Here is a 57,671-nt window from a genome sequence, read left to right as displayed (position 1 = left end):
GCACACCGCGCGCCCCCTCGGGCGGCTCACGCCGGTACGTGCACCGCCTCCACCCGGCTCGCCACCAGATGGTCCCGCTCGCGGTGCGCCGCGCGCGCCCGCAGCCGCAGGATCTGCGCCACCCCGAGCGCCTCCAGGAAGAACACCGAGGAGAACGCGATCCGGTAGTTGTCCCCCGTCGCGTCCAGCAGCACGCCGACGGCGAGCAGCGTCGTCATCGACGCGACGAAGCCGCCCATGTTGGTGATGCCGGAGGCGGTGCCCTGGCGCTCGGGCGGATTGGCCGGGCGGGAGAAGTCGAACCCGATCATCGACGCCGGGCCGCAGGCGCCCAGCACCACGCAGAGCGTGATCAGCAGCCACATCGGGGTGTGCGGCGCCGGATAGGCGATGGCGGCGGCCCACAGCAGGGCGGTCGCCCCGACCGTGCCGAGCGCCAGCGGCAGCCGGGCCGCGTGGTGGCGCGCGATGACCTGCCCGTACACCAGCCCCACCACCATGTTGGAGAGCACGACCAGCGTCAGCAGCTCGCCCGCCACCCCGCGCGAGTGGCCCTGCGCCTCGACCAGGAACGGCATGCCCCACAGCAGCAGGAAGACCATCGCCGGGAACTGGGTGGTGAAGTGCACCCACATGCCGAGCCGGGTGCCCGGCTCGCGCCAGGACTCGGCGATCTGGCGGCGTACGTAGGCGGCTCCGGCGTGCCGCACCGGCGCGGGCTCGTGGCCCTCGGGGTGGTCGCGCAGGAACAGCAGGAGCAGCACCAGCACCACCGCTCCGGCCAGCGAACTGCCCACGAACGTGGTGGTCCAGCCGAGGTCGTGCAGGGCGCGGGCGATGAAGATGGTGGAGACCAGGTTGCCCGCCATCCCGAAGAGGGCCGCGACCTGGCCGATCAGCGGGCCGCGCCGGGCCGGGAACCACCGCGAGCCGAGCCGCAGCACGCTGATGAACGTCATGGCGTCGCCGCAGCCGAGCAGCGCGCGGGAGGCCAGGGCCGTGCCGTACGAGGGGGAGAGCGCGAAGCCGAGCTGTCCGGCGGTGAACAGCACGACCCCGAGGGTGAGTACCTTCTTGGTGCCCAGCCGGTCGACCATCAGGCCGACGGGTATCTGCATGCCCGCGTAGACCAGCAGCTGGAGTATGGAGAAGGTGGACAGCGCCGAGGCGTTGACGTCGAAGCGGTCGGCGGCGTCGAGTCCGGCCACGCCCAGGCTGGTGCGGAAGATGACGGCGACGAAGTAGACGCCCACGCCGATGCCCCACACCAGCGCGGCCCGGCGCCCGCCGGGGGGATCGCCCGGCAGCGCGGCGGCGGGGGCCACGGGGGCGGGGGCGGTGCCGGGGGTGGGGGCGGTGCCGGGGGTGGGGGCGGTGCGGTCGGGTAGCGGTTCCGGGCCCGGCTCGGACCTGGATCCCGGGCCCGGCTCGGACATCCGTCCCGGTTCGGGTATCGGTTCCGGGCCCGGTTCGGGAGTGGCTCCGGATGCGGCGGAACTCATCGTTCCTCCCCCCTGACCAGGACCTTGACCCAGCTCAGATGCTGGCGCACACAGTGCGCGGCCAGCTCGCCGTCCCCGGCGCGGATCGCGTTCAGCATCTCCTCGTGCTCGACGATGTTCTTGGCGATCCGGTCGGGCTGGGCGTGCATCACGGCCACGCCCATCCGCAGTTGCCGGTCGCGCATCTGGTCGTAGAGCCGGGAGAGGATGTCGTTCCCGGCGTTGCGGACGATCTCGGCGTGGAAGCAGCGGTCGGTGACCGCGACGGCCGCGAGGTCGCCCGCCGCCGCGTTGGCCTTCTGCTCCTCCAGGAGCGCTTCGAGCCGCTCGATCAGCCGGGACGGGGCGGGCACGGCCCGGCGCACCGCGAACTCCTCGACCAGCAGCCGGGTCTCCACCACGTCGGCGGTCTCCTGCGCGGAGACGGCCAGCACCAGCGCGCCCTTCTTGGGGTAGAGCCGGATCAGCCCCTCCACTTCGAGCTTGAGCAGGGCCTCGCGCACGGGGGTGCGCGACACCCCGACGGCCTCGGCGAGCTCGCCCTCGGTGAGCAGTGTCCCGCCCTCGTAACGCCGGTCGAGCACGGCTTGTTTGACGTGCATGTACACGCGGTCGGCGGCGGGCGGCTGCTTGGGGGCGGAGGCGGCGCGGGGCTCGGCGGAGGCGGGAGCGGGTGGCATGCGCACAGGATAGATACAACAGATGCGCAGGAGAAAGGGGCGTCCGGATGCCGGAACGCCCCTCCGCGCGCGCCGGTGGCGCCGGCGCGCAACGCTCGTGCCCCCGGGCGCCGAGGCGTCCGGGGGCACGTACGACCGGGGCGGCTACGCCCAGGTGATCAGCCGCTTGGGCTGCTCCAGGATCGCCGCCACATCGGCCAGCACCTTGGAGCCGAGCTCGCCGTCGACCAGCCGGTGGTCGAACGACAGCGCCAGCGTGGTGACCTGACGGGGCTTCACCTTGCCCTTGTGGACCCACGGCTGGAGCTTGATCGCACCGACCGCCAGGATCGCGGACTCGCCCGGGTTGAGGATCGGCGTACCCGTGTCGACGCCGAAGACGCCGACGTTGGTGATGGTGACGGTGCCGCCCTGCATGGCCGCCGGGGACGTCTTGCCCTCGCGGGCCGTCGCCACCAGTTCGCCGAGCTCCGCCGCGAGCTGCGGCAGCGTCTTGTCGTGCGCGTCCTTGATGTTCGGCACGATCAGCCCGCGCGGAGTGGCCGCCGCGATGCCCAGGTTCACATAGTGCTTGAGGACGATCTCCTGCGCCGCCTCGTCCCACGCCGCGTTGACGTCGGGGTTGCGCTTGATCGCGACGAGCAGGGCCTTGGCGATGAGCAGCAGCGGATTGACCCGCAGCCCCGCCATGTCCTTGTCCGCCTTCAGCTCCTCGACCAGCTTCATCGTGCGCGTGACGTCCACCGTCACGAACTCGGTGACGTGCGGCGCGGTGAACGCCGAGCCGATCATCGCCTGCGCGGTCGCCTTCCGTACGCCCTTGATGGGGATACGGGTCTCGCGCGCACCGGCGGGGACAACGGCCGCGACGGGCGCGGGAGTTGTTTCACGTGAAACACCGGCGGGCTCGGCCACCGGCGCGGCCACCGGAGCCGCCGCCGCGTGGATGTCCTCGCGGGTGATGATCCCGTCCGGGCCGGTCGGAACGACGGTCGCCAGATCGATGCCGAGGTCCTTGGCGAGCTTGCGGACCGGCGGCTTGGCCAGCGGCTTGGCGGCCGGGGCGGCGCCGTGGCCGTTCAGCTCGGCCTGCACCGCGGCGGCGGCCTGCGAGGGGACCTGGGCCCCCTTGCGCGGGCGGCGCTTGGTGGAGGACTCGGCGACGCCGTAGCCGACGAGGACGGGCTGGCGGCCCTTGGGCTCCTCCGGCTCGGCGGGCGCCTCGGCGACGGGGGCCTGGGCGGGGGCGGCGGCCTCGGCGGCCGGCTCACCGGAGCCCGGGGCCACGTCCACCGAGATGATCACCTCGCCGACGTCCACCGTGGTGCCCTCGGGAAAGCGCAGCTCGTGCACCACGCCGTCGAACGGGATGGGCAGCTCGACGGCCGCCTTCGCCGTCTCGACCTCGCACACGACCTGGCCGTCGGTGACGGTGTCACCGGGCTGGACGTACCACTTGAGGATCTCCGCCTCGGTGAGCCCCTCGCCGACGTCCGGCATCTTGAACTCGCGGAAGCGGGCGGAAGTTTCAGTCATGGTCACGGGACTCCTCAGTACGCCAGCGAGCGGTCGACGGCGTCGAGCACCCGGTCCAGACCCGGCAGGTACTCCTCCTCCAGGCGGGCCGGCGGGTACGGGGCGTGGTAGCCGCCGACCCTGAGCACCGGTGCCTCCAGGTGGTAGAAGCTGCGCTCGGAGATCCGCGCGGCGATCTCCGCGCCGGCGCCGTAGAACACCGGCGCCTCGTGGACCACGACCAGGCGGCCGGTCTTCTCCACCGACGCCTGGACCGCGTCGAAGTCGATCGGGGACATCGACCGCAGGTCCACGACCTCGATCGACTTGCCCTCCTCGGCGGCGGCAGCGGCGGCCTCCGCGCAGACCTTCACCATCGGACCGTACGCCACCAGCGTCAGGTCCGAACCCTCCACGACCGTACGGGCCTTGTGCAGCGGACCCGGGATGGCCTCGGTGTCGACCTCGCCCTTGTCCCAGTAGCGCCGCTTGGGCTCGAAGTAGATGACCGGGTCGTCGGACTGGATGGCCTGCTGCATCATCCAGTACGCGTCGGAGGCGTTGGAGGGCGAGACCACCTTGAGGCCGGGGACGTGCGCGAAGAGCGCCTCGGGGGACTCGCTGTGGTGCTCGACCGCGCCGATGCCGCCGCCGTAGGGGATGCGGACGACGACCGGAAGCTTGATCTTGCCGAGCGCGCGGGCGTGCATCTTCGCGAGCTGGGTGACGATCTGGTCGTACGCCGGGAAGACGAAGCCGTCGAACTGGATCTCCACGACCGGGCGGTAGCCGCGCAGGGCCAGCCCGATCGCGGTGCCGACGATGCCGGACTCGGCGAGCGGCGTGTCGATGACCCGGCCCTCGCCGAAGTCCTTCTGCAGCCCGTCGGTGACCCGGAAGACACCGCCGAGCTTGCCGACGTCCTCGCCCATGACGAGGACCTTGGGGTCGGTCTCCATCGCCTTGCGCAGCGACTCGTTGATCGCCTTGGCGATGGGCAGTTTCTGTACGGTCATGGCTACTTGCCCTCCCCGTCGGCGAAGGACGCCTGGTAGGCCGCGAACTGGGCCCGCTCCTCGTCGACGAGCGCGTGCCCGTCGGCGTAGATGTTCTCGAAGATCGCCATCCGGTCGGGGTCGGGCATCGCCCGCACCGCCTCGCGGACCCGCTTGCCGAGCGTCTCCGACTCCTCCTCCAGGGAGGCGAAGAACGCCTCGTCGGCGTGCCCCTCGTTGGCGAGGTAGGTCTTCAGGCGCAGGATCGGGTCCTTCGCCTCCCACGCCTCGCGCTCCTCGTCGGCCCGGTACTTCGTCGGGTCGTCGGAGGTGGTGTGCGCGCCCATCCGGTACGTGAACGCCTCGACCAGGGTCGGGCCCTCGCCGCGCCGCGCCCGCTCCAGGGCGGACCGGGTCACCGCCAGACACGCCAGCACGTCGTTGCCGTCGACCCGGACGCCGGGGAAGCCGTAGCCCTGGGCGCGCTGGTAGAGCGGCACCCGGGTCTGCTTCTCGGTCGGCTCGGAGATCGCCCACTGGTTGTTCTGGCAGAAGAAGACGACCGGGGCGTTGTAGACGGCGGAGAAGGTGAACGACTCCGCGACGTCGCCCTGGCTGGAGGCGCCGTCACCGAAGTACGCGATCACGGCCGAGTCCGCGCCGTCCTTGGCCACACCCATGGCGTAACCGGTGGCGTGCAGCGTCTGCGAGCCGATGACGATCGTGTACAGATGGAAATTGTTGCTGTTGGGATCCCAGCCGCCGTGGTTGACGCCACGGAACATGCCCAGCAGGTTCGTGGGGTCGACCCCGCGGCACCAGGCCACGCCGTGCTCGCGGTAGGTGGGGAACACGTAGTCGTCGTCGCGCAGGGCGCGGCCGGAGCCGATCTGGGCGGCCTCCTGGCCGAGCAGCGAGGCCCACAGGCCCAGCTCGCCCTGGCGCTGCAGGGCGGTGGCCTCGGCGTCGAAGCGCCGGGTCAGCACCATGTCGCGGTAGAGCCCGCGCAGCTCTTCGGGGGTCAGGTCAACGTCGTAGTCAGGGTGCTCGACCCGCTGGCCCTCGGGCGTCAGCAGCTGTACGAGCTGGGGGTCGGCGACAGCCTTCCCGGCGCTGCTACCGGTGCGCTTGCTGCTGCGTCGCGGTTTGCGCGCGGCAGTGCTCTCCACGGTCACGTGCGTGCTCCTCCGTCTGTCCGGCCCCCGGGTTCGCCGGTGTGGCCAGTTGCGGCTCCTCGCCTGCTTCCGGTCGCGGTGCACGGGGGTGGGTGCGCCTCACCGGGAATCAGGCGTGACAGGTGCCCCGGCGAGCGCCCTGTCATAGGCACGTTACCCAGTGCTGCGCATTACTGCGAAACCCCATTTGACCTGCGATTTTGCTTGGATTTCCAAGTAAATCGAGAAAGCGGGGAACAACCACTGGTCACAGCACTGATGACAGCCTTGCAGGCCGCCGGAACAACGGCACGTTATCCCGGTCACCTGCGGCACGGGAAGAGCGAATGTGTGAGACTGATTCCGTGCGCGAAACAGGCAAAATCACCGTATTCCTGCTCGACGACCACGAAGTGGTCCGCCGCGGCGTCCACGAAATGCTCTCCGTCGAGGACGACATCGAAGTGGTCGGCGAGGCCGGCACCGTGGCGGATGCCCTGGTCAGGATCCCGGCGACCCGCCCGGACGTGGCCGTGCTCGACGTCCGGCTGCCGGACGGGAGCGGTGTGGAGGTCTGCCGCGAGATCCGCTCGCAGAACGAGGACATCAAATGTCTGATGTTGACCTCCTTCGCCGATGACGAGGCCCTCTTCGATGCGATCATGGCGGGTGCGTCCGGATATGTCCTGAAGGCGATCCGCGGCAACGAACTGCTTTCGGCCGTGCGCGACGTGGCGGCGGGCAAGTCCCTGCTCGACCCGGTCGCCACCGCCCGCGTCCTGGAGCGCCTGCGCGACGGCGGCTCGGCCAAGGGCGACGACCGCCTGGCCAACCTCACCGAGCAGGAACGCAAGATCCTCGACCTGATCGGCGAGGGCCTGACGAACCGAGTGATCGGCGAACGCCTGCACCTGGCGGAAAAGACGATCAAGAATTACGTATCGTCCCTGCTCTCCAAGCTGGGCATGGAACGCCGCAGCCAGGCGGCGGCATACGTGGCAAGAATCCAGGCGGAGAAGCACTAGACGGGACGTGGGGTGCCGCCCCGGCCCCACGGTGGGGCCGGGCGGGCCCCTTTTTGCCGGGCGGGGCGGCTCGGCCCCGGAGCGGGGCCCCAGGGGCGAAGCCCCAGAGCGGGGCGCAGGGGCCGCAGGCCCTGCCGGGAGTCCGGGGCGAAGCCCCGGGAAACCCCTTCGCCCCCAACCCCCACCCCAGGACTCAGGGCACCCCACCCGGGGTTTCAGGGGCGCAGCCCCCGCAGCGGGGCGTAGGGGCCGCAGCCCCCGCCAGGGGTTCGGGGGCGCAGCCCCCGCCAGGGGTTCGGGGGCGCAGCCCCCGGGAGATGCGCCTTCCACCTCCAGCCACCCACCCGAGGGCGCCAGCCCGGGGTGCAGGGGCCGCAGGCCCCGCCAGGGGTTCAAGGCCGCAGCCCCCGGGAGAGGCCCTTCAACCTCCAGCCACCCACCCAAGGGACGCCAGCCCCAAAGCGGGGCGCAGGGGCCACAGCCCCCGCCAGGGGGCCGGGGGCGCAGCCCCGGGAAACCCCCTTCCCCCTCACCCCCCACCCCCGGAGGGTTAAGGGAACGGGCGGGGTGGGGGCGAATCAGGACCTATGGCCCCCGCCCAGCGGGCCCGCCGGCACTGTCCCCCCACCCCCCGCCCACCCCACAGTGGACACATGCCCGAGGCCCCCCACGCCATAGAGCTGCTGCGCCGCGTCCCGTACGGCCGCATCGCCACCAGCATGCGCGCCCTCCCCTTCCTGGCCCCCGCCCGCCACATCGTGGCCGACGGCCGCGTCCTGCTGCGCCTGCACCGCGGCCTCGGCTACCACGAGGCGTGCCTGGGCAGCGTCGTCGCGTACGGCGCGGACAACCTCGGCGACGGCGCCGCGACGGACCTGTGGTCGGTCCAGTTCACCGGCACCGCCCACCCCGTCACCCCCACCCCGGCGGAGCTGGCCCTCTTCGGCCCGGCGCCCCACCATGTGGACGGCGCCCCCTTCGACCCGGTCTATCTGGAAATAGAACCCCAGTTCGTGACCGTCCATGCGTTGGAGTATTCCGCAGAGCCACACCTGCGCCACGCCGCGTGATCTAACATCTGGCGCGTGCCGCGCTCATATGCAACCCCGCCCGTGAGGGACCTGCTGCGCCGATACGCCTCACTGGGCGAACCTCTCACCTGCGAACCCGTCGCCCAGGGCCTCCTCAACCGCGGCTACCGCCTCTCCACCACCCGCGGTGAGTTCTTCCTCAAGCACCACCTCGACGGCGACCACGAGGCCATCGCCCGCCAGCACGACGCCACCCGCCGCCTGCAGGCGCTCGGCGTCCCGGTCGCACCCCCCGTACCGGACTGCGACGGCGACACCGTCACCGTCCTCGGCGGACGCTGCTACGCCCTGCACCCCTGGGTCCACGGCCGCCACCGCGACGGCGCCCAGCTCGGCCCGGCCGGCTCCGGCCGCCTCGGCGCGCTCCTCGGCCTGGTCCACACCTGCCTGGAGGAGGTGATGCGGGGCCACGGCCCGGCCGCCGACCACATCAGCGCCGACCCCGCCGACACCTTCGTCCTCATCGACGACCTCCTCGACCGCGCCCGCCGCTGCCGCCCCCGCGACTCCTTCGACGAACTCGCCGAGCACCGACTGCGCGAACGCCGCCACCTGCTGGAACAGCACACCCACCGCCGTCCCCCCGCCCAGCGCGCGGGCGGCTGGGTGCACGGCGACTTCCACCCCCTCAACCTGCTCTACCGCGGCAAGGAGCCCGCCGCGATCGTCGACTGGGACCGCCTGGGCGTCCAGCCCCGCGCGGAGGAGGCGGTCCGCGCCGCCGTGATCTTCTTCGTACGCCCGGCCGGCGAACTGGACCTGGCCAAGGTCCGCGCGTACGCGCGCGCGTACCGGGGCGCCACCGGCGCGGACCAGGCGGAGCTCGCCGCCGCCGTCCACCGCGTGTGGTGGGAGCGGCTCAACGACTTCTGGATACTGCGCTGGCGCTACCAGCTCAACGACCGAAGGGCCGACCCGCAGTTCCCTGCGGCGTCGGCCCTGGCGGTCTGGTGGACCCAGGAGTACGAGGCGGTGTGCGAGGCGTTCGCGGGCTGAGCGGCGAACGCCCGCCGCGTCAGGGCGTCTTGGGCGTGCTGCCGCCGGCGCTCTGACCCGCGTTCGCACCCGCGCTGGTGCCCTGGTTCGCGCCCGCGCTCGTCCCGGCCGTCGTGCCCGTGCTGGTGCCCTGGGTCGTCCCGGTGCTGGTGCCCGTCGTCGTGCCCTGGTCGGACCCGGACGTGGTGCCCTGGTCCGTCCCCGAGGTCGTCCCGGACGTCGTGCCCTGGTCGGTGCCCGACGTGGTGCCCTGGTCCGTCCCCGACGTCGTGCCCTGGTCGGTGCCCGACGTCGTCCCGCCGGTGGTCGCCCCGGTCGTGGTGCCCTGGTTGGTGCCGGGCGACGGCGACGTCGACTTGTGCGGCTTGCGGGACGGCCTGCGCGACGGCTCCTGGTTGCCGCCCGTCGTCGAGGGCTGCTCCTGACCGCGCGTGCTCTGGTCGTCCGGCGACGGAGAGAGCTCCGACGGCGACTGCGACGGACTGGTGGAGACCTCCGGCTTCTTCGGCGTCCCGCCACTGTCCTTCTTGTTGGCCGCGTTGATCGCGAAGGCCACGCCCGCGGCGATCGCGACGATCGCGAGGACCACGAACAGCACGACCTTGCCCCGGCCGCCGCCGGCCCGGCGACCGTTGCCGTTGTAGCCGCCGGTGTTGTAGCCGCCCGAGCCGTAACCCCCGTCGTACCCGCCGTCGTCCGGGTTCATCGGCGGCAGGATCGGGCCGCGGAACTGCGAGGTCTCCCCGTGCGCGGGGTGGCCCATGGCGGTGGTCGGCGCGGTCATGCCCATCGCCGGGGTGTGGGCGCCCTCGTGCATGAGCTCGACCGGGCCGGTGTTCCAGGTGCCGGTGTGGCCGCCCTGCGCCTGGAGCATCTGCAGTCCGTACTGGACCAGGCCGCGCATCTCCTCGGCCGACTGGAAACGGTCGTCCGGGTCCTTGGCCAGAGAACGCATGACGAGACCGTCGAGTTCCGGCGGCGCCACATCGGAGACCTGCGACGGCGGGATCGCGGTGTCCTGCACGTGCTGGTACACCACTGACAACGGTGTCTCACCGGTGAAGGGCGGTCGCAGCGCCAGCAGTTCGTACAGCAGGCAGCCCGTCGCGTACAGGTCGGACCGGTGGTCGACGGCCTTGCCCAGCGCCTGCTCGGGCGACAGGTACTGCGGCGTGCCCATGACCATGCCGGTCTGCGTCATCGTCGACTGCGCGCCGTGCAGGGCGCGCGCGATGCCGAAGTCCATCACCTTCACGGCACCGGTGTGCGTGATGATCACGTTGGCGGGCTTGATGTCCCGGTGCACGATGCCGTGCTGGTGCGAGTACGCCAGCGCTTCGAGGACGCCCGAGACGATGATCAGCGCCTGCTCCGGCGGCGGCGCCTCGGCCTGCACCAGCAGATCGCGGATGGTGCGGCCCTCGACCAGCTCCATCACGATGTAGGGGACGGTCCGGCCGCCCACCACGTCCTCGCCCGAGTCGTACACCGCCACCACCGCGTGGTGGTTGAGCCCGGCCACCGACTGCGCCTCGCGCGTGAAACGGGCCTTGGAGACGGGGTCCTCGGCGAGATCGGCGCGGAGCAGCTTCACCGCGACCGTACGGCCCAGACGCACGTCCTCCGCCGCGAAGACCTCCGCCATGCCGCCCCGGCCGAGCCGGTGCGTCAGCCGGTAGCGGCCGTCACCGACGAGTCCGCCGACCCACGACTCGTGGTCCTGCGCATCGGGCATCCCGGCGCCGTTTCCCTCGGGTTCGGGTGCCATCAGTCCTCGCCGTCGTGTCTGGCCGCGTCAGCGGTGGTTCCTTACGGTCTTACGGTTGTGCAGTAGTGCACGCTACAGCGTTCGTACAGGGCACCGGTCCGGGATGGACCGGCCATCCAATCGGTTCCGCGTGTACCGATGCAAATTCCATGAGATTCCTGTAACGCTTACGAGACGCTTCTTGCGCGTACGGTCACGGAACGGGCACCCGGCTTGACGTGTCGTACCCCTCGGGCAGACTTGGCTCGAAAAATTCGCAGGATCATCGCTGGCCACCGCGGCCAAGGGGGATGCACAGTCATGAGCCAGGACGGCGCACAGGGCCGCTATGCGGGCGGCTCCATCGCGGGCGGGCGCTACCAGCTGCGCGACCTCCTCGGCGAGGGCGGCATGGCCTCGGTCTACCTGGCCTACGACGCCGCGCTGGACCGCCAGGTCGCGATCAAGACCCTGCACACCGAACTCGGCCGGGAAGCGTCGTTCCGCGAGCGCTTCCGCCGCGAGGCGCAGGCCGTCGCCAAGCTCCAGCACACCAACATCGTGTCGGTCTTCGACACCGGTGAGGACGAGCTGGGCGGCGCGACCATGCCGTACATCGTCATGGAGTACGTGGAGGGCCAGCCGCTCGGCTCGGTGCTGCACGGCGACATCCAGCAGTACGGCGCGATGCCCGCCGACAAGGCGCTGAAGATGACCGCCGACGTGCTGGCGGCCCTTGAGGTCAGCCACGAGATGGGCCTGGTCCACCGCGACATCAAGCCCGGCAACGTGATGGTGACCAAGCGCGGCATGGTCAAGGTCATGGACTTCGGCATCGCGCGCGCCATGCAGTCCGGCGTCACCTCGATGACCCAGACCGGCATGGTCGTCGGCACCCCCCAGTACCTGTCGCCCGAGCAGGCCCTGGGCCGAGGCGTCGACGCCCGCTCCGACCTGTACTCGGTCGGCATCATGCTCTTCCAGCTGATCACCGGCCGCATCCCGTTCGACGCGGACTCCCCGCTGGCCATCGCCTACGCCCACGTCCAGGAGGAGCCGGTCGCGCCCTCCTCGATCAACCGGTCCATCCCGCCGGCCGTCGACGCGCTGGTGGCCCGCGCGCTGAAGAAGAACCCGAACGAGCGCTTCCCCAGCGCCGCCGCGATGCGCGACGAGATCGCCCGCATCTCCGCCGCCGGCCAGACCGGCGCCGCACCGGTGATCACCGGTGGCGCGCCGGCCGCCAGCGGGCAGGGCGTCGGCTCGACGGTCTTCCCGCCGCTGGACCCCTCGGCCCAGCAGGGCTACCAGGGCAGCGTCCAGACCCCGTACCAGGCCAGCCCCTACGGCCCGCCGACCCCGGCGCCGACCCCGACGCCGCAGCCCTCGTACGGGTATCCGCAGCAGCAGGCCCCGATGCCGGCGCAGCACACCCCGCCGCCGTACACGATCTCCCCCGCCCCGGTGGCCACAGGCGGCTCCTCCTCGAACGGCTCGAAGCGGAACACCCCGGTGATCGTGGGTGCGGTCGTGGTGGCGCTCCTCGCGGTCGGCGGTCTGATCACGGCGCTGACGCTCAACAAGGACGACGGTGCGGGGGGCAGCGACAAGCCCACGGGCTCGGCCGTCGCGGGCCACAAGGACCCCGAGCGCGGGCGCACGCTGGACACCACCAAGTGCACCAGCCCGTCGAAGTCCGCCCTCGACCCCTCCAAGGTCCAGGCGCCCGACTTCACCTACAAGGACATCCTCTCGGTGAAGTCGTGCATCCAGGCCGCGGGCTGGAAGCTCAACACGGAGACCGTGGACAACGGCCAGTGGGGCCAGGACACGGTGGTGACCCAGTTCCCGGCGGCGGGCGTCGACGTGGACCCGAAGGAAGCCCAGTTCACCCTGACGCTGTCCTCGGGCAACCCGCCCCAGCAGTAGCCGTCGCGGGGACGATCCCCCGCATGACCCGTCCGAGATGCCCGCCCCCATGCCGCGTGTGACGCTGGCGGCATGGGTTCAGGGCTCCGGACACTCGGCGCGGCCACCGCGCTCGCGGGCCTGCTGGCCCTGGCCCCGCCCGGGTACGCCGACGAGACGCCGCCGCCCACCCCGTCGCTGGACCAGCGGTACGCGGGCGTCCCGGCCGGAGAGGGCCGCGCCCGCCCGGGCCGCCCCCCGGACACCCTCCCCTACGTACCGGACGAGTCGGCGCGGCCCATCGCGGACGCCTTCTCCTCCCCGCCCCCGCCCGCCTCGCCCAGCCCGGTCCCGGCGGCGGCCGTCGGGAACTCCCCCGCGCATCTCTCCACCCCATCGGACGAGCTGCGCGTCCACGTCCTGTCGATGGGCGCGGGCCTGACCCTGACCGGTCTGGGCCTGGCCTTCCTGGCCCTGCGTCTGCGCCGCTCCTGACCGCCCGAACCGGTCTTCGGCACTCGCCGCAAAGGGGGTGGATCACGTCTCCCCGGGGGCACAACGTGATGTGAGGCACGTGTGCGAGAGAATGGACGGCATGGAGATGCCGAGGAACGAACAGTCGCCCGACAGCCCCCACATCCTGGTCGTAGGCCAGGACGGCATGGCCATCGGCGGCGGTGACGACGAGTCGCGCGAGGTCCCGGTGACGGAGATGGTCGAACAGCCCGCCAAGGTCATGCGCATCGGCAGCATGATCAAGCAGCTACTGGAAGAAGTACGCGCGGCTCCTCTGGACGAGGCCAGCCGCGTCCGCCTGAAGGACATCCACGCTTCGTCGGTCAAGGAGCTGGAGGACGGCCTGGCCCCCGAGCTCGTCGAGGAACTGGAGCGTCTCTCCCTCCCCTTCACGGACGAGGCGATCCCCTCCGAGGCGGAACTGCGAATCGCCCAGGCCCAGTTGGTGGGCTGGCTGGAGGGCCTCTTCCACGGCATCCAGACAGCCCTGTTCGCCCAGCAGATGGCAGCCAGGGCCCAACTGGAACAAATGCGCAGGGCACTCCCTCCCGGCGCCTCCCACGACGAGGAAGACGGCCCCGGAGTCCGCTCGGGCCCGTACCTGTAGAAAACGATCCACCAAGTGCCCCGGGAACTCCCCGGGGCACAGTGCTGCGGGGCGCGCCCTGAGCAACAGGGGAGCCGCAGGCAAGCGGGGCCCCCGCCGGGGTGCAGGGGCGAAGCCCCGCGAAGGCCACGGCGAACGCATCCCGCACCCGAAGTCGCCGACCCCACCACCCCAGCGGGGTGCAGGGGCGAAGCCCCGCCAGGGGGTCCGGGGGCGCAGCCCCGCCAGGGGGTCCGGGGGCGCAGCCCCGCCGGGGCCCGGGGGCGCAGCCCCGCCGGGGTCCGGGGGCGCAGCCCCGCCGGGGTCCGGGGGCGCAGCCCCGCGAAGGGCGCGGCGAACGCATCCCGCACTCGAATCGCCGCCCCCACCACCCCAGTGGGGTGCAGGGGCGAAGCCCCGCCGGGGTGCAGGGGCGAAGCCCCGCCAGGGGGTCCGGGGGCGCAGCCCCGCCGGGGCCCGGGGGCGCAGCCCCCAGGAAACCCCTTCCTCTCCCTCAACCACCCACCGGGCCACCCGCCCCCTCGGCCCCGCCGGGGCGCCGACCTGGTGAACCCAACGGGATGCAGGGCCGCAGGCCAGCGGGGTGCAGGGGGCGAAGCCCCCGCCGGGGTCCGGGGGCGCAGCCCCCGGGAGACCTCCTCCTCCCCCTCAACCACCCACCGGGCCGCCCGCCGAGGGCTTAAGGAAACGGGCGGGGTGGGGAAATCTCCCGGTCACCGCACCAGCAGCACCTTCCCCACATGCCCACCCCCCTCCAACACCCGATGCCCCTCCGCCGCATCCCGCAGCGCCACTTCCCGGTCCACAACGGCCCGAACCCGCCCGTCCCCCACCAGCGGCCACACATGCTCCCGAACGGCCGCCACGATCGCCGCCTTCTCGGCCGCGGGCCGCCCCCGCAGGGTCGTCGCCGTCACGGCCGCCCGCTTGGCCATCAGCGCCCCGAGGTTGAGCTCGCCCTTGACCCCGCCCTGCATCCCGATGACGGCCAGCCGCCCGTTGACCGCCAACGCCCGCACGTTCCGGTCGAGATACTTCGCCCCGATGATGTCGAGCACGACATCCGCCCCGGCCCCGCCCGTGGCCGCACGGACCTCCTCCACGAAGTCCTGCTCGCGGTAGTCGATCAGCACGTCCGCCCCGAGCTCCGCGCACCGCGCGAGCTTCTCGGGCCCGCCCGCCGTGACGGCGACCTTCGCCCCCACGGCCTTGGCCAGCTGGATCGCCATGGTCCCGATCCCGCTCGCACCCCCGTGCACCAACAGCGTCTCGCCGGGCCGCAGATGAGAAACCATGAACACGTTCGACCACACGGTGGCCACGGCCTCCGGCAGCGCGGCGGCCACGGTGAGCTCCACCCCCTCCGGCACCGGCAGCAGCTGCCCGGCCGGCACGGCCACCTTCTCCGCGTACCCGCCACCGCTCAGCAGCGCGCACACCTCGTCGCCCACGGACCACCCGGACACCCCGGGCCCCAGCGCGACGATCCGCCCGGAGCATTCGAGCCCCGGATACGGCGACGCCCCCGGCGGCGGCGCGTAGTGCCCCTGCCGCTGCAGCACATCCGCACGGTTGACGGCCGAAGCCGTCACCTCGACGAGGACCTCGCCCTCGCCCGCCACCGCATCGGGCACCTCGGCCCACACCAGCGCTTCGGGACCACCCGGCTCAGGAATCGTGATCGCATGCATGCGGCCGACGCTACTCCGCGACCGCCCCTAGGGCGTGGCCGCCTCCCCGGGCGCCCCGCTCACCCGTACGATCGTGATCAGCCGGTCCGTCAGCTGGAGCGGGCTGGCCTGCGCGTCGTCGTACGCGAGCAGCCGGTGCCCGCGCAGCACGCTGACGATGAGGTCCTCGGTCTCCCGGACCCCCTTGCCCACCTCGCTCTTCTTCACCGGCCGTTCGACGAGGTCGAGCCCACTGCCCTGCTGGATCAGGTCCTCCATCACCGTTCCGGCGCTGGGGCTGAGCACGGAGAGCCCGAGCAGACGCCCGGCGGCGCTGGCGCTGGTGATGACGGCGTCCGCCCCGGACTGCCGCAGCAGCGGCGCGTTCTCCTCCTCCCGCACCGCCGCAACGATCTTCGCCCCGCGGTTGAGCTGGCGCGCCGTCAGCGTGACCAGTACCGCGGTGTCGTCGCGCTGGGTGGCGATGACGACCTGCCGGGCCTTCTGGAGCTCCGCCCGCAACAGCACGTCGCTGCGCGTGGCGTCCCCGATGACCCCGACGAACCCTTCCGCGTTGGCGGTCTCGATCACCTTCGCGCTCGGGTCGACGACCACGACCTGCTCCTTCTTCAGCCCGGTCGCGCACAGCGTCTGGATCGCCGAACGCCCCTTCGTCCCGAAGCCGACGACAACAGTGTGGTCTCGCAAGTTCGCCTTCCAGCGGTTGAGCCGCCACTCCTCCCGGGTCCGTTCCGTGAGGACCTCAAGAGTCGTACCGACCAGGATGATCAGAAAGAGCACGCGCAACGGCGTCACCAGCAGGATGTTGGTGAGCCGGGCACTGTCGCTGTACGGAACGATGTCGCCGTAGCCGGTCGTCGACAGCGTGACGGTGGCGTAGTAGGCGGCATCGAGGAAGTCCAGCGTGCCATCGGCGTTGTCGTGGTAGCCGCTCCGGTCGATCCACACGATGAACGTGGTCAGTATCAGCACGGCGAGCGCCATCAGCAGCCGCTTGCCGACCTGCAGCAACGGCCGGTCGACCACATGGCGCGGCAGCTTCACACGACGGGTGACCAGATTCTCGCCGGCCTGGCGGGCGATGGCGTCATGGCCGGGCAGTTTCACGTGAAACACCGTTCGGAAGTACAGGATTTGGCACCCGCGAGCGATGTTTCACGTGAAACACCCGCCGCAGACACATGAGTTGAGAGCAGGGAACCGGCACAGCCACCTGGGTCGGCGCGTGGGGCGGCCCGCACCCCATGGGCCGGACCGCCGACGCGACCGGGCGCCTTCGGACGATGTTTCACGTGAAACACCCTTCGCCCGCCCCCAGTTGCATCCACGGCAGATCCAGCACCTCGACCTCGCCGCCCGCCTCCGTCCCGCCCGGCGGGACCACCGCGAGCCCGTCGGCCGCCGCGATCCCCCGCAGCATCGCCGGACCGTTGTAGCGCAGCGGCACGACATGGTCGCCCCGGTGCACGACGGGGACCAGCCGGGTGTCGTAGGGATGCCCGTGCACGCCCTCGCTCAGCGGCGCGGTGTACGGGGTGGGGTGCGGGGCGGGGGACCCGGCGCCGGAGAGCGCGCCACCCGCCCGCCCGGCCAGCTCCCGCAGCAGCGGCTCGGCGAGCGTGAGCAGCGCGGAGACGGCCGCCAGCGGATTGCCCGGCAGCCCCACCAGATGCTTGCCGGAGCTGATCCGGGCCAGCAGCATGGGATGCCCGGGCCGTACGGCGACCCCGTCCACCAGCAGCTCGGCGCCGAGCCGGCCCAGCACGGGGTGGACGTGGTCGACCGGTCCGGCCGCCGTGCCGCCCGTCGTCACGACGACGTCGGCCCCGGACTCGCTGACGGCCGTGAACAGCACCTCCGCGTCGTCCCCGAGCCGCCGTGTGGCCACGACGTCCGCGCCCAGCATCCGCAGCCAGGGCCCCAGCATCGGGCCGAGCGCGTCCCGGATCAGACCTTCGTGCGGCAGCCCCTCGGCCAGCAGTTCGTCACCGAGCACGAACACCTCGACGCGCGGCCGTGCCACGGTGGCCAGCTCGTCGTATCCGGCCGCCGCCGCCAGCCCCAGCACCGCCGGGGTGACCAGCGCGGCCTCGGGGAGCAGCCGGTCGCCGGAGCGGCACTCCTGTCCGCGCGGCCGGATGTCCTGGCCGGTGACGACGTCCCGCTCGGCGTACAGCAGCGCCTTGGCGTCGTCGGTGCGGGCGTGTTCGCTGCGGATGACCGCGGTCGCCTCGCCGGGGATACGGGCGCCGGTGGCGATCCGCACGGCCTCCCCGTCCGCCAGCGGCACGGGCGCGCCCTGCCCGGCGAGCACGCCGGAGCCGTCCTGCGCCCCGGCGTCCCGGATGTGCCAGGGCCCGGGGCCCGCGACGGCCCAGCCGTCCATGGCGGAGGTGTCGAAGGACGGCAGGTCGGTGAGGGCGGCCAGGGGAGCGGCCAGCACCTGGCCGAGCGCCTGCGCGAGCGGCACCCGGTGGGTACGCCGGTGCGCCCGGCGCCCGGCCGCGACGGCGGTGTCCCGGGCCCGGCCCCAGGCCGAGGCCCGGTGGCGGGTCCCGGAGCCCGCGCCGGGCACGGGCACGCCGCCCGCCCCCTGAACGCGGGCGGCGCCCTGCGCGGGGCCGGGTCCCGAGGCGCGGCCGGAGCCGCGCGCGGGCCCGGAGCCCGGCTCGGAGCCCTGGCCCGGCGCGGGTACGGGGGCGTTCACGAGGGCGAGCGCCTCCTCCACCCCGTCGTCGAGGGTCGGTGCGTCCATGGACGGTTCGGCCCCGCTCATGGGTTCAGCTCGTCCTTCTCGGCGGCCCAGCGGTCCGCGAGGGCCGCCGCCTTGCGCGCCGCCTCGGCGACATCGGCGCCCTCGCCGCCCGCCTTGGCCGCCGCGTACCCGACCAGGAAGGTCGTGAGCGGCGCTGCGGGCCTGGCCACCCCGTGGGCGGCGTCCCTGGCCAGGTCGAGCAGTACGCGCGTGTCGACGTCGAGGTCGATGCCCAGTTCGGCCTTGACTGCGGTGATCCATTCGTCCAGCACGTTCCCATGCTCCCTGATTCGGGCCCGGGCCGTCGCGAGGTCCTCCCAGGTGTCGCAGTCGAAGGAGGCCAGGGGCCGGGGTGCGGGGAGGTGGGCGAGGTCGAGTTCGGCGGTCAGCAGCCGCAGGGGAAGGCCGTCGAGCCCGCCGTGCTCGGCGGCGAGCAGGGCGAGCTCACGGCGCAACGGCTCGGCCCGGTACACGGCGACGAGCGGCTGTGCCCGCCCGCCGTCGTCGACGCACAGCACGCCCTCGTGCCCGCCGGACGCCAGCGCGCCGAGGAGCGCGGCGACGGTCTCCGGGCCGAGGAAGGGCAGGTCGGCGGAGAGCGCCAGCACGGTCGGCGCGCCGGTGAGGCGCAGTCCCGCGCCGAGCGCGGCGAGCGGACCGCCGCCGGGCGGCTCCTCGCGCGCCCACACCACGGGCCGGGCGGTGGCCCGCCGCCCGCCGACGACCACCGTGGTCCCGGCCCCGGCGCACGCGTCCAGGACCCGGTCGAGGAGCGCTCGGCCGCCCACGCGCAGCCCGGGCTTGTCGGCCCCGCCGAGCCGCCGCGCGGCCCCTCCGGCGAGCACGATGGCGTCATGGGGCGTCGTCATGCCAGCAGTATGGAACGGCCCGGCCGCGCCCGGAGAACGCGCCCGTGCGCGGCAGCGGGCCGCAGCCCCGTTGTGGGGGGCCGGGGCTGCGCCCCGCCTCGCCGGTTACAGCGAGCGCAGCAGCACCGCGGGCTGCTCGACGCAGTCGGCCACGTACCGCAGGAAGCCGCCCGCCGTTCCGCCGTCGCACACCCGGTGGTCGAAGGTGAGGGACAGCTGGACGACCTGACGCACCGACAGCTCGCCCCGGTGCACCCACGGCTTGGGCATGATCCGGCCCACGCCCAGCATCGCCGCCTCGGGATGGTTGATGATCGGCGTGGAGCCGTCGACCCCGAACACCCCGTAGTTGTTGAGCGTGAACGTCCCCCCGGTCAGGTCTGCGGGGGTGAGCGTCCCGGCCCGGGCCGCCTCGGTGAGCCGCGCGAACTCCTCGCTCAGCGACGCGGCGTCCCGCCCCTGCGCGTCCCGCACGACCGGCACGACCAGGCCGCGCTCGGTCTGGGCGGCGAAGCCCAGGTGCACGTCGGGCAGCCGCACGATCTCCCGCGCCGCGCTGTCCACCGTCGAGTTGAGCTCGGGGTAGCGCTCCAGAGCCGCCGTGCAGATCCGGGCGAGCAGCGCCAGCACCGAGACCTTCGGGCCGTCCACCGCGTTCATCGCGGCCCGGGCCGCCATCAGCTCGGTGGCGTCCGCGTCGACCCAGCACGTGGCGTCCGGGATCTCGCTGCGGCTGCGCGCCAGTTTGTCGGCGACCGCGCCCCGTATCCCGCGCAGCGGCACCCGGGTCCCGGCCACCGCCGCGGCAGCCATCGGCTCGGCCCGCACCGGCACCGGCTCGGCCTCCACCCGCAGCGCCGACTCCACGTCGCAGCGCAGGATCAGCCCGTCGGGACCGGACCCGGCGAGCGCCCGCAGATCCAGCCCGTTCTCCCGGGCCAGCTTGCGCACCAGCGGCGATATGACCGGCACCGGACCGTCCTGCGCCACGGGGGCGGGCTCCGCGAGGGCCGCGCCACCGGCCGGCCGCGCGGCATCCCCGGCACCGGCGGGCGCCGGGGACGGCGAGGGGGCGCCCACCGGCACCGGCCGCACGCGGCGACGCCGTCGCACCGCCTCACCCGTCCCGTATCCCACCAGCACGTTCCCCGAGTACTCCGAGGACTCCGCGTCGGCGGCCTCCGGCGCGCCCACGGCAACCGTCAGCAGCGGCGCGCCGACGGGCAGTTCGCTGCCCTCCTCGCCGAACCGGGCGGTCACCACGCCCCCGTAGGGGCACGGCACCTCCACCATCGCCTTGGCGGTCTCCACCTCGACCACCGGCTGGTCGATGGCGACGACGTCGCCCACCGCCACCAGCCAGCGCACGATCTCCGCCTCGGTGAGGCCCTCGCCGAGGTCCGGCAGCTTGAATTCCAGGACCTTCGGCATCAGCTCCCCGCCTCCCACTGGAGCCGCGCCACCGCGTCGAGCACCCGGTCCACGCCCGGCAGATGGTGCTTCTCCAGCATCGGCGGCGGGTAGGGGATGTCGAACCCGGCGACGCGCAGCACCGGCGCCTCCAGATGGTGGAAGCAGCGCTCGGTGACCCGGGCCGCTATCTCGCCGCCGGGACCGCCGAAGCCGGTCGACTCGTGGACGACGACGGCCCGGCCGGTGCGCCGCACGGAGGCGCAGACCGTCTCGTCGTCGAAGGGCACCAGCGAGCGCAGGTCGACGACTTCCAGGTCCCAGCCCTCGGCGGTGGCCGCCTCGGCCGCCTCCAGACAGACCGGGACGGACGGGCCGTAGGTGATGAGCGTGGCGCTGCGGCCGGGGCGGCGCACGACCGCCTTGCCTATCGGCGGCACCTCGGTGGGCGCCTGCGGCGACCACGAGGACTTCGACCAGTAGAGCCGCTTGGGCTCCAGGAAGACGACCGGGTCGTCGGAGGCGATGGCGGCGCGCAGCAGCCCGTAGGCGTCCTCGACGGTGGCGGGCGTGACCACCTGGAGGCCGGGGGTGGCCATGTAGTACGCCTCGGAGGAGTCGCTGTGGTGCTCGACCCCGCCAATCCCGCCGCCGTAGGGCACGCGCACCACCAGCGGCATCGCCATGGAGCCACGGGTGCGGTTGCGCATCCGGGCGACATGGCTGATGAGCTGCTCGAACGCCGGGTAGGCGAACGCGTCGAACTGCATCTCCACCACGGGCCGCAGCCCGTACATCGCCATGCCGACGGCCGTGCCGAGGATTCCGGCCTCGGCGAGCGGGGTGTCGGTGCAGCGGTCCTCGCCGAACTCCTTGGCGAGGCCGTCGGTGATGCGGAAGACGCCGCCGAGGGCGCCCACGTCCTCTCCGAGGACGTGGACCGAGGGGTCCTCGGCCATCGCGTCACGCATGGCGCGCTGCAGCGCCTGCGCCATGGTGGCGGGCTTCGCCGCGACCGTGGTCATCGGTTCCCCTCTGCTTCCTCGTCCTCGTGCGCCGCCAGCTCGGCCCGCAACTGGGCTTCCTGTTCGCGCAGTTGCGCCGTCCGCTCGGCGTAGACGTGCGCGAAGAGATCCATGGGGTCGAGCTCCGCGTCCGCGTTCATCCGCTCGCGCAGTTCGGCGGCCATCGTCTCGGCGGCCTCGGCCGCGGCCCGCTTCGCGTCGTCGTCGAGGAATCCGCGGCTGGTCAGCTCGGCCTCCAGGATCCGGATCGGGTCGTGTGCGCGCCATGCCTCGACTTCGGCGTCCACCCGGTAGCGGGTGGCGTCGTCGGCGTTGGTGTGCGCCTCGATCCGATAGGTGACGGCCTCGATCAGGGTGGGGCCGCCGCCCCGGCGGGCGCGCGCGACCGCGTCGGCCAGCACCTCGTGGACGGCCGCCGCGTCGTTGCCGTCGACCAGGCGGCCCGGCATGCCGTACCCCACGGCCTTGTGGGCCAGGGAGGGGGCGGCGGTCTGCTTGGCCAGCGGAACGGAGATCGCGAACCCGTTGTTCTGCACCAGGAAGACGACGGGGGCCTGCCAGACGGCCGCGAAGTTCAGCGCCTCGTGGAAGTCGCCCTCGCTGGTGCCGCCGTCGCCGACCATGGCGAGGGCCACCACGTCGTCGCCCTTGAGGCGGGCGGCGTGCGCCAGGCCCACCGCGTGCGGCAGCTGGGTGGCGAGCGGGGTGCAGAGCGGGGCGATGCGGTGCTCGTGCGGGTCGTATCCGGTGTGCCAGTCGCCGCGGAGCAGGGTAAGTGCCTGTACGGGGTCGAGGCCGCGGGCCACGGCGGCAAGGGTGTCCCGGTAGCTCGGGAAGAGCCAGTCCTGGTCCTGGAGCACCAGCGCGGCGGCCACCTCGCAGGCTTCCTGGCCGGTGGAGGACGGGTAGACGGCGAGGCGGCCCTGCTTGGTGAGGGCGGTGGCCTGCGCGTTGTACCGCCGGCCGCGGATCAGCTCCGCGTACAGCCGCAGCATCAGGTCGCGGTCGAGCGGGGCGTCCGTGCCGAGCACGCGGTACGGCTCGGGGTCCGGGAGCAGCGGGGCCGGGTCGGTGCGGGGCCTCCAGGCAGGGGGAGGGGTGGGCCGATAGGCGGCGGCACCGGCACCGGGCAGCTCTTGGACCGTCATGACGAAGCACCTCCTCGTGGGAGCGGCGGAAGGAGGCACACGGTGTGACGCGCCTCACCTACCGATTGTTCGGTCGTGAGGGCATTTTGGCTACAGGCACCGCGAGCCTGTGGACAAACGGTTCTGCACAGCCTGAGATGGAGACAGGTCGTCCATGCTAGGAAGGCGGGGGGACATGGCAGCTGAACAAATGGCCGACGAGGGCCAGGGCACCGGAGCACGGCCGCTGGACGCCGTGGACCGCGACATCCTGCGCATGCTGCAGGCCGACGGACGCGCCTCGATAAGGTCCGTGGCCGAGCGGGTCCATGTCTCGCGCGCCAACGCCTACGCCCGGATCAACCGCCTCCTCGACGACGGTGTGATCCGTGGCTTCAGCGCCCGCGTGGACCACGAAAGGGCAGGCCAGGGCGCCTCCGCGTACATCACGCTGAAGATCGTCCAGAATTCCTGGCGGACCGTGCGCGAGCAGCTCCAGGCCCTGCCGGGAGCCGCCCACATCGCCCTGGTCAGCGGCGACTTCGACGTCCTGCTCCTGGTGCACTCGCCGGACAACCGGGCCCTGCGCGAGCTGGTCCTCACCAAGCTCCAGTCGATCCCCGAAGTCCTGTCCACCCGCACCCTGCTGGTCTTCGAGGAGACCGACCTGGACCAGGGCCCCGCCACGCCGTGACCGACGGCGGCGGGGCCGAGAGCCGCAGGCCCCACGGCGGCGGGGCCGGGGCGCTCAGGGGTGGGTGCGCAGCCCGTCGAAGGCCAGGCGCACGACCGCGTCGGTGACCTGGGCGCGCTCCGCCTCGCCGTCGCGCTGCGGCCGGTACCACTCCACCAGCGAGTTCACCATGCCGAACAGCAGCCGGGTCGCCAGGCGTATGTCCACGTCGGAGCGGAGGTCGCCGTCGGCCGCCGCCGCCTTGAGCAGATCCGAGACCCGCTGGTCGAACTCCCGGCGGCGCTCCATCGCCCAGCGCTCGGTCTTGGTGTTGCCCCGCACGCGCAGCAGCAGCGTGACGTACGGAAGCTCCGCCATCAGCACCTCGACCGTACGTCTGGTGACGTGCTCGACCCGCTCGATCGGGCGCCCGCGCGTGGCGCCCGGCTCCTCCAGGACGGCGAACAGCCCGTCGATGGCACGGCTGACCGCCCGCCGCAACAGCTCCTCCTTGCCCGCCACATGGTGGTAGATCGACGACTTGGAGATGCCGGCCGCCTTGGAGAGGTGCTCCATGGATGTGCCGTCGTAACCGCGCTCGTTGAAGACCCGCACGGCGACCGTCAGCAGGGTCTCGGGGGTGTAGGTGTCCCGCTTGGCGGTGGTCATGAGGCGGTCTCCTCGCCGTTGCTGTACGACTGCCGGTAAAGCGCGAGGGAGGGCGCGTACCGCCCGCCGGGACAGCGCTCGTCCATCGCCGACAGCAGGTCGTACGCCCAGTCCCGGCCGAGCCTGCCGCTCCACTCGACGGGCCCCAGCGGGTAGTTGACGCCCAGCCGCATCGCGGTGTCGACGTCCTCGGCGGTGGCCACCCCGCGCGCGACGGCGTCGGCCGCGAGGTCGGCGAGCATCGCGACCGTACGGGCCACGATCATGCCCGGCACGTCGCCGATGACGCTGACCCGCTTGCCGAGCTTCTGGAACAGGCCCACGGCCTCCTCCACCGCGCGCGTGGAGGTGTCCTCGCTCGCGGAGAGCGCGATACGGGTCGCGCCCCGGTAGTCGAGGGCGAGGTCGAAGTAGACGACGTCCGCGTACTCCACGGAGGTGCGCCCGTCGGCCGGGACGAGCTGGCCGTCGCCCGGCAGCCCGATGTAGGGACCGCCCGACTCGACGCTCTTCACCTCGATGCCCGCCTCCCGCATCATCGCGACGAGCTCGGCGGCCGGGCCCAGGTCCCCGACGACGGTGACGGCCGAGGGGGCCTCGGCGGGCGGCGCGGTGTGCGGCTCGGGCCGCACGTCACCCTCCCCGTACGCGAACCAGCCGCGCCCGCTCTTGCGGCCGTGCAGCCCCGACTCGACCAGGCGCCGCTGGGACAGCGACGGCGTGAACTTGGGGCTGTGGAAGAAGGCTTCCCACACCGAGCGGGTCACGGCCTCGTTGACGTCCTGGCCGATGAGATCGGTCAGCTCGAAGGGCCCCATGGCGAAGCCGCCGCTCTCGCGCAGCACCGCGTCGATGGTGGCGGGATCCGCGCCGCGCTCCTCGTACACCGCGAACGCCTCCGCGTAGAAGGGCCGGGCGATGCGGTTGACCAGGAATCCCGGGGTGTCGGTGCACCGGACCGGGGTCTTGCCCCAGGCCTTGGCCGTCTCGTACGCGCGCGTGGCGGCGGCCTCGTCGGTGGCGAACCCGGAGACCACCTCGACCAGCGGCAGCAGGGGCGCCGGGTTGAAGAAGTGCAGCCCGACGAAGCGGCCGGGGCGGCGCAGGGCGCCCGCGATGGCCGTCACCGAGAGGGAGGAGGTGTTGGTCGCGAGCAGACAGTCCTCGGCGACGATCTCCTCCAGCGCCGTGAACAGCTCCCGCTTGACGTCCAGTTGCTCAAGGGCCGCCTCGACGACCAGCGCGGCGTCCGCGAGTTCGGCCAGCGACCCGGCCGGGTGCAGCCGCGCCCGGGCCGCGTCGCGCTCGGCCGGTGCGATCCGGCCTTTCTCGACGAGCCGGTCGAGGCGGGCGCCGACGGCCTCGGCGGCCTGGGCCGCACGGCCCGGCACGGCGTCGTACAGCCGCACCGGATGCCCGGCCACCAGGGCCACCTGGGCGATGCCCTGTCCCATGGTCCCGGTGCCGACGACGGCGACGGCGCGGTGCGTCCCCACGGCGGGGCTCTGTTCGATGGCGGTCATGACGCGATCCTCCCCGATGGGTTGTCCACAGGTTCGACAGACCCCCTTGTACCGACCGATCGTTCGGTTACTCTAACTCTGTCCGCCCGTCCCTGCCCAGCTCGACGAGGAGTTGGTCCGTATGGCCGCCCAGCTCAGCCCGCAGCAGCTCACCGAGTCCCACCGGACCACGCTCGACCAGGCCCTGGAAGCGATCCGCACGCGTGCGTACTGGTCACCGCACCCGGAGCACCCCAAGGCGTACGAGAACGACGGCAAGGCCGCCTTCGAGGCCCTGCTGAACACCCGTATCGACCTCGGCCAGCCCGGCACCGACGACTGGACGGGCGCGGAAGTCTCCCCGTTCGGCATCGAGTTGGGCGTCACCTACCCGCACCCCGACCTTGAGGTGCTGCTGCCCGCGATGAAGGCGGGGATGGCCGCCTGGCGGGACGCCGGGGCCGAGCTGCGGGCCCTGGTCTGTCTGGAGATCCTGGCCCGCATCGGCGCCCGCACGCCGGAGCTCGCGCACGCGGTCATGCACACCAGCGGCCAGGCTTTCATGATGGCCTTCCAGGCGGGCGGACCGCACGCGCAGGACCGCGGCCTGGAGGCCGTGGCGTACGCCTACCGGGAGCAGACCCGCACCCCGGCGGAGGCGGCGCACTGGTCCAAGCCGCAGGGCAAGCGGGACCCGCTGGAGCTGACCAAGACGTTCGTCCCGGCCGCCCGCGGCATCGCGCTGATGATCGGCTGCAACACCTTCCCGACGTGGAACGGCTACCCGGGCCTGTTCGCCTCGCTCGCCACCGGCAACCCGGTCCTGGTCAAGCCCCACCCGCGCGCGGTGCTGCCCCTCGCCCTCACCGTCCAGATCGCCCGCACGGTCCTCGCCGAGGCCGGCTTCGACCCGAACCTGGTGGCGCTGGCCGCCGAGCGGCCCGGTGAGGGCATCGCCAAGAAGCTGGCCGTCCGCCCCGAAATCAAGATCATCGACTACACGGGGTCGACGGAGTTCGGCGACTGGCTGGAGACCAACGCCCGCCAGGCGCAGGTCTACACGGAGAAGGCGGGCGTCAACACGGTCGTCGTCGACTCCACCGACGACTACAAGGGCATGCTCTCCAACCTGGCCTTCTCGCTGTCGCTGTACAGCGGCCAGATGTGCACCACCCCGCAGAACCTGCTGATCCCCCGCGACGGCATCAGCACGGACGCGGGCGACAAGTCCTACGACGAGGTGGTGGCCGACCTCGCCGCCTCGGTGGGCGGCCTGCTCGGCGACGACGCGCGCGCCAACGCGCTGCTGGGCGCCCTGGTCAACCCGGACGTGAAGGCCCGCCTGGAGGCCGCGGCCGGGCTCGGCGAGGTCGCCCTGGCCTCCCGGGAGATCAGCAACCCGGAATTCCCGGACGCCGTGGTGCGCACCCCCGTGATCGTCAAGCTGGACGGCGCCAAGCCCGACGCCGAGGCGGCCTACCTCTCCGAGTGCTTCGGCCCGGTCTCCTTCGCGGTCGCCGTCGACTCCACGGCGGGGGCGCTCGACCTGCTGCGGCGCACCGTGCGGGACAAGGGCGCCATGACGGTCGGCGCCTACACCACCTCCCAGGAGGTGGAGCGGGCCGTGGAGGAGGTCTGTCTGGAGGAGTCCGCCCAGCTGTCCCTGAACCTGACGGGCGGCGTCTACGTCAACCAGACGGCGGCGTTCTCCGACTTCCACGGCTCGGGCGGCAACCCGGCCGCGAACGCGGCACTGTGCGACTCGGCGTTCGTCGCGAACCGCTTCCGGACGGTGGAGATCCGCCGCCAAGCCTGACGCCCGCCGCGGGCCCGGCGCTCCACGAGCGCCGGGCCAGAGCGCGGGGCCGGGCCGGCGTGCGGGACCGGGCCGGAGCCCAGGACCAGGCCAGAGCGCGAGGCCGGGTCAGCGCCCGGGACCATGACGGGGTCAGGGCAGGGGCAGAGGGCGGTGTCAGAGCGCGGGGTCGGGGATGTCGGCGTAACGCTGCACCCACGCGTGCATGGCGATCGCGGCAGCCGCGCCCGCGTTGATGGACCGCGTCGAGCCGAACTGGGCGATCGAGCACACCGCCGAGGCGTGCTCGCGCGCCTCCTCGGTCAGCCCCGGCCCCTCCTGGCCGAACAGCAGCACACAGCGCCGGGGCAGCTCGGTCCGCTCGATCGGCACCGAGCCGGGCAGATTGTCGATCCCGATGATCGGCAGCCCCTCGGCCGCCGCCCACGCCGTCAGCGACTCGGTGTCCGGGTGGTGGCGGACGTGCTGGTAGCGGTCGGTGACCATGGCGCCGCGCCGGTTCCAGCGGCGCCGCCCCACGATGTGGATCTCCTTGGCCAGGAAGGCGTTGGCGGTCCGCACGACGGAGCCGATGTTGAAGTCGTGGCCCCAGTTCTCGACGGCGACATGGAAGTCGTGGCGCCGGGTATCCAGGTCCGCCACGATCGCCTCGCGCGTCCAGTAGCGGTAGCCGTCCACCACATTGCGCCGGTCACCGTGCGCGAGCAGCTCGGGGTCGTAGCGCTCGCCCTGCGGCCAGGGCAGCGGGTGCGGGCCGACACCCACCTCGGGCGCGTAGCCGTCGTCGTACTGAAGCGGCTCCGCCGCCGCGGACGGCTGGTCCGCGGCGGCCTCGGCGGAGGGGGTGGGGCTTGGGCTGGTCTCGCTGCTCACGCCACGAGCGTACGGGGCCGCCGCTCCTCGTCCATACGGCGCCGTCCGGGCACCCGCGACACCACCCGCTCCCGTACGCGCGCGCAGCGACCGCCCAGCCAGCGCAGGAAGCCCGTCGGCAGGAAGACCGCGTCGGCCGCGATCATCGCCAGCGAGAAGAACGGCAGCCCGAGCAGCAGGGCGATCCCGGCGTGCTCCATCATCATCAGCGCCAGCAGGACGTTCTTGACCCGCCGATTGAAGAGGGTGAACGGGAACGCCACCTGCACGGCGACCGTTCCATAGGTGAGCAGCATGACGATGAGACCGCTGCCGCCGAGGATGTCGGAGAGCGCGGGCCACGGCGAGAAGTAGTCCAGGTGCAGCGGGTAGTACAGCGCGGTGCCGTCCTGCCAGCGCGAGCCCTGGATCTTGTACCAGCCTGCGGTCGCGTAGATCAGGCACACCTCCGCCATGATCACGACCATGGTGGCGTTGTGCGCCAGGTTGGAAACCACGTCGAGCAGGGCGCGGGGCTCGCCCTGGGGGCTGCGTCCGGCCGCCCACCACAGGCCGTGCGCCACCCACAGGCCCCAGAAGACCAGCAGCCAGCCGCCGCTCATGTCCCCGCGCAGCGTGATCACGGCGAGCGCCGCGCCCAGCACCGACCACAGCGCGGGCCCCACGCGGTCGACCACCGGCTGCCCGGTCGCGGCGGTACGGGCGGCGGCCCGCCGAAGGCGCCGGGCGTCCAGCGACCAGACCTGGCCGCAGCGGGTGAGCACCAGATAGATCGCCATCAGATGGACGACGTTGTCGCCGCCGTCCCCCATGAAGACGGACCGATTCTGCAGCGACAGCACGCCCACCATGAACAGCACGGACATGGTGCGGGTGCGCCAGCCGAGCAGCAGCAGGGCGCTGGCGAGCACGGCGAGGGCGTACACGATCTCGAACCAGACCGTGCTGTCCGTCCACAGAAGCGCGGTGAAGGCGTGGTTGCCGGCGACCAGTTGCCTCGCCATGTCCCAGCTCCACGGCCCGTCGGGCCCGTACAGCTCGCGGCGGTGCGGCAGTTCGCGCAGCAGGAAGAGCAGCCAGGTCGCGGAGAACCCGATCCGCACGACGGCGCTCTGGTACGGGCCGAGGGCGGCGCCGGTGACCTTGCGCAGGGCCTGCGCGGCTTTGGTCTCGACGCCGGGTCCGCCCGGGCCCGGCCCGTTCGCGTCCTGCCCCTGCGCTACCTGCCCGTTCGCGTCCTGCCCGTCGGCGGCCGGGGCGGCCGTGCGTCCGGGTGCCTGCTCCGGCGCGGCTGCGGCATCCGGGGCGTCCGCCGGGACGGCGTTCCATGCGGACGTCGTCGGTCCGCCCGTCGATCCGCTCATCGGCTCGCCTCCGTACGTGTGTCGCCCGCGCCCGCCGGGAGATCGGCCGGGGTAACGGTCCACCAGGGGACGACCCGGTAGTAGGGCCGGGTGTCGATCTTCTCGTCACTCCACGCCGGAACCTTCACGGACTTCGTCACGGACCTGACCTGTACGCGCTCGACCGTGCCGCCGTCGCGGTGCGCGCCGAGGCGGAGCATCACGATCCGGTGGATGTAGCGGTCGGAGAGTTCGCCGCGCAGGCCGTTCGGCTTGTTGTCGTCGGAGTGGGAGTTGATGAAGAACTCCCATCCCCGGCGCAGTTCGTTCTGCTGGGTGTGGCTCGGCAGCGGGTTGCCCTGGATGCCGGAGGCGTCCTGGGCGGTCAGGTCGATCCAGTCGGTCGTCCTGCGCTTCCCGTCCGGCAGCCGGATCTCGGCCCGGGCCTGCACGGAGATGTTCTGCTGCAACGGGTTGGGCGCGAAAAGCTTCCAGTTCTGTTCGAACTCGGGATAGATCCAGTCGTCAACGACCTTGCCGTGCTGCTTCGTGACCGTATTGGACGGCGCGACGTGCAGGAACACCATCGCGATGTGGACGACCGCGACCACCGCGACCACGGCCAGCGCCAGCGCCGCCGCGATCTGGTACGGGAGCGAGAGCGCGGCGATCCCACGACCGGGGGTGCCGGGGGCAGCAGGGGCGCCGGGGACGGCTGGGGCGCCAGGGCCGGCGGGGGTGCCGGGGGTGCCGGAGGGCTCGGTCGGCGGTGCGGTCGCGGGCGGGGGCGCGGGCGCGGTGGTGGGGGCGGCGGGAGATTCGGCGGACGGGCCGGTGGCAGGGGCGGCGAGAGGGCCGGAGAGGGAGCCGGAGACCGGTCCTGCGGGGTTTTCGGCGGCTCCGGGCGTCACCCCGGGCGTCTCAGGGACCCCAGAAGCCCCTGGAGCCCCAGGGGTCTCGTGGGCTCCTGGCTCGGCCTGCGCGCCGGTTTCGGCGTTCTCGGCGGACCTGGACGCATCGGCGCTGCTCAGAGCGGGTCCGTCGGGCGTCGGGGGGGTTCCTGGCCCGCTGCTGCCGGTGCCGGGAAGAGACGGCCGGGCCTGCCCCTCCCGCCCCGGCAGGTCCTTCTCGTCGTACGAATCCATCCCGCCCCGATCCCGGTCGGCTCCACTGGGTTATCCACAGGGTTGACACCCTACGGGCCGTCGACTCACCATTGAAGTCAATGAACCGAACGATCGGTCGGGAGCAGGCGGCCCGGCGGACGGCCCGGAATCGACAGCTCGCCAGGGGGCTCGGATGACGGCAGTGACAGCGGAGACCGGCACCACGAAACACGGCTCACCCGCGACGGACGAGAAGGACACGGCGGCCAACGCGGCGGCGTTCGACGCCGCCGTGGCCGCCGACGAGCGCATCGAGCCGCGCGACTGGATGCCCGAGGCGTACCGGGCCTCCCTGGTCCGCCAGATAGCGCAGCACGCCCACTCCGAGATCATCGGCATGCAGCCCGAGTCCAACTGGATCACCCGCGCGCCCTCACTGCGCCGCAAGGCGATCCTGATGGCCAAGGTCCAGGACGAAGCGGGCCACGGGCTGTACCTGTACAGCGCGGCCGAGACCCTCGGCGTCAGCCGCGACGAGCTCCTCGACAAGCTCCACTCGGGCCGCCAGAAGTACTCGTCGATCTTCAACTACCCCACCCTGACCTGGGCCGACGTCGGCGCCATCGGCTGGCTCGTGGACGGCGCCGCCATCACCAACCAGGTCCCCCTCTGCCGCTGCTCCTACGGGCCGTACGCGAGGGCGATGGTCCGCGTGTGCAAGGAGGAGTCCTTCCACCAGCGCCAGGGGTACGAACTGCTCCTCGCCCTCTCCCAGGGCACCCCCGAACAGCACGCCATGGCACAGGACGCCGTCGACCGCTGGTGGTGGCCCTCCCTGATGATGTTCGGCCCGCCCGACGACGAGTCGTCCCACTCGGCCCAGTCCATGGCCTGGAAGATCAAACGGCACTCGAACGACGAACTGCGCCAGCGCTTCGTGGACATCTGCGTCCCCCAGGCCGAAGCCCTCGGCCTCACCCTGCCCGACCCGGACCTGCGGTGGAACGAGGAACGCGGACACCACGACTTCGGCGCGATCGACTGGACCGAATTCTGGGACGTCCTCAAGGGCAACGGCCCCTGCAACGAACAACGGATCACCCAACGGCGCCGGGCCCACGAAGAAGGCGCCTGGGTCAGGGACGCGGCAGCGGCCTACGCGGCGAAGCAGCACAAGAACGGGGAGGCAACGGCATGACCACACACGACTGGCCGCTCTGGGAGGTGTTCGTGCGCTCGCGCCGCGGACTGTCCCACAACCACGCCGGAAGCCTGCACGCCCCCGACGCCGAGATGGCCCTGCGCAACGCGCGCGACCTCTACACCCGCCGCTCCGAAGGCGTCTCCATCTGGGTCGTGCCCTCCGCCGCCGTCACCGCCTCCTCCCCCGACGAGAAGGACTCCTTCTTCGAACCGGCCGGCGACAAGCCCTACCGCCACCCGACCTTCTACGAGATCCCGGAAGGGGTGAAGCACCTGTGACCACCCCCGCGAAGACCACCGGCGCACCGGCCGCGACCGCCGCCGCGCACCCCGCCGCCCTGCCCCTGGGCGACGACGCCCTGGTGCTGTCGCACCGACTGGGGGAGTGGGCCGGACACGCCCCCGTCCTCGAAGAAGAAGTGGCCCTGGCCAACATCGCCCTCGACCTCCTCGGCCAGGCCCGCGTCCTGCTCTCCCTCGCCGGCGACGAGGACGAACTGGCCTACCTGCGCGAAGAGCGGGCCTTCCGCAACCTCCAGCTGGTCGAACAGCCCAACGGCGACTTCGCCCACACCATCGCCCGCCAGCTCTACTTCTCGACCTACCAGCGGCTGCTCTACGGACAGCTCGCCACGAAGGACGACGGGGACCTCGCCGGGCTCGCCGCCAAGGCGGTCAAGGAAGTCGCCTACCACCAGGACCACGCCGAACAGTGGACCCTGCGCCTGGGCGACGGCACCGAGGAGAGCCACCGGCGCATGCAGCGGGCGTGCGACGCGCTGTGGCGCTTCACCGGAGAGATGTTCCAGCCCCTCGACGGCGTCGACATCGACTGGCAGCAGACCGAGACCACCTGGCTGGCCACCATCACCTCCGTCCTCCAGCGCGCCACCCTCACCGTCCCCGAAGGCCCCCGGACCGGCGCCTGGGCCGCCGGCGCCGGCCGCCAGGGCCTGCACACCGAACCGTTCGGGCGGATGCTCGCCGAAATGCAGCACCTGCACCGCAGCCACCCGGGGGCGACATGGTGACCCGCACGGACGGCGTGCGCCCCGCGACCGGCACGGACGGCCCGACCCCGCTCGAACAGGAACTGGCCCGGCTCGCCGGCTCGGTGCCCGACCCCGAGCTGCCCGTCCTGACCCTCGCCGACCTCGGCGTCCTGCGCGGAGTCCAGCTGGACGCACCCGGCAAGGTCACCGTCCAGCTCACCCCCACCTACACCGGCTGCCCCGCCATCGAAACGATGACCGCCGACATCGAACGGATCCTCCACGACAACGGGATACCGGACGTCACCGTCGTCCGCGTCCTGTCCCCGGCCTGGTCGACCGACGACATCAGCGCCGACGGCCGCCGCAAACTCGCCGAGTTCGGCATCGCACCCCCGCGCCCCCACAGCGCCGACGGCCCCATCGCCCTCACCCTCACCGTGCGCTGCCCCAACTGCGGCTCCACCGACACCGAACTGCTCAGCCGGTTCTCCTCCACGGCCTGCAAGGCCCTGCGCCGCTGCGTGGCCTGCCGCGAACCGTTCGACCACTTCAAGGAGTTGTAGATGTTCCATCCACTCCGGGTGAGCGAGGTCGAACGGCTCACGGACGACTCGGTGACCGTCACCTTCGACGTGCCCGCCGAACTCCGCGAGGCATACCGGCACCGCCCCGGCCAGCACCTCGCCCTGCGCCGCATCACCCAGGGCACGGAGATCCGGCGTACGTACTCGATCTGCGCCCCCGCCGTCGAAGCCCCCGGCACACCCGTCCTGCGGGTCGGCATCCGGCTGGTCGAAGGCGGCGAGTTCTCCACGTACGCCTTCAAGGAACTCTCCGCGGGCGACACCGTCGACGTCATGGAACCGGTGGGCCGCTTCGTCCTGGAACCGCGCCCCGGATACTTCGTGGCCGTCGTCGGCGGCAGCGGCATCACCCCCGTGCTCTCGATAGCCACCACCCTGCTCGAACGCGAACCCGACGCCCGGTTCTGCCTCATACGCAGTGACCGCACGGTCGCCTCCACCATGTTCCTGGAAGAGACAGCCGACCTGAAGGACCGCTTCCCCGACCGGTTCCACCTGGTCACCGCGCTCTCCCGGGAAGAGCAGCAGTCCGGACTGCCCTCCGGACGGCTCGACCAGGAACGGCTCACGTCCCTGCTGCCCGCGCTGCTCCCGGTGGACGAGGTCGACGGCTGGTACCTGTGCGGACCGTTCGGCCTGGTCCAGGGCGCCGAGCGGGCCCTGCGCGAACTCGGCGTGGCGCGCGGCCGGATCCACGAGGAGATCTTCCACGTCGACGAGGCACCGTCCCCGAGCACCGCGGCGTCCTCGGCCCCCGCACACGCCACGCTGACCGCCACCCTGCACGGCCGCTCCGGCACCTGGCCCGTACAGGAGGGCGAGAAGCTCCTGGACACGGTGCTACGGGCACGGGCGGACGCACCGTACGCCTGCAAGGGCGGCGTCTGCGGCACCTGCCGCGCGTTCCTGGTCTCGGGCGAAGTCCGCATGGACCGCAACTACGCCCTGGAGGAAGAGGAGACGGAGGCGGGCTACGTCCTGGCCTGCCAGTCCCACCCGGCGACGAAGGAAGTGCAGCTGGACTTCGACCGGTGATGCGGGGGGGGGCGAGGGGCAGGGCGGGGCGAGGGGCGGGAGTTGGAAAGGGGAGGGGGAGGGCGGGGGGGGAGGGGGAAGCCCCCCGAAGCCCCCCAGTTGCGTCGATCCGGATGTGGCCGGCCATTCCCATCCGCTAGAACCTGTTCTATCTTGACGAACCGTCAGATCCGGTGCGTGCGCGGGAGGACAGGGCTGTGGACTTCACCTTCACCGAGGAGCAGCAGGCGGCCGTGGAAGCGGCGAAGGCGGTCTTCTCGGGAGTCGCGCCAGACGGCGTGCCCAGCCCGGCGCTCACCCCCGGCGCGGTGGCCGACGCATTCGACCAGCCGCTCTGGGCCAAGCTCGCCGAATCCGACCTGCTGAGCCTGGTGGTCGACCCGGAGTACGGCGGCGCGGGCCTCGACCCGATCGCCCTGTGCCTGGTCCTGCGCGAAGCGGCGAAAACCCTGGCCCGGGTGCCACTGCTGGAGAACAGCGCGGTGGCGATGACCGTACAGCGTTACGGAAGCCCCGAGTTGGCGCGCCAACTGCTGCCCGCGGCCGGACGCGGCGAACTCGTCCTCACCGTCGGCGCCAACGGCCGCACCGGCCACGACCCCGCGGAACTCGCCGTCACCGCACACCCCGACGCCAAGGGCGACCACTGGACACTCGACGGAACCCAGACCGCGGTGCCCTGGGCCTACTGCGCACAGCACATCGCCGTACCCGCCCACACCGGCGAAGGCCGGGCCGTACTCGCCCTCGTCCCCCGCGCCCACGACGGAGTCACGCTCCACGAGCAGATCTCCACCAGTGGGGAACGCCTCGCCGAGATCCGCCTCGACTCCGTACGCATCCCGGCGCGCGACATCATCGAAACCGAGGGCGCCTGGGAATGGCTGCGCGATCTGCTCACCACCGGCACCTGCGCGCTCGCGCTGGGCCTCGGCGAACGCGTACTCGCGATGACCGGCCAATACGCCGGTAAACGCGAGCAGTTCGGCCATCCCATCGCCACGTTCCAGGCGGTCGCCGTCCAGGCCGCCGACCGCTACATCGACCTGCGCGCCATGGAAGCCACCCTGTGGCAGGCCGCCTGGCGCATCAGCAGCGGCGCCCAGGGACCCCTGCCCGTAGCCGGAGACGTGGCGGTGGCCAAGATCTGGGCCTCCGACGGCGTACGCAGGGTCGTCCAGACCGCCCAGCACCTGCACGGCGGATTCGGCGCCGACACCGACTACCCACTGCACCGCTACCACGCCTGGGCCAAGCAACTGGAACTGTCACTCGGCCCCGCCGCGGCCCACGAGGAACTCCTCGGAGACCTCCTCGCCGCGCACCCGCTCGGCTAGCCCACTAACCAAGCGGGTCAGCGGGCCGGGGTCGGCCGTCGGACAGCCAGCGCGTCAGAGGACGAAGGCGTCGCTGCCGCCGTCGTTGACCATCGGACGCCCGGCCGCGTCCCACGCCTGCATGCCGCCGTCCACGTTCACGGCGTCGATGCCCTGCTGCACCAGATACTGGGTGACCTGCGCCGACCGACCGCCGACGCGGCACATCACATAGGCGCGGCGGCCGTCCTCCACCGCCTCCGTCACCTCGCCGAAGCGCGCCACGAAGTCACTCATCGGTACGTGCAGCGCGCCCTCGACATGCCCGGCCGCCCACTCGTCGTCCTCGCGGACATCCAGCACCAGGGCGTCGGCCGGCACGGCAGCGGCATCCACCGACGGCAGCTGGGCGAAATTCATGGGTCATGCCTTCTCTCGTACGTACGGAACGGCAGGTCGCGATCTGCTGGAACGCTACTGCACCAGCTCGGCGAGCTGTGCCTCGCGGAGCGCGACATCGGCCAGCAGCTGCTCGCCGATCTCCTCAAGGAGCCGGTCCGGGTCGTCGGGGGCCATCCGCAGCATCGAGCCGATCGCGCTCTCCTCCAGCTCCCGGGCCACCACGGACAGCAGCTCCTTGCGCTGGGCGAGCCAGTCCAGCCGGGCGTACAGCTCCTCGCTCTCGCTGGGGCGCACCTCCTCCGGCTCCGGGCCCGCGGCCCACTCCTCGGCGAGTTCGCGGAGCATCGCCTCGTCGCCGCGCCCATAGGCGGCGTTGACGCGCGTGATGAACTCCTCGCGCCGGGCGCGCTCCCCGTCCTCCTGCGCGAGGTCCGGGTGCGCCTTGCGCGCCAGCTCGCGATAGAGCTTGCGCGCCTCCTCGCTCGGCCGGACCCGCTTGGGCGGCCGTACGGGCTGGTCGGTGAGCATCGAAGCGGCCTCGGGGGACAGCCCGTCGGATTCCATCCAGTCGTGGAAGAGCTCATCGACGCCGGGCATGGGCAGTACGGCGGCCCGCAGCTCACGTGCCTTGCGCTGGTCCTCCGGGTCACCGGTGCGTGCCGCCCGCGCCTCGGCGATCTGGGCGTCCAGCTCGTCGAGCCGCGCGTACATCGGGCCGAGCTTCTGGTGGTGCAGGCGGGAGAAGTTCTCGACCTCGACGCGGAAGGTCTCCACGGCGATCTCGAACTCGATCAGCGCCTGCTCGGCCGCCCGCACCGCCCGGTCCAGCCGGGCCTCGGGGCGCTCGCCGCTCTCGGGCTCGTCACTCCTGAGTCCGTCGGCCGAGGCCGGAGCGTCGGGAGCGGCGTTCTCCGGGGTGGCGCTGCCGGGGGCCGAGCCCTCCGGAGCGGCTGAATCCGGGGCCGGGGCGGCCGGGGCCACCGGGGCCGTGGTGTCCGGAGCCGGGATGCCCGGGGCGGTCGTCTCTGCGGCAGGTTCGTCCGTCACCGGTCCAGCGTACGGGCGGGGTGGGGCGGGGGGCCTCCCTCCCCCTCCCCCCTCCCACCCCACCCCACCCCCGCCCAGCCCCGCCCAGCCCAGCCCCCAACCCAGCCCTCAGCGCATCGGCGTCCCTCAGCCCATACGTACCGCAGCCTCGGCGCTCACCCCGGAAAGCGCCCGGCCGCGAGCGCCCCGCGGAACCCGCCCGGCACCCAGCCAGACAGTGCCCCCGACAGAACCCCTCCGGCTGGCTCAGCCCCCGGCTCAGACCTCCGCCTCAGACCCCCAGCTCCGCTGCCATCCGGCCGTCGCGGATCGCGGCGAGCAGGGTGGCGTGGTCGGCTTCTGTGCGGTCGGCGTAGAGGACCGCGAAGCCTGCCACGGCCTCGTCGAGTTCTTCGTTCTTTCCGCAGTAGCCGGATATCAGGCGCGGGTCGGCGCTGTGGGCGTGGGCGCGGGCCAGCAGGGCGCCGGTCATGCGGCCGTAGTCGTCGAGCTGGTCGGCGGCGAGTGCGGCCGGGTCGACGCTGCCCTTGCGGTTGCGGAACTGGCGTACTTGGTAGGGCAGGCCGTCGACGGTGGTCCAGCCGAGCAGGATGTCACTGACCACCTGCATGCGCTTCTGGCCGAGGACGACGCGGCGGCCTTCGTGTCCGGCGTCCGGTGCGTGGAAGCCCGCCTTGGCCAGGTGCGGGAGCAGCGCGGAGGCGCGGGCCTCCTTGACCTGGAGCACCAGGGGCTCGCCGCGGTGGTCGAGGAGGAGCACTACGTACGACCGGGTGCCGACGCTGCCGGTGCCGACCACGCGGAAGGCGACGTCGTGTATCGCGTACCGCGCGAGCAGGGGCAGGCGGTCCTCGGAGAGGGTTTCCAGGTAGGGGCCGAGCGAGGCGGCCACGGCGGCTGCCTCGGCGTCGGGTACCCGGCGCAGTACCGGCTGGGCGTCGACGAAGGTGCGGTGGCCGTCGGCGCTCTGTTCGGTGGCCTTGGCGGCGAAGCGGGCGCTGGTGTTGTTGCGGGCTTTGGCGGACACCCGTTCCAGGGTGCCGAGCAGGTCTCGGGCGTCGGTGTGGGAGACGAGCTCTTCGTCGGCTATCGCGTTCCACGCGTCGAGCACCGGGAGTTTGGCCAGCAGGCGCATGGTGCGCCGGTAGGCGCCGACCGCGTCGTAAGCGGCGGCCCGGCAGGTGTCCTCGTCGGCGCCCGCGGCGCGTCCGGCGAGGACGAGGGAGGCGGCGAGGCGCTTGAGGTCCCATTCCCAGGGGCCGGGGACGGTTTCGTCGAAGTCGTTGAGGTCGATGACGAGGCCGCCTCGGGCGTCGCCGTAGAGACCGAAGTTCGCCGCGTGGGCGTCGCCGCAGATCTGGGCGCTGATGCCGGTGACGGGGGTGCCGACGAGGTCGTGGGCCATGAGTCCGGCGGCGCCGCGCAGGAAGGCGAAGGGGGAGGCGGCCATGCGGCCGACGCGGATCGGGGTGAGCTCGGTGACGCGGCCCCGGTTGGACTCCTCGACGGCGCGGACGGCGTCGGGCCGGTCGGCGGAGAGGACCAGGGAGTCGTGGGAGGAGCGGGGCACGCTGTCGCGCAGGGCTTTGCCGTCGGCCTTGGGCGATCCGGTGGGGTGGCCGGGGCCCCGGCCGTTGTGGTGGCGGAAGCCCGGCACCTTCGGGATGCGGGCCTGCCCGCTGTCGGGCACTGCTCGCGGTACCGGAACCGCCGTCTGGACATCGCTCATCGCGCGCCGCCTCCCCCGTCTTCGTACAACATCAACAGCTGGAATGCCATGAAGGTACCGTCGGCGGGCGACAGCCGTCTCCCCCTGTGGATAACTCTTGTCGTGGCCTCATTCGGCGGGCCGTCGAGGGGAGTTGTCCACAGTCCGGCGAGGCGGGCGGCCCCCTCCCGGGACTACGCCCCGGTCCGCCTCCGTCCCTCGCTCAGACAGCGACCGCCTCTTCCAGCTCTTCCTCGACGTCACCTTCGCCACCGCCTTGGCCACCGGCCTGACCAGCCGTTTCAGCCGCTCCGGCTCCGGCCACAGCCCCGACTCCGGCCCCAGCGGCGCCCGTACCGGCACCGGTGCCACCACCGGCACCCGCAGCCACCGCCACGGACTTCCGCTCGGAGGCCCGTCGCCGTTCTGCCAGCGCCGCGATGGCCATCAGGGCGACGCCCGCCACGAACCAGAGGGTGAGGACGAGGACGTGGCCGCCGAGGGCGTGGCCCGCGAAGTAGACGTGGCTGCGGGCGCCTTCGACGAAGCCCGCGCCGTTCCAGAAGGCGTGCAGGGCTCCGAAGAAGCCGGGCTGGAGTTCGGGGCGGAAGATGCCGCCCGAGCTGGTGAAGTTGAGCATCACGAAGAGCACCATCACGCCGAGCGTCGTCCACCTCTTCAGGAAGGTGTGCAGTCCGACGCCGATGAGCAGGATGCCCGCCGAGTACAGCCAGGCCATGGCCCAGACGCCGCCGAGGCCGGTGTCGACCAGGTGGAACATGGGGCCGGCGAAGACCGCGCCGATGCCGCTGACCAGCAGGGACATGCCGAGGGCGAGCAGTGCCCGGATCCGCAGCGGCAGGACCGCACCGGCCCCGCCGATCACGGCGACGGAGGCGTAGGAGCCGATGCTGAGAGCGACCAGCAGGAAGAAGATGCCCTGTCCGGTGGGGTCGCCGTCGGCGAGTTCCGTCACGTCGGTCACCGTCAGGGGCGCGTTCTGTTCGGCGGCGACCTTGGTGAAGACCTTTTCGACGGCGGTGGCGCTGGTGTCGGAGGAGGCGGAGGCGACGAGCAGTTCGGGCTTGGGGCCGGGGAGGTAGGCGCCGTAGGCGTGCTGCTGTTCCAGGGCGGTGACGGCGGTCGCGCGGTCGGGCACGGTGTGGACGTCGAGGGCGCCGGCGCCCTTGTCCTGGAGGGTCTGGGCGAGCACCTGGGCGCCGGGGCCGGAGCCGACGATGTCGACGCGCAGGTCGTGGGGGTGTGGGGCGTGGAAGGCCCCGAGGTACGCGAGGCCCATCCCGATGCACATCAGCAGGGGGGTGAGGAGGTGGCCGAGGACGTGGCGCAGGGGGCTGGGAGCGGTACCGGAGGACACCAGGACTCCAATGGTTGGCTTATACAACTCACTCGATATGTTGTACTGTACAACCACTTTCAAAAAAGGGCGAACACGCAGCTCAGAGCCCCAGGTGCCGCCTCAGCCGGGCTCTCAACCCGGCCCTAACCCCGCCCCCGCCCCACCCCGTCGACCCACCCCACAGCCCCGGCCCCACCCGTTGTTTCACGTGAAACAACGGCCCGCGCCCCGCCCCGCGAAGACCGCCCTACAGCCCCGCGTCCCGTGCCAGCAGCGCCGCCTGCACCCGGTTCTCGCACTCCAGCTTCGCCAGGATGCGGCTGACGTACGTCTTCACCGTGGCCTCGCTCATATGGAGCCGCTTGCCCGCGTCCGCGTTGGACAGGCCCTCCCCGAGCAGCGCCAGCACGTCCCGCTCCCGTTCAGACAGCACGTCCACCCGGCGCCGCGCCTGCTCGCCCCGGGCCGCCGCGCGCCCCGTCGCCAGCTGGTCCACGACGTGCCGGGTCGCGCCCGGTGAGAGATAGGCGTCCCCGGCCGCCGCGGCCCGTACCGCGCCGATCAGCTCGGCCGGGGCCGTGTCCTTGAGCAGGAACCCGGCGCCCCCGTACTCCAGCGCTCGCAGCACGTTCTCGCGCTCCCCGAACGTCGTGAGGATGATCACGTGCACCGCCGGGGCGGTCCGGCGCAGCTCGGCCAGGGCGGTGAGTCCGTCCATGACCGGCATCTGGATGTCGAGGAGCACCACGTCCGCGCCATGGGCGAGGGCGGCGTCGACGGCTTCGCGGCCGTTGGCCGCCTCCGCCGCGACCTGGATGTCCGGGTCTGAGGTGAGGATCATCCGGATGCCCGCCCGGATCAGCGGTTCGTCGTCCGCGATGACGACCTTGATCCGCGCGGCACGTGCCCCAGCTCCGGCTCCGGTCCCGACCCCGGTCACAGCCCCGCTCTGCCCGTACGGGCCCCCGGGGCCCCGGGAACCGTCCGGACCGCCTGGATGCGTCACGCCTGCTCCTGTCCTCGCACCACGCCCGCCCGTCTCACGACCCGCCGTCACGCCCGCGCCGCCGCCGGTGGTCCGCCGTACGGTGGCGCGGTCGCGGGCTACCGCTTCACCTCGTACGACTTCTTCTCGATCAGCTTGCCGTCCTTGAAGCAGAACCGGAAAACGGGCTCGGTGTCGAAGTGGTCGCCGACCTCCGAGCTCATCAGCACCAGGCACTTCGATCCGTCGGGCCGGGCGGGTCCGTTCTTGTCCAGCCCGCTCGCCAGGAACGTGTCGCCCGAGGGCAGTCGGTCGCGCACGGCCTGCTCGGAGGCGCCGACCTTGATCCTCTCGTACTCGGAGGGCTCGATCATGGCCTTATCCGCCGATCCGGCCAGGAAGAACAGTGCGAATCCGGCGGCGACCACGAGCAGGACGACGACCGCGAAGGCGATGCCGCATCCCAGGGCGACACCGGCGCCCCTGCTTCTGTTGCTGCTGCTCATGGCCAACTCCCTCTCCGCGACGTCCAGGTCGACGTCCCAGCCGACGTACCGGCCGGCCTGGTGCCGGCCGGTCCCCGTCGCACCGGCGGGACCACCGTCGCCGAGCGGGGCCCGCCCCGGCTGCCCACGGAAGTCGTCCGCGCCGTCGACGAAGGTCGCCGCCTCCGCCGCCCCGTACGGGAGCACCCCGGCCACCCGGAAGCCCCCGTCGGCCGTGCGGCCGGTGTGGACCATGCCGCCGGCCAGCCGGGCGCGTTCGTGGAGCCCGGTCAGGCCCTGGCCGCCGCTGACGACCTCGTCCGGCGGCGGCCCCGCCACCGGCCCGTTGACGACCTCGACGACGAGCGAGTCGGGCTCGTAGCGCAGCTCCACGCGGATGGCGGCGCCGGGCGCGTGCTTGTACGCGTTGGTCAGCGCCTCCTGGACGATCCGGTAGGCGGCGTGGTCGCAGGCGGCGGCCAGGGGCCGCGCCTCCCCCGTCTCGCGCAGCTCCACGGCCGTGCCCGCCGCGCGGGCGGACGCCACCAGCGCCTCCACGCCCGCCGTGCCGCGGGCGGCGCGCTGGGCCTCGTCCGTGTGCTCCGGCGCCTCGACGCCGTCGCGCAGGATGCCGACGACCGCGCGCAGTTCGTGCATGGCGGCCACGGACGCCTCGCGCAGCACTCCGACGGCCTCGCGCTGGCGGCCGGTCAGCGCGGGGTCCACCTCGAGCGCCCCGGTGTGCACGGAGATGAGGGCCAGCTGGTGGCCGAGGCTGTCGTGCATGTCCTGGGCGATGCGCTGGCGTTCGCGCAGCCGGGCCTGCCCGGCGATCATGACGCGTTCGCGCAGCAGCTGGGCGTTGCGCTCCTGCATGGTCTGCAGCAGGGTGCGGCGCTGGAACCAGTAGCGGCTGGCGAGGCCGGGCACCACCGCGATCAGCATGAAGAACAGTGCCCCGAAGAGCGCGAGCACGAAGCTGTGGCCGTTGCCGAGTTCGCTGACCTCGACGGCCGCCAGGTAGGCGCAGAACGCGGCGCAGAACGCGGCGAGCGCCCGTCCCGAGCCCGCGATGCGCCGCCCCGAGGAGCAGGCGACCACGAACAGGAGCAGGGCGGCGCCCGCGTTGGCGCCGCTGAGCGCGGCGGCGGTGACGAGGACGGTCGCGGGGAAGCGGCGGCGCAGCGGCGACAGTGCCAGGACGGCGACGGCGACCAGGGCGGGCAGCACGAGTCCGCCGCCGACGAGGCCGGCCGCGCCGCCGGCCGCGGCGAGCAGCAGGGCGAGGGCCGACTCGCCGACGATCCGGCGGCGGGACCAGGGCTCCGGTCCGGCGAGCAGGAGTCGGAGGTCCCGGATCTTCGATGACACGTCCACGCCCGCACCCTAGGCAGCGCTCTCCCGCCGGGGCGTCCTTCTTTCGTCGCGCCCCGCCGCGACGAAAGTGTGGGCCGCAGCACGTCCGTACGTACGCGGGAACCGCGCGCCCCACAAGAAGAGACCGGGCGGGGCCGGGAAAAGGCGGAAGCCCCGCCGGTCTTTCGACCTGCGGGGCTTCCGTTCTGTGGTGCACCGACGAAACCCGCCTGGTCTGCACTATCCATGGCCGAGATTCCGCCGTTTCCCGCGTGATCTTGAAGAATTTCCCGCCGCCCAGGTCAGGGCCGTCTGCGCCCGAGTGAGATCCGTAGATGTTCTCCGCAACGCGCATTTCCGTAGCCGGGCCCCCTACGCGATGCAGTGGAGGTGCTTTGCCATGGTGGGCACGTACTCGTCCAGGAATTCTGAAGCTTCTTCGCTCCAGCTTCGGAGTTCTCCGCTCAGTCACCCGGCAAACGTGGCGTTGAAGAGCAGGAAGTCCCCGCTCCAGTCCGTCCTGCAACACAGCGCAGCAGTCCGATCCGGTCAGTTGAGCACGATGCCTTCAACCACAGTTGACCGAGGCGCAGCTCCAGTACGATCGTTGGCGCGCGGAGATGGGCTGACCATCACGACAGCATCCACTCCGCCCACCGGGCCCGGGGCGCCCGCGTACCCGGCAGCGACTTGCAACGGGGAAAGCAGGGCTAGAACGACCAATGGCGTACGACATCGCGGCTCCGGAGCCGGCAGGAATGATCGCCTCACTCAGTTCTCTGGGGTATTCCCTCCCCGCGGCCGTCGCCGACCTCGTGGACAACAGTGTCTCCGCCAACGCACGGAACATCGACGTCGAGTTCACTTGGGCAGGACCGGAGTCGTGGGTAGCGGTTGTCGACGACGGCAACGGCATGGACGCCGACGAGCTAACCACAGCGATGACCGTGGCCGCACGAGGTCCCTCGACGCCGCGCAGCCCCACCGACCTGGGGCGATTCGGCGTCGGCCTAAAGTCCGCGTCGTTCTCCCAGAGCCGGCAGCTGACCGTCGCCACTGCCAAGTCCGGGGAGTGGTATGTGCGGACCTGGGATCTCGACGTCGTCGAGAAGTTCGGAGAGTGGCGTCTCCTCCATGGCGCGGACGACACGACGACCAGACTGCTCGACAAGCTCAGGGGTACGGTCAGCCACGGAACGATCGTGTTGTGGCGACGCCTCAACGGGTACCGCGTGGACGGCGTTACCGAGGATGACGAGCAGACCCAGAAGCAGTTCTACGCGGAGGCGGACCGCGTCGGGGCGCACTTGGGCATGGTTTTCGCCCGCTTCCTGATCGGTAGCCGACGGCGCGTCATTCGTGTGTCCGGTGATGTCGTCGAGCCGTGGGACCCGTTCCTTTCGGGCCACCCATCCGTGCAGCCTCTCCCTCCAGAGACCCTCATGCTGGACTCCGGACGCGTACGGGTCGAGGCGTTCGTCTTGCCGAGTGCCCAGCGTCTGACTGAGGCGGAGTACGAGAAGGCTGGAGGCCCAAGCGGCTGGCTCGACCAGCAGGGGTTCTACGTCTACCGCAGGGATCGGCTGATCCTGGCTGGTGACTGGCTCGGGCAGAAGGGCCTGCGCCGTGAGGAGAAGTACAACCTGGCACGGATCGCTGTGGAGATCCCTGCGGAGACGGATGTGGAGTGGGGCGTCGATGTCCGAAAGTCCAGCGTCGTGCCACCCGTCGGTCTGCGCCCTCACCTTCGCCGCATCGCTCTGCGCGCACGCAGGCAGGCCGCCGACGTGCTCCGGCACCGTGGTCAGATCGCCGCACGCACCCACGGCGATCCGTTCGCCTTCGCCTGGAAGGTCGGCCGCCGGGACGACCAGGTCAGTTGCAGGATCAACCGGGAGCATCCCCTCGTGAACGCGCTGCTGCGACGCGGCGGCGATGCACGGGACGTACAGGCCCTGATCCGTCTGCTGGAGGAGACGGTGCCGGTCACCGCGCTGCGCGTCCTGCACGAGACGGACGCCGTCGATGACCCCGAACCCTTCGGCGGTCCCGGACCGGCCGACGCCAAGGCGGCCGAGGTCGCACAGCGGATCTACGAGGTGATGGTCCTCGACGGCCGCTCTCCCGCCGCGGCCCGGGAGCGCTTGCGTACCATGCCCCCCTTCGACCAGATGCAGGGCTTCTGGAACACGTGACCCCGTAGTCAGTGGTCGCCTCTGCCCTGCTCGATACCTTCCAGACCACCCGGAGGTCCGTTGTGAACCCCGTCCCCGAGGAAGTCGACGAGTCCCTCGCCAAGGCGAAGCGCCTAGTCCTGGCGATGTTCGACCAAGACCGTCAGCCGTCTCCCGAGGAGGTGGACACCGCGGTCACCGTCATCTTCGGGATGCTGGCCGGCCGGGGAGAGGTGCTGGACCGGGAAAGGCTCGCCAAGGAGATCGAACGGGTCACGGCCGTCTTCCAGGAGGGATCCTCCGGCCTGGACGATGGGGACTCGACAAAACATGAACCCTGGCTGTCGGAGGCCAAGAACGACCGCGAGTGGGAGTTCTGGGAGCGCTACCGCCGTTACCTGGAGGACGTGCGCAACCTGCCGCCCGTGGTCGTACGCCGCTTGGACCAGAGCACGGACGAGGTGCTCAGCCAGCTCGAGGACCCTCGGCGTGAGGGCTCCTGGCGCCGGACGGGACTCGTGATCGGCCAGGTGCAGTCCGGGAAGACCGGCCAGTACATCGGGCTGGCCTCGAAGGCCGTGGACGCGGGGTACCAGCTCGTGGTGATCCTCGCAGGCATCCACAACGACCTGCGCAGCCAGACCCAGCTCCGGGTCGACGAAGGTCTGCTCGGCTTCGACTCCCAGCATCAGCAGCGGTCCAACGAGGCGGGCAGTCGTATGGGCGCCGGGCGCATGCCGGGTGCCAAGCGGCTGGACATCGCCTCGCCCACCAACAGCTCGGAGAAGGGCGACTTCGGTCGCTCCGCGGCCAACGCCTTCAACTCCGTGCGCCTGGGGCACTTCCCGGTCGTCCTCGTGGTCAAGAAGCACTGGAAGATCCTTGAATACCTGCGCAACTGGGTGAAGGAAGTGAAGGGCACCGAGGACGAGACTGGCCGTACCGTCATCCGCGACATCCCCCTGTTTGTCATCGACGACGAGGCCGACAACGCCTCCGTCAACACCAAGCGCGATCCCGATGCCGATCCGACCCGGACCAACGGCGCGATCCGGGAGCTCATGCGGACCTTCGACAAGTCGGCGTACGTTGGGTATACGGCGACACCATTCGCCAACATCTACATTGACCCCGACGTCGAACACCCGACCTTCGGTGCGGACCTCTTTCCCGACAGCTTCATCCGTGCCCTTCCCTCTCCGTCCAACTACCTCGGTCCGGAACGCGTCTTCGGTCTCCAGGCCGACGACGAGGACGAGGAGGACGTCACCCCTCTGCCACTCCTGCGGTCCGTGGACGACGCCGAGCGCTGGATCCCGAGCAAGCACAAGTCCTCGTTCGTCCCCTCCAACGACCTCCCGGTGTCGCTGCGTGAGGCGATCTCCGCGTTCGTGCTCGCGTGTGCGGCCAGGAAGGCCAGGGGACAGGCTCGGGTGCACAACTCCATGTTGGTGCACGTCACGCGGTTCACCGCTGTCCAAGGGATCGTCCACGACCAGGTGTTTGACTATCTGGGGCTCCTCAAGGATTCCCTGCGTGACCGCCACGGGCAGGCTTCCCAGCGGATCATGGCTGAGTTCCAGGCTCTCTGGGAGCGAGACTTCGTCCCCACCACCGACCAGTTCCCCACGGGCGACGTCGAGCCCCTGAGCTGGGAGGAGGTTTCCGCCCACGTCCTGCCTGCACTGCGCAAAATCGTTGTCAGGACGGTCAACGGCGCGTCCCGTGACGCGCTGGAGTACTACGAGCACCGCAGGAACGGCTTCTGGGTGATCGCCATCGGCGGTCAGAAGCTCTCCCGAGGGCTCACCCTGGAGGGGCTGACCGTCAGCTACTACCTTCGGACGTCCAACACTTACGACACGCTGCTCCAGATGGGCCGCTGGTTCGGTTACAGGCCCGGCTACGAGGACCTGTGCCGTCTGTACACCACCCCGGCGCTTCAGGCCAAGTACGTCGAGGTAACCGCCGCGACCGACGAACTGCGGCGTGAGGTGGAGGAGATGGCGGCGCTCGACCTCACGCCGAGCCAGTTCGGGTTCAAGGTCCGCTCCTCCTCTCTTGGCCTCACGATCACCGCTCCGAACAAGATGCGGCAGGGCACCCCGGTCAAGTTGAGCTATTCCGGAGAGGGGCCCGAGACGACGCTCTTCAACCTCTCCAAGAGGGTGCGTGACAACAACCTCAAGACGCTGGAGGACTTCGTCCGCCGCCTGGACGGCACGACGGCACCGGAGCCCGAGGCGCCGGGCGGGAGCGTGACCTGGACGGGAGTGCCCCGTGAGGCGGTCTCCGAGTTCCTCTCGAAGTACGTCACCGACTCGATGGCCGCCCGGGTGCGCCCGCGGTTCATCGCAAAGTACATCGACAAGTGCGCCAACGTGGACGAGGTGTCCGAATGGACGGTGCGACTGGTCGGAAAGGCAGCAGCAGAAGGGACGGACGTCGCCGGACGGAAGGTCGGCCCCGTGTCCAGGGCCCCGGTCAACGACCCCGGGTACAAGACCGACGGGCGGTACATCATCCGTCGCCTCGTCAGCCCCAGGGACGAACAGGTCGGCCTCGACCCCGACCAGGTGAGCACGGCCCGGGAGAACACGCAGAAGGCCGCGAAGAAGAAGGGCAAGGAGAAGGTCCCCAAGGAACCCTCCGGTGAGCACCTGCGCCACCAGCGCCGTCCCGACCAGGCGCTGCTGCTGATCTACCTGGTCGATCTGGCAGAGCGGGAGGTCGCCGGCCAGCAGCCCCCGCTCGTGGGCTTCCAGGTGAACTTCCCCCGTTCCGAGCACCAGGCGGAGACCGAGTACGTCGTGAACAGCATCTGGAAGCAGGAAGGGCTGGACGACGACTTCGACGACGAGGAGGACCCGGAGTGACCGTCACCGAGGAGGAGTGGCAGGAACTGGAGGCTCCGCAGGGCGCTCCGGGACGCTCCAGGATCCGGCTGCACCCGGAGGCTCCACTGGACGTCTTCCTGTCAGTCACCCACCCTGGGCGTCAGCGGATGCTCGTACTCAGGACGGATGCACGCTCGGCGGACCACATCGTGCGCTCCGTGAGGAAGCTGCCGAAGGCGGCCGGTTTCGAGATGCACCTCAGTGCCGTGTCTAGGCTCGAGTACGAGCTACAGGTGATCCTCACCGCCAACGAGCTCCGCGAGGTGTTCAACCCGCTCGTCAGCGACGTGGCCGACACCGTCCGAAGCGCTCCTGAGGCGGCCGTCGCCCTGACGGCGGCCGTCGACCGGTTCGAGAGGTGGCAGGACCTCCTGCGCGCCGTCAGCAGGGATGGCCTGGGACCCGAGGCACGCCGCGGTCTGGTCGGTGAGCTCCTAGTGCTCCGTGATCACGTGCTTCCCGTCCTCGACCCCGCCGAGGCAGTGGAGGCGTGGACCGGACCGAGTGGAGCCAACCAGGACTTCCAGATGCCCGCCGTCGCGATCGAGACGAAGGCCAGCACGGCCAAGCATCCGCGGGGCATCCGTATCACCAGCGAACGACAGCTGGACGACACCGGCACCGCCGCACTCCTCTTGGCGCTCGCCCTGCTCGACGAACGACGGGGCGGCACCGGGACAAGCCTCAACCGGCTGGTGACGGAGATACGGGACCTGCTCACCAGCCCCCCCGTGCGTGCCCGCTTCGACGGACACCTCATCCAGGTCGGATATCTCCCCGGGCACCGCGATCTGTATGACGAGCCTCGCTACACCCTCCGTGACCTGCGTTTCTGGCATGTTCGGGAGGAATTTCCGAGAATCGTTGAGACTGATCTCCCCGACGGCGTCGGGGAATGCTCGTACCACGTGAGCACCTCCGGCCTCGATCGGTTCCGTGCCACGGCCGACGAGGTGACCGAACTCATCAAGGGGCCCCATGCCTGACCTCGACCTGTCCGCGTACTCCCGCGACCTCGTCGCGGACGTCCAGGCGACCGCCGACGCCGAGCGGACCACCACCCCGGAGGCGTTCACCCGCAAGGTCCTCGACGACCTTGAGGAAGCCGGTATCGCGGCCAACACCTTCACCGCGTACCACATGGCGCGCGGACACCTCGTCCACGGATACGGTGTCGGTGATTCGGGAGAGTGCCTGGACCTGTTCGTCACGGACTTCCACCTGGACCCCCTGGAGTCCAAGCTCTCGAAGAGCGAAACGGAAACCGCCTTCCGACGACTGCTGACGTTCGTGAAGCGATGCCGCGACGGACTGCGCCGGAACATCGACGAGTCCTACGACGTTCACGATATGTGCGCGGGCATCGAAAAAGCCCTCACCGAAGTACGGCGTATCAGACTCTTCCTCCTCAGCAACCGGGTCAGCACCGGCACCGCGGTCGCTGCCACCGACTTCGACGGCCTTCCTGTCACCCATGAGGTGTGGGACCTAGCCCGGCTCCATCGCCATGCGACATCCGGCAGCGTCAGCGAGCCGATCGTGGTTTCGTTCGATCCGCCCCTGCCCTGTGTCTCCGCCCCCAGCAGCGAGCCGGACCACTCGGTGACCATGGCTGTCATCCCCGGTCAACGGCTGGCGTCTCTGTACGGTGAGTACGGCCCCCGGCTGCTCGAACTGAACGTCCGCTCGTTCCTGCAGGCGCGCGGCGCGGTGAACCGAGGCATCAGGGACACGCTGCTCAACGCCCCGGGAAGGTTCCTGGCCTACAACAACGGCATCACGGCGACGGCGGAGAGGGTGGACTTCGTCCACGGTCCGGACGGCCGGCCGACCGGCATATCCCGGGTCCACGGGATGCAGGTCGTCAACGGAGGCCAGACAACAGCATCCCTGCACTACGCGGAGAGCCGCGACAAGGCGGACCTGTCGAATGTGTCGGTGCAGATGAAGCTGACCGAGGTGTCACCCGAGCGCCTCCCTGAGATCGTCCCCTTGATCTCCGAGTACTCGAACACGCAGAACCGGGTGACGCTGGTCGACTTCAGCTCGAACCACGCGTACCACGTGGCCGTCCAGCAGATCACCCGGTCGCTGTGGGCTCCGGCCACGGATGGAAGCGGCCAGGAGACGCACTGGTTCTACGAGCGGGCACGCGGCCAGTACACCGACGAGGTGGCCAAGGCCCGAACCTCGGCGAGACAGCGCGCCTTCAAGAAGGTCAACCCAGCCCGGAAGAAGTTCAGTAAGGCGGACCTGGCCAAGTACGTCAACTCCTGGAACCAGCTCCCGTTCCAAGTGAGTCGGGGAGCGCAGAAGAACTTCTCCGCGTTCATGGTCCGGATCAACGAGGTGCCCCCACACGTAGACGTCCAGTACTGCCAGCGGGTCATCGCGATGGGCATCCTGTTCAAGGCCGTGGACCGGGTGGCGGCGTCCCATGAAGCCGGCAGCTACAAGAGCATGATCACGACCTACACCCTCGCTCGTCTGTCCCTCGCCACCGGCTGCCGGATCGACCTCGACCGCATCTGGAGAGAGCAGGGGATCTCGTCGGCGCTTGAGGCCGCGATCGACGACCTCTGCCCGCGGGTGATGAGGGTCGTCACCTCCCCGCGCGAGGGCAACCACGTGGGTGAGTGGGCCAAGAAGGCTGCGTGCTGGGACGCCGTGTCCAGGGTCCGCTGGTCGGTGCCCCGTTCGCTGGAGGAGGAGCTGCGCGAGTATCCGTTGGACGAGGACGCCCTAGCGGAAGGCCCCGGTGCACGCCAAGGGGTCGCCGACGAAGTGGCGGCGGTCCCCGCGGATGAGTGGCACGCCATTGAGCAGTGGGCGAAGGAGACACGCAACCTCGAACCCTCGCAGCGACAACTTGCCGAGTTCGTCGGCAGACGCCTGGAACTGGGCCAGGAGGTCCCGGAGCCGCAGGCAGTCCAGGCACTGCATGTGCGCAGTGAAGCCCTGTCACTCGGGTTCACCCCCAACCCGTAGCCCGGCTTTTGTGAGCGGTCTTGTAATTACGCGACGTTCCACAGCTTTCACGCTATATACGCGAACCGCCGACACATCACAGCCCAGTTGGCCAAGATGGGGACATGATTCCCGAGTTCGACATGGACATACATCGCGCCTATGACCTGCAAGCGCTGCGCACGGACCTGAGCGCCGAGGACGTGGCCAGGGGCTTCACGGACCACCACGAGTATGAATGCCTGGGGCTCCCGAGCTGGGAAGAGGCAGCAGAGTGCCTGGCTGAGGAGGAAGTCCTCCTTGATCGGGCGGAGAAGTCCGATGCGCCTGATGCGGTGCAGGCGATGCTCGACGAATTGCAGGAGGCCGACGACGTCAGCCACGCCGAGCTCATGGCGTACACGTTCCGCTGGAACGATGTCGGGGTGGCGGGCCTCAGCCTAGCGCTCTCTGCTGCCCGGATCGCGACCTTCTACTCCTGCTCGAGCGGGCTCGATGAGCGCCATCACGCCGAGTATCCGATGGTTGGCGCTGTACCCGATCCTGAGCGTGCCCGCCTGCTCGCCCGGCTGATCGAGGAGAACAGCTGCGGCGTCGGTCAGGAGAACGGGCGTTGGTACATCTACGGGCGGTCCGTGAGGTATATGCACGGTCTCGGCAAGGCGGTCCTCGCCGCACGCAGCGCCTTCGACTCGCTGCCCCAGCCATCGTGGACCGAAGGGCTCACCGAGCTGCTCGAGGAACTGGGCGACGAGTAGAGCCGCTGGTGGCTCAAGGCTGGTTCCCGGAGCGTGAGAAGAACGTGACACTCGGCGTCTCGCAGCACAGCGGCAGGTTGGGGCTGTGAACATGGTTGGAGGTGCACGGGCTGCGGATCGGCAGTGGGTCGCCACCGCTCAAGGAGAACACCTTCGCGATCGACGTGTAACGGACACCAAACCCGAGGTCACCCTCAGGAAGACAGTGCACCGATTGGGCCTCAGGTTCCGCCTCCAGCGGAGAGCGGCACCGCGGTGCACTGCGGACTTCGTGCTTCCTCGGCGCCACGTCGCCGTCTTCGTCGACGGCTGCTTCTGGCACGGCTGTCCCGACCACTCGCCAGAGGAGTTACAAGGGCCCAACGCCACCCTCTGGCGGGAGAAGATCAAGGCCAACAGGGAGAGGGACAAGCGAAACACCGCCCAGGCAAAGGCCGCCGGGTGGATCGTCGTCCGCGTCTGGGAGTGCGAGATCCGTCGCGGCGTTGAGAGAGTCGCCCAGCGGGTGGCGGAGGTAACGGGCGCCGCCGAGGTGGAGCCACACCGCCGCCCGACTACTCCTGGGTGACGGCGGCCAGGGTCAGCAGGTCGTCCGAACCTGTCTTCTGCCAGGGCAGTGAGCGATCAACGGGCAGTCTGAGCAGACAGGGCCGTCGTCCCGGCACAGGTCGGCACCAATGATTCGGATCGCGCCCATCCGCAGAGGTGCTTCCTCCCCTGCGCCGACGAGCTTCACCAGGTTGACGCGGCCCTCGCTGAGGCGGTTCGGGTGGTCCGCCTCAAGGCCGTTCATCCGAGCCGCGACCCGTAGCGTCCCCTGCCCAACGAGCATGAGATCCTCGCCGATCAACAGTTGGTAGAGCGCCCTCTCGCTCGGCTTCATACTCAGCTTCTCGGGCACGCTCAGTCGCTTGTCCCACCGCCAAGCGTAGGGCTTGCCCACCAGCGGAGACAGACGGTCGAGACGTGATCGGGCCGGCACCGTGGGGGCAGCTGCAATCAGCTTTCCGAGCAACGTGGCCGTCAGCGTCTTCGACCTGCGAACCATCTCCATCAGCTCGGCCATCGCGGCCGGTTTGATCTTCGCCCCGGAGAGTATGGCCACGACTGCGGCGTGCAGCGACACCCCCTCGCCCGCGTGCGGAAGCTGGTACCAGTCCGCTCCGTCTCGGCGCTCCTCCGCCCACTTCGTGAGTGCGCTCCGGACTTCCCGCCAGTGAGGGCGCAGCCCCTCGGGCTTTCCGGAAGCGTCGCCGACCGGCTTGAGCACTTCGGCAGCGGCTTCCCCCAACAGCGGGGGGACGGCGTTACCGATCTGGCGGAAAGCGTCACTCCGGGTACCCGCGAACCGGAACTTGTCAGGGAACGTCTGAACGCGCGCGGCCTCCCGCACCGTAAGCGTGCGCAGCTGCTCGGGATGGATGTACCAGTAGCCGTCCTTGGCGATGTGGGCAGTGATCGTGCGGCTCAGCTGCCCCCAGTCCAGCTTCTTGTACTTGTCCGTGTACTTGTCCGCGCTGTAGCGCTGGTAGTCCTTCTCGTCCTCGGTCAGTAGGTCCTGAAGGTCCGAGTACTTGGTCTTGGACTCCATGAGTTGGAAGATCCGGTAGTCGTCCTTGCGAACCCTGCGGGTCATGTGGTCCCAGACACGCCCACGGGGAGCGTCTTTGCGCATCATCTCGGCGAAGGCCGACAAGTTGCGCGGTTTGCGGTAAGTCAGCTCCCGCAGGCCAACTCGCTCGGTGGGCACGACGTCGAGTTCGGGGAGGTCACCGATGGCATCTTGCAGGCTGGTGCGCACAGGGTCCGGATCACGCCAGGTGAAATCATCGACATCCCTCCTGGCCAGGAGGATGAGTCGTTTCCGGTGCTGCGGAACACCGTAGTTCCATGCATCGACGAGCCGTACCTGGGTTGCGTAACCGAGCTCCTCCAGCTCCTCCTCGATCGTCCGGATCACGAAGAAGTCGTCATGCAGCCCCATATCGGGCACGTTCTCCATGAGAACCGCGCGGGGTCGGATCCGCTTGACGATGTCCAGGTAAGCGCTCCAGAGTTCCTTCCGGCGGTCCTCTGGATCGCGTCCATGGTTCTTGACCAGGTCACGGATCTTGTTTCGTCCTGCCCTGCTGAAGGGTTGGCACGGAGGCCCGCCGGCCACGAGGTCAATCCTGGCGGGCTCAAGGATCTCGACGAGGCTGTCGCGCGCGGCGGGATCACCGAGATCCATGTTCAGGCTGAGACCTGGAAAGTTCGCCCGGTGGGTCTCCAACGCGCGTACGTCCGAGTCCACTGCCGCCGCGGTGGTCCACCCCGCCCGCTCCAACCCGAAGCTGAGCCCTCCGGCGCCGGAGAAAAGATCGACGGCGAGCTGTTTTCCCTTGCCGAAACCTTCCAGCCACCCCTGGAATCCCTCAGGGGTACAGCTGTGCTTATTGGGGGGGAGCTCAAGGTAGTCACTGCGTTCGAGAGGTACGCCGTAGCCACTCCCCTTCACAGCACAACCCTCCGTACGCATGACATGAACGAGCACCAGGAGATCACAGACCCGCTGGTGGAAGCAAGGATTCCGACGCGCTGAAAGCGGAGACTCCCTCGCCCCTGACCAGTCCACGCCTCGGTTCGTCCACCCCCGTCAGCAGCGTGATCGAACCAGCGTTCCAGGCTTCAAGATGATCGATCATAGTGGAGTTCAGCGTCATAATCTGCGCAACAGGCAGAGTGATACGCCACTCTGCCTGGCTAACGACGGCAGGACGTTGAAGACACCTTCGAGCCGCTACGGACACCGAATGTTACCGGCCACCGGTTCCCCCTGGCCACACAGTCCGCACACGGGCCGGCTGTAGAATCCAGCCTGTTCACTGCGTTCCGCGGTGCAATCGATCTGAAGGTCACCAGGAGCGGGGGCGCGGGTGGACTCCGAGAACGCCAGGGCTTATCTCCGACCCAGAGCCCGCCTCATGAGCACGCTGGGCGAGGAGCTGATCAGCAACGAGCGCGTCGCCCTCACCGAGCTGGTGAAGAACGCCTACGACGCGGACGCGAGTCTCGTGGTGATCCGGTTCAACGCTCCCCTTGAAGAGGGACGCGGCTCCGTCGAGGTGTGGGACGACGGGCACGGCATGTCGCCAGAGACCGTACGCGGCACCTGGCTGGAGATCGCCACGCCTCACCGCCATCGCTCGCCTCACAGCGAAGGACTTGGCCGACGGGTCCTCGGCGCCAAGGGCATCGGTCGCTTCTCCGCGGCCCGCCTCGCTCACGTGACGTCACTCACGACCCGCCGACGGGACGAGCGTGAGGTCACCGTACAGGTCGACTGGGGACGGTTCACTCGGGACGACGACGCCTACCTCGACCAGGTGCCGGTCGACTGGGGCTCCGGTGCTCCTCGGGTCTTCGGGGCCGACAGCCCGGCGCAGGATCTCTTCGACAGGGTCACGCGGGAGTTCCGTGACGAAGGTCGCCCCAGCGATCTTGGGCATCACGGCACCGTGGTGCGGCTGGAAGGGCTGCGGCAACGCTGGGACAAGGAGTCCGTTGCCCTGCTCAAGCAGTCCCTGAGCAGGCTCCTGCCCCCGGCGCCTCCATCCGAACTGGATGTGCCGGATAGGCCGGACTTCGCGGTGTACATCGAGACACCACCCGGGGAGCTGGAGCATCACACGGGTTTCGTCGGAGCGAGCGAGGCCTTGGAGCATCCCCACTATCGTCTCGTTGGCACCGTGAACGCCGACGGGCATGCGCACCTGCAGTTGCGTACGAGCCACAGTGATGCGTCGACCGTCATCGACGAGAGCCTCGTCCAGGATTCCACCCGGCCGAGCTGCGGCCCGCTGGCGCTTGACATCCGCACATGGGACCTCGAGGCTGCGTCCCTCCGGCAGCTCCTCAACATCGATGTGGGCGCCCGCAGCATCCCGGAGATCCGGCAGCTGATCCGCAGGAGCAGCGGCGTGGCTCTCTACCGGGATGGTTTCCGGGTACAGCCCTTCGGCGAGTCAGGGTTCGACTGGCTCGGGTTCGATCTTCGCCGCGTGAACAACCCGACCATGCGGTTCTCCAACAACCAGGTGGCCGGGTTCGTGTACATCTCGGCGGACGGGAATCCCGGGTTGCAGGACCGTTCCCATCGCGAAGGACTCATTGACAGCCCTGAGTACGAAGAACTCAAGGCACGGATACTGCAGGCCGTCAGCCGGCTAGAGAGCTGGCGCTTCAAGCTGCGCCGTCCTGAGCTACTGGAAGAAAAGCCTCTCGCCCCAGGGACGCCGGGGCACGGGCTGTTCTCCGGCTTCAACCTCGATCCGCTCCGTCAGGTGGTCGAGCAGCGCCACCCCGACGACGCGGTCCTCGGACGTGCTGTCGAGGAGGCGGCCGAAGCGATCACCGAGGGGGTCCGGAAGGTTCAGGAGGTCCTCTCCCAGTTCCAGCGTCTGGCCACCCTCGGTACGCTCGTGGACGTGGTGCTTCACGACGGAAGGGCCGCTCTCACCCGGATCGCTTTCGTACTTGAGGACCTGCAGGACCTGATCAGCGGACTGCGTGGAGAACACGCCGAGCTAGCCGAGGAGCTGGTGAGGGTCCACACGGGCTTCAGCACCCAACAGGCAGCTCTGGACCATCTGTTCACCCGGATCCAGCCACTGAGTGGACGCCGCCGGGGTCGGCCTCGTTCCATCTCCCTGCACGAGGAGATCAGGGCGGCCGTGGAAGTACACGCGGCCGACTTGGTCAAACTTGGCATCGCCCTGGAGATCGGCGGAGAGGACGTCACCGTCACCCTCGCCCCTGGGGACGTGAACACACTCGTCCTCAACCTCGTCGGGAACGCGATCTACTGGCTCTCCACCACCAGCGAGACCCACGACCGGGCCATCCGCATCGAGACGGCGCGAATGCCTGGCGGGGAGGTCGAGATCACCTTCAGCGACAGCGGTCCTGGTGTGCGCAAGGAGATAGAGGATGTCATCTTCGAGACCTACTTCAGCGACAAGCCCGATGGGATCGGGCTCGGGCTGAGCATCGCGGGAAGTGTCGTCAAGGACTTCTATGACGGTGACCTCTCCCTGGTCACCCCGGGCCCCCTGCCGGGGGCGTGTTTCAAGGCTGTTCTGCGAAGGAGAGTTGGGTGACCTTGTCGGGTTCGGGATTCCGGGTGCTCGTCGTCGATGACGAGCCGGACATCGCCGAGCGTCTCCAGAGTCTGCTGACCAGGAGACTCACGGATCTGGGAACTGTCATCGTCGAGACCGAGGACGACTTCGCTGAAGCCGAACGGCGCCTCGGGAACGAGCAGTTCGACCTCGCTGTCCTGGACGTGAAGGACAGCGGAGGCAACCTGGGCGACGCCGATGCGGACGAGCGTGGACGGGACATGTACGAACGTGTCGCCCAGAAGTGCTGGATCCCGGTGATCTTCTGCACTGGCTTCCCACAGCGCGTCGAGAGTCTGAAGCGCCCGCCGCTCGTGAACGTAGTGACGAAGAATCACCTGGACGACCTTGTCGAGGCTGTGCGAGCAGCTCTCCAGTCCGGCGTTCCCTCACTCACGCGTCAGCTCGGAGCGGTCACCGACCGCTTCATGCGGTCCTTCCTTCGGGACACCGTCGCTCCGAACTGGGAAGAGATGGCCGAGTCGGACCAGCAGGAGATCCCCCTCGTGCTGATCAACCAGCTGGCCGCGTGGCTGAAGGAGAACGCGGTTCGTGAACTCGACTCCGTGATCTCAACGAACGGTGGGAACACCGTGGGGCACTCCTCCGCAGCGAGGGTCTACCTCAAGCCGCCTGTCACGCATC

The 57,671-nt window shown here is 70.8% G+C and carries 47 protein-coding genes (1 of these 47 cut by a window edge); 22 read left to right on the top strand and 25 right to left on the bottom strand.

All coding sequences use genetic code 11. From position 1 onward, the window contains the following. Positions 1 to 26: 26 nt before the first annotated feature. The 5 genes from AB5J87_RS18500 to pdhA (AB5J87_RS18480) form a co-directional block, all read right to left on the bottom strand. Entirely contained in the window at positions 27 to 1,325 is a 1,299-nt protein-coding gene (locus tag AB5J87_RS18500) for a nitrate/nitrite transporter (RefSeq protein ID WP_369383578.1), read from the bottom strand. Positions 1,326 to 1,498: 173 nt separating this feature from the next. Beyond that, the gene (locus AB5J87_RS18495) at positions 1,499 to 2,182 is read right to left on the bottom strand and encodes a GntR family transcriptional regulator (RefSeq protein WP_369377892.1); all 684 of its coding nucleotides are present in this window, start codon (positions 2,180 to 2,182) and stop codon (positions 1,499 to 1,501) included. Between the two features lie 144 nt (positions 2,183 to 2,326). After that, positions 2,327 to 3,718, bottom strand: a complete 1,392-nt coding sequence (locus AB5J87_RS18490) for a dihydrolipoamide acetyltransferase family protein (protein ID WP_369377891.1) — start codon at positions 3,716 to 3,718, stop codon at positions 2,327 to 2,329. A 14-nt stretch (positions 3,719 to 3,732) separates the two neighbouring features. Beyond that, positions 3,733 to 4,713 (bottom strand): alpha-ketoacid dehydrogenase subunit beta, encoded by a 981-nt coding sequence (locus tag AB5J87_RS18485; protein ID WP_369377890.1) that lies wholly within the window; start codon positions 4,711 to 4,713, stop codon positions 3,733 to 3,735. 2 nt (positions 4,714 to 4,715) lie between these two features. Further along, a complete protein-coding gene (gene pdhA / locus AB5J87_RS18480; protein ID WP_369377888.1) occupies positions 4,716 to 5,867 on the bottom strand; it encodes a pyruvate dehydrogenase (acetyl-transferring) E1 component subunit alpha in 1,152 nt (383 codons plus the stop codon). Between the two features lie 344 nt (positions 5,868 to 6,211). Between pdhA (AB5J87_RS18480) and AB5J87_RS18475 the strand changes: the two genes are divergently transcribed. The 3 genes from AB5J87_RS18475 (at position 6,212) to AB5J87_RS18465 (ending at position 8,958) form a co-directional block, all read left to right on the top strand. Beyond that, positions 6,212 to 6,871, top strand: coding sequence for a response regulator (locus AB5J87_RS18475; protein ID WP_369377887.1), 660 nt, complete (start codon positions 6,212 to 6,214; stop codon positions 6,869 to 6,871). Between the two features lie 653 nt (positions 6,872 to 7,524). Beyond that, the gene (locus tag AB5J87_RS18470; protein ID WP_369377885.1) at positions 7,525 to 7,941 is read left to right on the top strand and encodes a pyridoxamine 5'-phosphate oxidase family protein; all 417 of its coding nucleotides are present in this window, start codon (positions 7,525 to 7,527) and stop codon (positions 7,939 to 7,941) included. A gap of 15 nt (positions 7,942 to 7,956) precedes the next feature. After that, a complete protein-coding gene (locus AB5J87_RS18465; protein WP_369377883.1) occupies positions 7,957 to 8,958 on the top strand; it encodes a phosphotransferase in 1,002 nt (333 codons plus the stop codon). A gap of 19 nt (positions 8,959 to 8,977) precedes the next feature. Here the strand turns inward: AB5J87_RS18465 and AB5J87_RS18460 are convergent, their stop codons facing one another. Further along, positions 8,978 to 10,726 carry a protein kinase gene (locus AB5J87_RS18460; protein ID WP_369377882.1) on the bottom strand — a complete coding sequence of 583 codons (1,749 nt, stop codon included), beginning with the start codon at positions 10,724 to 10,726 and terminating at the stop codon, positions 8,978 to 8,980. Between the two features lie 300 nt (positions 10,727 to 11,026). On the opposite strand from AB5J87_RS18460, the gene AB5J87_RS18455 reads away from it, so the two are divergent. The 3 genes from AB5J87_RS18455 to AB5J87_RS18445 all read left to right on the top strand — a co-directional run bounded on the left by AB5J87_RS18455 (position 11,027) and on the right by AB5J87_RS18445 (position 13,736). Next, positions 11,027 to 12,634 (top strand): protein kinase, encoded by a 1,608-nt coding sequence (locus AB5J87_RS18455; protein WP_369377881.1) that lies wholly within the window; start codon positions 11,027 to 11,029, stop codon positions 12,632 to 12,634. Positions 12,635 to 12,706: 72 nt separating this feature from the next. Beyond that, positions 12,707 to 13,108: a hypothetical protein gene (locus tag AB5J87_RS18450; RefSeq protein WP_369377880.1), complete on the top strand. Its 402-nt coding sequence runs from the start codon at positions 12,707 to 12,709 to the stop codon at positions 13,106 to 13,108. Between the two features lie 100 nt (positions 13,109 to 13,208). Then, a complete protein-coding gene (locus AB5J87_RS18445) occupies positions 13,209 to 13,736 on the top strand; it encodes a bacterial proteasome activator family protein (protein WP_369377878.1) in 528 nt (175 codons plus the stop codon). Between the two features lie 713 nt (positions 13,737 to 14,449). Here the strand turns inward: AB5J87_RS18445 and AB5J87_RS18440 are convergent. The 7 genes from AB5J87_RS18440 to pdhA (AB5J87_RS18410) all read right to left on the bottom strand — a co-directional run bounded on the left by AB5J87_RS18440 (position 14,450) and on the right by pdhA (AB5J87_RS18410) (position 22,634). Then, the gene (locus tag AB5J87_RS18440; RefSeq protein WP_369377877.1) at positions 14,450 to 15,427 is read right to left on the bottom strand and encodes an NAD(P)H-quinone oxidoreductase; all 978 of its coding nucleotides are present in this window, start codon (positions 15,425 to 15,427) and stop codon (positions 14,450 to 14,452) included. A 27-nt stretch (positions 15,428 to 15,454) separates the two neighbouring features. Beyond that, on the bottom strand, positions 15,455 to 16,534 hold the full coding sequence (locus AB5J87_RS18435) for a TrkA family potassium uptake protein (protein ID WP_369377875.1): 1,080 nt from the start codon (positions 16,532 to 16,534) through the stop codon (positions 15,455 to 15,457). A gap of 181 nt (positions 16,535 to 16,715) precedes the next feature. Continuing rightward, on the bottom strand, positions 16,716 to 18,203 hold the full coding sequence (locus tag AB5J87_RS18430) for a molybdopterin-binding protein (RefSeq protein WP_369377874.1): 1,488 nt from the start codon (positions 18,201 to 18,203) through the stop codon (positions 16,716 to 16,718). Next, complete coding sequence (locus tag AB5J87_RS18425; protein ID WP_369377873.1) at positions 18,200 to 19,051, bottom strand: NTP transferase domain-containing protein; 852 nt, start codon at positions 19,049 to 19,051, stop codon at positions 18,200 to 18,202. The genes AB5J87_RS18430 and AB5J87_RS18425 overlap by 4 nt, the downstream gene beginning before the upstream one ends. A gap of 105 nt (positions 19,052 to 19,156) precedes the next feature. Beyond that, positions 19,157 to 20,482 carry a dihydrolipoamide acetyltransferase family protein gene (locus AB5J87_RS18420; protein ID WP_369377872.1) on the bottom strand — a complete coding sequence of 442 codons (1,326 nt, stop codon included), beginning with the start codon at positions 20,480 to 20,482 and terminating at the stop codon, positions 19,157 to 19,159. Further along, positions 20,482 to 21,486: an alpha-ketoacid dehydrogenase subunit beta gene (locus AB5J87_RS18415; RefSeq protein ID WP_369377870.1), complete on the bottom strand. Its 1,005-nt coding sequence runs from the start codon at positions 21,484 to 21,486 to the stop codon at positions 20,482 to 20,484. Before AB5J87_RS18415 ends, AB5J87_RS18420 begins: the two co-directional genes overlap by 1 nt. Continuing rightward, positions 21,483 to 22,634 (bottom strand): pyruvate dehydrogenase (acetyl-transferring) E1 component subunit alpha, encoded by a 1,152-nt coding sequence (gene pdhA, locus AB5J87_RS18410; protein WP_369377869.1) that lies wholly within the window; start codon positions 22,632 to 22,634, stop codon positions 21,483 to 21,485. The genes AB5J87_RS18415 and pdhA (AB5J87_RS18410) overlap by 4 nt, the downstream gene beginning before the upstream one ends. 175 nt (positions 22,635 to 22,809) lie before the next feature. On the opposite strand from pdhA (AB5J87_RS18410), the gene AB5J87_RS18405 reads away from it, so the two are divergent. Further along, positions 22,810 to 23,307: an Lrp/AsnC family transcriptional regulator gene (locus tag AB5J87_RS18405; protein WP_369377868.1), complete on the top strand. Its 498-nt coding sequence runs from the start codon at positions 22,810 to 22,812 to the stop codon at positions 23,305 to 23,307. Positions 23,308 to 23,361: 54 nt separating this feature from the next. Here AB5J87_RS18405 and AB5J87_RS18400 read toward each other — a convergent pair whose 3' ends face one another. Both AB5J87_RS18400 and AB5J87_RS18395 read right to left on the bottom strand, forming a co-directional pair. Next, entirely contained in the window at positions 23,362 to 23,955 is a 594-nt protein-coding gene (locus AB5J87_RS18400; RefSeq protein ID WP_369377867.1) for a TetR/AcrR family transcriptional regulator, read from the bottom strand. Next, entirely contained in the window at positions 23,952 to 25,478 is a 1,527-nt protein-coding gene (locus AB5J87_RS18395; RefSeq protein ID WP_369377865.1) for a 3-hydroxyacyl-CoA dehydrogenase, read from the bottom strand. Before AB5J87_RS18395 ends, AB5J87_RS18400 begins: the two co-directional genes overlap by 4 nt. A 121-nt stretch (positions 25,479 to 25,599) precedes the next feature. On the opposite strand from AB5J87_RS18395, the gene paaN reads away from it, so the two are divergent. Continuing rightward, entirely contained in the window at positions 25,600 to 27,273 is a 1,674-nt protein-coding gene (paaN, locus tag AB5J87_RS18390) for a phenylacetic acid degradation protein PaaN (RefSeq protein ID WP_369377863.1), read from the top strand. Between the two features lie 156 nt (positions 27,274 to 27,429). Here the strand turns inward: paaN and AB5J87_RS18385 are convergent, their stop codons facing one another. The 3 genes from AB5J87_RS18385 to AB5J87_RS18375 all read right to left on the bottom strand — a co-directional run bounded on the left by AB5J87_RS18385 (position 27,430) and on the right by AB5J87_RS18375 (position 30,400). After that, positions 27,430 to 28,038, bottom strand: a complete 609-nt coding sequence (locus AB5J87_RS18385) for a TrmH family RNA methyltransferase (RefSeq protein ID WP_369383577.1) — start codon at positions 28,036 to 28,038, stop codon at positions 27,430 to 27,432. Positions 28,039 to 28,142: 104 nt separating this feature from the next. Then, the gene (locus AB5J87_RS18380; RefSeq protein ID WP_369377862.1) at positions 28,143 to 29,510 is read right to left on the bottom strand and encodes an HTTM domain-containing protein; all 1,368 of its coding nucleotides are present in this window, start codon (positions 29,508 to 29,510) and stop codon (positions 28,143 to 28,145) included. Beyond that, entirely contained in the window at positions 29,507 to 30,400 is an 894-nt protein-coding gene (locus tag AB5J87_RS18375; protein ID WP_369377860.1) for a DUF5819 family protein, read from the bottom strand. Before AB5J87_RS18375 ends, AB5J87_RS18380 begins: the two co-directional genes overlap by 4 nt. A gap of 388 nt (positions 30,401 to 30,788) precedes the next feature. Between AB5J87_RS18375 and paaA the strand changes: the two genes are divergently transcribed. From paaA to AB5J87_RS18345, 6 genes are all read left to right on the top strand, one after another. Further along, entirely contained in the window at positions 30,789 to 31,793 is a 1,005-nt protein-coding gene (paaA, locus tag AB5J87_RS18370; protein ID WP_369377858.1) for a 1,2-phenylacetyl-CoA epoxidase subunit PaaA, read from the top strand. After that, positions 31,790 to 32,077, top strand: a complete 288-nt coding sequence (gene paaB, locus AB5J87_RS18365) for a 1,2-phenylacetyl-CoA epoxidase subunit PaaB (RefSeq protein WP_369377857.1) — start codon at positions 31,790 to 31,792, stop codon at positions 32,075 to 32,077. Before paaA ends, paaB begins: the two co-directional genes overlap by 4 nt. Beyond that, positions 32,074 to 32,829, top strand: a complete 756-nt coding sequence (gene paaC, locus AB5J87_RS18360) for a 1,2-phenylacetyl-CoA epoxidase subunit PaaC (RefSeq protein ID WP_369377856.1) — start codon at positions 32,074 to 32,076, stop codon at positions 32,827 to 32,829. Before paaB ends, paaC begins: the two co-directional genes overlap by 4 nt. Continuing rightward, positions 32,823 to 33,356 carry a 1,2-phenylacetyl-CoA epoxidase subunit PaaD gene (gene paaD / locus AB5J87_RS18355; RefSeq protein WP_369377855.1) on the top strand — a complete coding sequence of 178 codons (534 nt, stop codon included), beginning with the start codon at positions 32,823 to 32,825 and terminating at the stop codon, positions 33,354 to 33,356. Before paaC ends, paaD begins: the two co-directional genes overlap by 7 nt. Further along, a complete protein-coding gene (locus AB5J87_RS18350) occupies positions 33,357 to 34,412 on the top strand; it encodes a 2Fe-2S iron-sulfur cluster-binding protein (RefSeq protein WP_369377853.1) in 1,056 nt (351 codons plus the stop codon). 197 nt (positions 34,413 to 34,609) lie between these two features. Next, entirely contained in the window at positions 34,610 to 35,749 is a 1,140-nt protein-coding gene (locus AB5J87_RS18345) for an acyl-CoA dehydrogenase family protein (protein ID WP_369377852.1), read from the top strand. Positions 35,750 to 35,803: 54 nt separating this feature from the next. Here AB5J87_RS18345 and AB5J87_RS18340 read toward each other — a convergent pair whose 3' ends face one another. From AB5J87_RS18340 to AB5J87_RS18315, 6 genes are all read right to left on the bottom strand, one after another. Then, positions 35,804 to 36,148, bottom strand: a complete 345-nt coding sequence (locus AB5J87_RS18340) for a rhodanese-like domain-containing protein (protein ID WP_369377850.1) — start codon at positions 36,146 to 36,148, stop codon at positions 35,804 to 35,806. A 54-nt stretch (positions 36,149 to 36,202) separates the two neighbouring features. Then, entirely contained in the window at positions 36,203 to 36,958 is a 756-nt protein-coding gene (locus AB5J87_RS18335) for a hypothetical protein (RefSeq protein ID WP_369383576.1), read from the bottom strand. A 490-nt stretch (positions 36,959 to 37,448) separates the two neighbouring features. Then, complete coding sequence (locus AB5J87_RS18330; protein WP_369377849.1) at positions 37,449 to 38,906, bottom strand: DUF2252 domain-containing protein; 1,458 nt, start codon at positions 38,904 to 38,906, stop codon at positions 37,449 to 37,451. A 202-nt stretch (positions 38,907 to 39,108) separates the two neighbouring features. Further along, on the bottom strand, positions 39,109 to 40,263 hold the full coding sequence (locus AB5J87_RS18325; RefSeq protein WP_369377848.1) for a hypothetical protein: 1,155 nt from the start codon (positions 40,261 to 40,263) through the stop codon (positions 39,109 to 39,111). Positions 40,264 to 40,492: 229 nt separating this feature from the next. Then, complete coding sequence (locus AB5J87_RS18320; RefSeq protein WP_369377847.1) at positions 40,493 to 41,185, bottom strand: response regulator; 693 nt, start codon at positions 41,183 to 41,185, stop codon at positions 40,493 to 40,495. 164 nt (positions 41,186 to 41,349) lie between these two features. Further along, positions 41,350 to 43,092, bottom strand: coding sequence for a sensor histidine kinase (locus AB5J87_RS18315; RefSeq protein ID WP_369377846.1), 1,743 nt, complete (start codon positions 43,090 to 43,092; stop codon positions 41,350 to 41,352). A 701-nt stretch (positions 43,093 to 43,793) separates the two neighbouring features. On the opposite strand from AB5J87_RS18315, the gene AB5J87_RS18310 reads away from it, so the two are divergent. From AB5J87_RS18310 to AB5J87_RS18285, 6 genes are all read left to right on the top strand, one after another. Beyond that, on the top strand, positions 43,794 to 45,266 hold the full coding sequence (locus AB5J87_RS18310; protein WP_369377844.1) for an ATP-binding protein: 1,473 nt from the start codon (positions 43,794 to 43,796) through the stop codon (positions 45,264 to 45,266). A 62-nt stretch (positions 45,267 to 45,328) separates the two neighbouring features. Further along, positions 45,329 to 48,121, top strand: a complete 2,793-nt coding sequence (locus AB5J87_RS18305; protein ID WP_369377842.1) for a Z1 domain-containing protein — start codon at positions 45,329 to 45,331, stop codon at positions 48,119 to 48,121. After that, positions 48,118 to 49,128, top strand: coding sequence for a PD-(D/E)XK motif protein (locus AB5J87_RS18300; RefSeq protein WP_369377840.1), 1,011 nt, complete (start codon positions 48,118 to 48,120; stop codon positions 49,126 to 49,128). Before AB5J87_RS18305 ends, AB5J87_RS18300 begins: the two co-directional genes overlap by 4 nt. Further along, positions 49,121 to 51,130 (top strand): AIPR family protein, encoded by a 2,010-nt coding sequence (locus AB5J87_RS18295; RefSeq protein ID WP_369377839.1) that lies wholly within the window; start codon positions 49,121 to 49,123, stop codon positions 51,128 to 51,130. Before AB5J87_RS18300 ends, AB5J87_RS18295 begins: the two co-directional genes overlap by 8 nt. A 104-nt stretch (positions 51,131 to 51,234) precedes the next feature. Beyond that, positions 51,235 to 51,867 carry a hypothetical protein gene (locus AB5J87_RS18290; RefSeq protein WP_369377838.1) on the top strand — a complete coding sequence of 211 codons (633 nt, stop codon included), beginning with the start codon at positions 51,235 to 51,237 and terminating at the stop codon, positions 51,865 to 51,867. 91 nt (positions 51,868 to 51,958) lie between these two features. Then, positions 51,959 to 52,435, top strand: coding sequence for a very short patch repair endonuclease (locus AB5J87_RS18285; protein WP_369383575.1), 477 nt, complete (start codon positions 51,959 to 51,961; stop codon positions 52,433 to 52,435). A gap of 12 nt (positions 52,436 to 52,447) precedes the next feature. On the opposite strand, the gene AB5J87_RS18280 is transcribed toward AB5J87_RS18285, so the two are convergent. Beyond that, the gene (locus tag AB5J87_RS18280) at positions 52,448 to 54,400 is read right to left on the bottom strand and encodes a DNA cytosine methyltransferase (protein ID WP_369377837.1); all 1,953 of its coding nucleotides are present in this window, start codon (positions 54,398 to 54,400) and stop codon (positions 52,448 to 52,450) included. Positions 54,401 to 54,782: 382 nt separating this feature from the next. Here AB5J87_RS18280 and AB5J87_RS18275 point away from each other — a divergent pair, with 382 nt between their 5' ends. Both AB5J87_RS18275 and AB5J87_RS18270 read left to right on the top strand, forming a co-directional pair. After that, complete coding sequence (locus AB5J87_RS18275; protein ID WP_369377836.1) at positions 54,783 to 57,005, top strand: ATP-binding protein; 2,223 nt, start codon at positions 54,783 to 54,785, stop codon at positions 57,003 to 57,005. Continuing rightward, positions 57,002 to 57,671 carry the 5' portion of a hypothetical protein gene (locus AB5J87_RS18270; RefSeq protein WP_369377834.1) on the top strand. Its footprint extends 539 nt past the window's final position, so 670 of the gene's 1,209 nt are visible here — the first part of the coding sequence; it begins with the start codon at positions 57,002 to 57,004; the stop codon falls past the right edge of the window. Before AB5J87_RS18275 ends, AB5J87_RS18270 begins: the two co-directional genes overlap by 4 nt.

This window comes from Streptomyces sp. cg36 (assembly GCF_041080675.1).
GTDB lineage: Bacteria > Actinomycetota > Actinomycetes > Streptomycetales > Streptomycetaceae > Streptomyces.
The sequence above is the reverse complement of the archived record's forward strand: the minus strand, read 5'-3'. Positions and strand labels throughout refer to the sequence as shown.

Bases quoted from the DNA above. Each gene is read 5' to 3' on its own strand.
- AB5J87_RS18415 (WP_369377870.1), bottom strand. From the start codon at position 21,486: ATGACCACGGTCGCGGCGAAGCCCGCCACCATGGCGCAGGCGCTGCAG.
- AB5J87_RS18330 (WP_369377849.1), bottom strand. From the start codon at position 38,906: ATGAGCGATGTCCAGACGGCGGTTCCGGTACCGCGAGCAGTGCCCGAC.
- paaD (WP_369377855.1), top strand. From the start codon at position 32,823: ATGGTGACCCGCACGGACGGCGTGCGCCCCGCGACCGGCACGGACGGC.
- AB5J87_RS18450 (WP_369377880.1), top strand. From the start codon at position 12,707: ATGGGTTCAGGGCTCCGGACACTCGGCGCGGCCACCGCGCTCGCGGGC.
- AB5J87_RS18430 (WP_369377874.1), bottom strand. From the start codon at position 18,203: ATGAGCGGGGCCGAACCGTCCATGGACGCACCGACCCTCGACGACGGG.
- AB5J87_RS18425 (WP_369377873.1), bottom strand. From the start codon at position 19,051: ATGACGACGCCCCATGACGCCATCGTGCTCGCCGGAGGGGCCGCGCGG.
- AB5J87_RS18400 (WP_369377867.1), bottom strand. From the start codon at position 23,955: ATGACCACCGCCAAGCGGGACACCTACACCCCCGAGACCCTGCTGACG.
- AB5J87_RS18490 (WP_369377891.1), bottom strand. From the start codon at position 3,718: ATGACTGAAACTTCCGCCCGCTTCCGCGAGTTCAAGATGCCGGACGTC.
- AB5J87_RS18405 (WP_369377868.1), top strand. From the start codon at position 22,810: ATGGCAGCTGAACAAATGGCCGACGAGGGCCAGGGCACCGGAGCACGG.
- AB5J87_RS18460 (WP_369377882.1), bottom strand. From the start codon at position 10,726: ATGGCACCCGAACCCGAGGGAAACGGCGCCGGGATGCCCGATGCGCAG.
- pdhA (WP_369377869.1), bottom strand. From the start codon at position 22,634: ATGACGGTCCAAGAGCTGCCCGGTGCCGGTGCCGCCGCCTATCGGCCC.
- AB5J87_RS18350 (WP_369377853.1), top strand. From the start codon at position 33,357: ATGTTCCATCCACTCCGGGTGAGCGAGGTCGAACGGCTCACGGACGAC.
- AB5J87_RS18470 (WP_369377885.1), top strand. From the start codon at position 7,525: ATGCCCGAGGCCCCCCACGCCATAGAGCTGCTGCGCCGCGTCCCGTAC.
- AB5J87_RS18485 (WP_369377890.1), bottom strand. From the start codon at position 4,713: ATGACCGTACAGAAACTGCCCATCGCCAAGGCGATCAACGAGTCGCTG.
- AB5J87_RS18455 (WP_369377881.1), top strand. From the start codon at position 11,027: ATGAGCCAGGACGGCGCACAGGGCCGCTATGCGGGCGGCTCCATCGCG.
- AB5J87_RS18310 (WP_369377844.1), top strand. From the start codon at position 43,794: ATGGCGTACGACATCGCGGCTCCGGAGCCGGCAGGAATGATCGCCTCA.
- AB5J87_RS18380 (WP_369377862.1), bottom strand. From the start codon at position 29,510: ATGAGCGGATCGACGGGCGGACCGACGACGTCCGCATGGAACGCCGTC.
- AB5J87_RS18340 (WP_369377850.1), bottom strand. From the start codon at position 36,148: ATGAATTTCGCCCAGCTGCCGTCGGTGGATGCCGCTGCCGTGCCGGCC.
- paaN (WP_369377863.1), top strand. From the start codon at position 25,600: ATGGCCGCCCAGCTCAGCCCGCAGCAGCTCACCGAGTCCCACCGGACC.
- AB5J87_RS18440 (WP_369377877.1), bottom strand. From the start codon at position 15,427: ATGCATGCGATCACGATTCCTGAGCCGGGTGGTCCCGAAGCGCTGGTG.
- AB5J87_RS18495 (WP_369377892.1), bottom strand. From the start codon at position 2,182: ATGCCACCCGCTCCCGCCTCCGCCGAGCCCCGCGCCGCCTCCGCCCCC.
- paaA (WP_369377858.1), top strand. From the start codon at position 30,789: ATGACGGCAGTGACAGCGGAGACCGGCACCACGAAACACGGCTCACCC.
- paaB (WP_369377857.1), top strand. From the start codon at position 31,790: ATGACCACACACGACTGGCCGCTCTGGGAGGTGTTCGTGCGCTCGCGC.
- AB5J87_RS18290 (WP_369377838.1), top strand. From the start codon at position 51,235: ATGATTCCCGAGTTCGACATGGACATACATCGCGCCTATGACCTGCAA.
- AB5J87_RS18420 (WP_369377872.1), bottom strand. From the start codon at position 20,482: ATGCCGAAGGTCCTGGAATTCAAGCTGCCGGACCTCGGCGAGGGCCTC.
- AB5J87_RS18445 (WP_369377878.1), top strand. From the start codon at position 13,209: ATGGAGATGCCGAGGAACGAACAGTCGCCCGACAGCCCCCACATCCTG.
- AB5J87_RS18395 (WP_369377865.1), bottom strand. From the start codon at position 25,478: ATGACCGCCATCGAACAGAGCCCCGCCGTGGGGACGCACCGCGCCGTC.
- AB5J87_RS18285 (WP_369383575.1), top strand. From the start codon at position 51,959: ATGGTTGGAGGTGCACGGGCTGCGGATCGGCAGTGGGTCGCCACCGCT.
- AB5J87_RS18295 (WP_369377839.1), top strand. From the start codon at position 49,121: ATGCCTGACCTCGACCTGTCCGCGTACTCCCGCGACCTCGTCGCGGAC.